This is a genomic window from Pseudomonas sp. PAMC 29040 (assembly GCF_003994535.1).
GTDB classification, from domain to species: Bacteria; Pseudomonadota; Gammaproteobacteria; order Pseudomonadales; family Pseudomonadaceae; genus Aquipseudomonas; species Aquipseudomonas paraversuta.
This window is the reverse complement of the sequence record NZ_RZAA01000004.1, coordinates 342,477-397,029: the sequence shown is the minus strand read 5'-3', so window position 1 is coordinate 397,029 and position 54,553 is coordinate 342,477. Positions and strand designations below refer to the sequence as shown.

61 protein-coding genes and 1 pseudogene (1 of these 62 running past the window's edge) are annotated in these 54,553 nt (G+C 58.6%); 34 read left to right on the top strand and 28 right to left on the bottom strand.

Going from position 1 to position 54,553, the window contains the following annotated elements; translation table 11 throughout:
• A protein-coding gene (gene gatA, locus WG29040_RS09635; protein WP_003439853.1) for an Asp-tRNA(Asn)/Glu-tRNA(Gln) amidotransferase subunit GatA crosses the window boundary here: on the bottom strand, positions 1-244 show its 5' portion. The gene continues 1,208 nt to the left of window position 1, outside the view; 244 of the gene's 1,452 nt are visible here — the first part of the coding sequence; it begins with the start codon at positions 242-244; the stop codon falls past the left edge of the window.
• A 15-nt stretch (positions 245-259) separates the two neighbouring features.
• Positions 260-547 carry an Asp-tRNA(Asn)/Glu-tRNA(Gln) amidotransferase subunit GatC gene (gene gatC, locus WG29040_RS09630; RefSeq protein ID WP_003439854.1) on the bottom strand — a complete coding sequence of 96 codons (288 nt, stop codon included), beginning with the start codon at positions 545-547 and terminating at the stop codon, positions 260-262.
• A 210-nt stretch (positions 548-757) separates the two neighbouring features.
• Here gatC and mreB point away from each other — a divergent pair, with 210 nt between their 5' ends.
• From mreB to tldD, 8 genes are all read left to right on the top strand, one after another.
• Complete coding sequence (gene mreB, locus WG29040_RS09625) at positions 758-1,795, top strand: rod shape-determining protein MreB (RefSeq protein ID WP_003439856.1); 1,038 nt, start codon at positions 758-760, stop codon at positions 1,793-1,795.
• Positions 1,796-1,939: 144 nt separating this feature from the next.
• Entirely contained in the window at positions 1,940-3,019 is a 1,080-nt protein-coding gene (mreC, locus tag WG29040_RS09620) for a rod shape-determining protein MreC (RefSeq protein WP_081481299.1), read from the top strand.
• Positions 3,019-3,507, top strand: coding sequence for a rod shape-determining protein MreD (gene mreD / locus WG29040_RS09615; protein WP_003439859.1), 489 nt, complete (start codon positions 3,019-3,021; stop codon positions 3,505-3,507). Before mreC ends, mreD begins: the two co-directional genes overlap by 1 nt.
• Positions 3,508-3,559: 52 nt before the next feature.
• Positions 3,560-4,165 carry a nucleoside triphosphate pyrophosphatase gene (locus WG29040_RS09610; RefSeq protein ID WP_003439861.1) on the top strand — a complete coding sequence of 202 codons (606 nt, stop codon included), beginning with the start codon at positions 3,560-3,562 and terminating at the stop codon, positions 4,163-4,165.
• Positions 4,166-4,221: 56 nt separating this feature from the next.
• Positions 4,222-5,679: a ribonuclease G gene (gene rng / locus WG29040_RS09605; RefSeq protein WP_060781831.1), complete on the top strand. Its 1,458-nt coding sequence runs from the start codon at positions 4,222-4,224 to the stop codon at positions 5,677-5,679.
• Between the two features lie 72 nt (positions 5,680-5,751).
• A complete protein-coding gene (locus tag WG29040_RS09600; protein ID WP_127196064.1) occupies positions 5,752-9,564 on the top strand; it encodes a YhdP family protein in 3,813 nt (1,270 codons plus the stop codon).
• A gap of 36 nt (positions 9,565-9,600) precedes the next feature.
• Positions 9,601-10,440 (top strand): carbon-nitrogen hydrolase family protein, encoded by an 840-nt coding sequence (locus WG29040_RS09595; protein WP_127196063.1) that lies wholly within the window; start codon positions 9,601-9,603, stop codon positions 10,438-10,440.
• Between the two features lie 172 nt (positions 10,441-10,612).
• Entirely contained in the window at positions 10,613-12,055 is a 1,443-nt protein-coding gene (gene tldD, locus WG29040_RS09590) for a metalloprotease TldD (protein ID WP_003439875.1), read from the top strand.
• Positions 12,056-12,100: 45 nt separating this feature from the next.
• On the opposite strand, the gene yjgA is transcribed toward tldD, so the two are convergent.
• Positions 12,101-12,622, bottom strand: a complete 522-nt coding sequence (gene yjgA, locus WG29040_RS09585; RefSeq protein WP_003439877.1) for a ribosome biogenesis factor YjgA — start codon at positions 12,620-12,622, stop codon at positions 12,101-12,103.
• 107 nt (positions 12,623-12,729) lie between these two features.
• On the opposite strand from yjgA, the gene pmbA reads away from it, so the two are divergent.
• The 6 genes from pmbA (at position 12,730) to WG29040_RS09555 (ending at position 17,996) form a co-directional block, all read left to right on the top strand.
• Positions 12,730-14,076, top strand: coding sequence for a metalloprotease PmbA (gene pmbA / locus WG29040_RS09580; protein WP_127196062.1), 1,347 nt, complete (start codon positions 12,730-12,732; stop codon positions 14,074-14,076).
• 151 nt (positions 14,077-14,227) lie between these two features.
• Entirely contained in the window at positions 14,228-14,623 is a 396-nt protein-coding gene (locus tag WG29040_RS09575; RefSeq protein WP_003439881.1) for a hypothetical protein, read from the top strand.
• Complete coding sequence (locus WG29040_RS09570; protein ID WP_127196061.1) at positions 14,616-15,992, top strand: lyase family protein; 1,377 nt, start codon at positions 14,616-14,618, stop codon at positions 15,990-15,992. Before WG29040_RS09575 ends, WG29040_RS09570 begins: the two co-directional genes overlap by 8 nt.
• Before the next feature lie 20 nt (positions 15,993-16,012).
• On the top strand, positions 16,013-16,462 hold the full coding sequence (locus WG29040_RS09565; RefSeq protein WP_003439884.1) for a hypothetical protein: 450 nt from the start codon (positions 16,013-16,015) through the stop codon (positions 16,460-16,462).
• A gap of 1 nt (position 16,463) precedes the next feature.
• The gene (locus WG29040_RS09560; RefSeq protein ID WP_003439885.1) at positions 16,464-17,075 is read left to right on the top strand and encodes a superoxide dismutase; all 612 of its coding nucleotides are present in this window, start codon (positions 16,464-16,466) and stop codon (positions 17,073-17,075) included.
• Positions 17,076-17,102: 27 nt separating this feature from the next.
• Entirely contained in the window at positions 17,103-17,996 is an 894-nt protein-coding gene (locus WG29040_RS09555; RefSeq protein WP_003439886.1) for a ZIP family metal transporter, read from the top strand.
• Positions 17,997-18,043: 47 nt separating this feature from the next.
• Here WG29040_RS09555 and WG29040_RS09550 read toward each other — a convergent pair whose 3' ends face one another.
• The 10 genes from WG29040_RS09550 to WG29040_RS09505 form a co-directional block, all read right to left on the bottom strand.
• Positions 18,044-18,316, bottom strand: coding sequence for an HPr family phosphocarrier protein (locus WG29040_RS09550; RefSeq protein WP_003439887.1), 273 nt, complete (start codon positions 18,314-18,316; stop codon positions 18,044-18,046).
• A gap of 16 nt (positions 18,317-18,332) precedes the next feature.
• The gene (rapZ, locus tag WG29040_RS09545) at positions 18,333-19,190 is read right to left on the bottom strand and encodes an RNase adapter RapZ (protein ID WP_003439888.1); all 858 of its coding nucleotides are present in this window, start codon (positions 19,188-19,190) and stop codon (positions 18,333-18,335) included.
• A gap of 5 nt (positions 19,191-19,195) precedes the next feature.
• Positions 19,196-19,657 (bottom strand): PTS IIA-like nitrogen regulatory protein PtsN, encoded by a 462-nt coding sequence (gene ptsN, locus WG29040_RS09540; RefSeq protein ID WP_003439889.1) that lies wholly within the window; start codon positions 19,655-19,657, stop codon positions 19,196-19,198.
• A 12-nt stretch (positions 19,658-19,669) separates the two neighbouring features.
• Positions 19,670-19,978 (bottom strand): ribosome hibernation-promoting factor, HPF/YfiA family, encoded by a 309-nt coding sequence (hpf, locus tag WG29040_RS09535; RefSeq protein WP_003439891.1) that lies wholly within the window; start codon positions 19,976-19,978, stop codon positions 19,670-19,672.
• Between the two features lie 76 nt (positions 19,979-20,054).
• Positions 20,055-21,548: an RNA polymerase factor sigma-54 gene (locus tag WG29040_RS09530; protein ID WP_003439892.1), complete on the bottom strand. Its 1,494-nt coding sequence runs from the start codon at positions 21,546-21,548 to the stop codon at positions 20,055-20,057.
• A gap of 184 nt (positions 21,549-21,732) precedes the next feature.
• The gene (lptB, locus tag WG29040_RS09525) at positions 21,733-22,458 is read right to left on the bottom strand and encodes an LPS export ABC transporter ATP-binding protein (RefSeq protein WP_003439894.1); all 726 of its coding nucleotides are present in this window, start codon (positions 22,456-22,458) and stop codon (positions 21,733-21,735) included.
• Positions 22,458-23,003, bottom strand: a complete 546-nt coding sequence (gene lptA, locus WG29040_RS09520) for a lipopolysaccharide transport periplasmic protein LptA (RefSeq protein ID WP_003439896.1) — start codon at positions 23,001-23,003, stop codon at positions 22,458-22,460. Before lptA ends, lptB begins: the two co-directional genes overlap by 1 nt.
• The gene (lptC, locus tag WG29040_RS09515; protein WP_127196060.1) at positions 22,990-23,562 is read right to left on the bottom strand and encodes an LPS export ABC transporter periplasmic protein LptC; all 573 of its coding nucleotides are present in this window, start codon (positions 23,560-23,562) and stop codon (positions 22,990-22,992) included. Before lptC ends, lptA begins: the two co-directional genes overlap by 14 nt.
• Before the next feature lie 8 nt (positions 23,563-23,570).
• On the bottom strand, positions 23,571-24,095 hold the full coding sequence (locus WG29040_RS09510; protein ID WP_127196059.1) for an HAD family hydrolase: 525 nt from the start codon (positions 24,093-24,095) through the stop codon (positions 23,571-23,573).
• Positions 24,095-25,069 carry a KpsF/GutQ family sugar-phosphate isomerase gene (locus WG29040_RS09505; protein ID WP_127196058.1) on the bottom strand — a complete coding sequence of 325 codons (975 nt, stop codon included), beginning with the start codon at positions 25,067-25,069 and terminating at the stop codon, positions 24,095-24,097. Before WG29040_RS09505 ends, WG29040_RS09510 begins: the two co-directional genes overlap by 1 nt.
• Before the next feature lie 291 nt (positions 25,070-25,360).
• Between WG29040_RS09505 and WG29040_RS09500 the strand changes: the two genes are divergently transcribed.
• The 10 genes from WG29040_RS09500 to hisC all read left to right on the top strand — a co-directional run bounded on the left by WG29040_RS09500 (position 25,361) and on the right by hisC (position 33,423).
• A complete protein-coding gene (locus WG29040_RS09500) occupies positions 25,361-26,170 on the top strand; it encodes an ATP-binding cassette domain-containing protein (RefSeq protein WP_003439910.1) in 810 nt (269 codons plus the stop codon).
• Positions 26,170-26,967, top strand: coding sequence for a lipid asymmetry maintenance ABC transporter permease subunit MlaE (gene mlaE, locus WG29040_RS09495; RefSeq protein ID WP_003439912.1), 798 nt, complete (start codon positions 26,170-26,172; stop codon positions 26,965-26,967). Before WG29040_RS09500 ends, mlaE begins: the two co-directional genes overlap by 1 nt.
• Positions 26,967-27,434, top strand: a complete 468-nt coding sequence (gene mlaD / locus WG29040_RS09490) for an outer membrane lipid asymmetry maintenance protein MlaD (protein WP_003439913.1) — start codon at positions 26,967-26,969, stop codon at positions 27,432-27,434. Before mlaE ends, mlaD begins: the two co-directional genes overlap by 1 nt.
• Positions 27,435-27,445: 11 nt before the next feature.
• Positions 27,446-28,105, top strand: a complete 660-nt coding sequence (locus WG29040_RS09485; protein ID WP_003439915.1) for a phospholipid-binding protein MlaC — start codon at positions 27,446-27,448, stop codon at positions 28,103-28,105.
• A complete protein-coding gene (locus tag WG29040_RS09480) occupies positions 28,102-28,407 on the top strand; it encodes a lipid asymmetry maintenance protein MlaB (protein WP_003439917.1) in 306 nt (101 codons plus the stop codon). Before WG29040_RS09485 ends, WG29040_RS09480 begins: the two co-directional genes overlap by 4 nt.
• A gap of 114 nt (positions 28,408-28,521) precedes the next feature.
• A complete protein-coding gene (locus tag WG29040_RS09475; protein WP_003439919.1) occupies positions 28,522-28,761 on the top strand; it encodes a BolA family protein in 240 nt (79 codons plus the stop codon).
• Positions 28,762-28,792: 31 nt separating this feature from the next.
• Complete coding sequence (murA, locus tag WG29040_RS09470; RefSeq protein ID WP_003439921.1) at positions 28,793-30,058, top strand: UDP-N-acetylglucosamine 1-carboxyvinyltransferase; 1,266 nt, start codon at positions 28,793-28,795, stop codon at positions 30,056-30,058.
• A gap of 182 nt (positions 30,059-30,240) precedes the next feature.
• The gene (gene hisG / locus WG29040_RS09465) at positions 30,241-30,876 is read left to right on the top strand and encodes an ATP phosphoribosyltransferase (RefSeq protein WP_003439923.1); all 636 of its coding nucleotides are present in this window, start codon (positions 30,241-30,243) and stop codon (positions 30,874-30,876) included.
• Between the two features lie 163 nt (positions 30,877-31,039).
• Positions 31,040-32,368, top strand: coding sequence for a histidinol dehydrogenase (hisD, locus tag WG29040_RS09460; protein WP_003439925.1), 1,329 nt, complete (start codon positions 31,040-31,042; stop codon positions 32,366-32,368).
• A gap of 2 nt (positions 32,369-32,370) precedes the next feature.
• Positions 32,371-33,423 (top strand): histidinol-phosphate transaminase, encoded by a 1,053-nt coding sequence (gene hisC / locus WG29040_RS09455; RefSeq protein WP_127196057.1) that lies wholly within the window; start codon positions 32,371-32,373, stop codon positions 33,421-33,423.
• Between the two features lie 57 nt (positions 33,424-33,480).
• On the opposite strand, the gene algW is transcribed toward hisC, so the two are convergent.
• Entirely contained in the window at positions 33,481-34,638 is a 1,158-nt protein-coding gene (algW, locus tag WG29040_RS09450; RefSeq protein WP_003439928.1) for a Do family serine endopeptidase AlgW, read from the bottom strand.
• A 101-nt stretch (positions 34,639-34,739) separates the two neighbouring features.
• Between algW and WG29040_RS09445 the strand changes: the two genes are divergently transcribed.
• From WG29040_RS09445 to cysN, 3 genes are all read left to right on the top strand, one after another.
• Positions 34,740-35,498, top strand: coding sequence for a Nif3-like dinuclear metal center hexameric protein (locus tag WG29040_RS09445; protein ID WP_127196056.1), 759 nt, complete (start codon positions 34,740-34,742; stop codon positions 35,496-35,498).
• 233 nt (positions 35,499-35,731) lie between these two features.
• Positions 35,732-36,649, top strand: coding sequence for a sulfate adenylyltransferase subunit CysD (gene cysD, locus WG29040_RS09440; RefSeq protein WP_003439932.1), 918 nt, complete (start codon positions 35,732-35,734; stop codon positions 36,647-36,649).
• 9 nt (positions 36,650-36,658) lie between these two features.
• Positions 36,659-38,557 carry a sulfate adenylyltransferase subunit CysN gene (gene cysN / locus WG29040_RS09435; RefSeq protein ID WP_003439933.1) on the top strand — a complete coding sequence of 633 codons (1,899 nt, stop codon included), beginning with the start codon at positions 36,659-36,661 and terminating at the stop codon, positions 38,555-38,557.
• Between the two features lie 121 nt (positions 38,558-38,678).
• Here cysN and WG29040_RS09430 read toward each other — a convergent pair whose 3' ends face one another.
• From WG29040_RS09430 to WG29040_RS09420, 3 genes and pseudogenes are all read right to left on the bottom strand, one after another.
• On the bottom strand, positions 38,679-39,584 hold the full coding sequence (locus WG29040_RS09430) for an acyltransferase (protein WP_127196055.1): 906 nt from the start codon (positions 39,582-39,584) through the stop codon (positions 38,679-38,681).
• Positions 39,585-41,684: a phosphate acetyltransferase gene (gene pta, locus WG29040_RS09425; RefSeq protein ID WP_003439937.1), complete on the bottom strand. Its 2,100-nt coding sequence runs from the start codon at positions 41,682-41,684 to the stop codon at positions 39,585-39,587.
• A gap of 59 nt (positions 41,685-41,743) precedes the next feature.
• A pseudogene (locus tag WG29040_RS09420) lies at positions 41,744-42,053 on the bottom strand (DUF3565 domain-containing protein).
• Between WG29040_RS09420 and WG29040_RS09415 the strand changes: the two are divergent.
• Positions 42,052-42,537 carry a peptidylprolyl isomerase gene (locus tag WG29040_RS09415; protein WP_003439940.1) on the top strand — a complete coding sequence of 162 codons (486 nt, stop codon included), beginning with the start codon at positions 42,052-42,054 and terminating at the stop codon, positions 42,535-42,537. The pseudogene WG29040_RS09420 and the gene WG29040_RS09415 overlap by 2 nt on opposite strands.
• A gap of 133 nt (positions 42,538-42,670) precedes the next feature.
• Positions 42,671-43,153 carry a glutathione peroxidase gene (locus WG29040_RS09410; protein WP_003439942.1) on the top strand — a complete coding sequence of 161 codons (483 nt, stop codon included), beginning with the start codon at positions 42,671-42,673 and terminating at the stop codon, positions 43,151-43,153.
• Here the strand turns inward: WG29040_RS09410 and WG29040_RS09405 are convergent.
• The gene (locus WG29040_RS09405) at positions 43,150-44,343 is read right to left on the bottom strand and encodes a glycosyltransferase family 1 protein (protein WP_037001364.1); all 1,194 of its coding nucleotides are present in this window, start codon (positions 44,341-44,343) and stop codon (positions 43,150-43,152) included. The genes WG29040_RS09410 and WG29040_RS09405 overlap by 4 nt on opposite strands.
• 97 nt (positions 44,344-44,440) lie before the next feature.
• A complete protein-coding gene (gene cysZ, locus WG29040_RS09400; RefSeq protein WP_003439947.1) occupies positions 44,441-45,196 on the bottom strand; it encodes a sulfate transporter CysZ in 756 nt (251 codons plus the stop codon).
• Between the two features lie 311 nt (positions 45,197-45,507).
• Between cysZ and trxB the strand changes: the two genes are divergently transcribed.
• Positions 45,508-46,470: a thioredoxin-disulfide reductase gene (trxB, locus tag WG29040_RS09390; RefSeq protein ID WP_003439949.1), complete on the top strand. Its 963-nt coding sequence runs from the start codon at positions 45,508-45,510 to the stop codon at positions 46,468-46,470.
• A gap of 120 nt (positions 46,471-46,590) precedes the next feature.
• Here the strand turns inward: trxB and WG29040_RS09385 are convergent, their stop codons facing one another.
• The 6 genes from WG29040_RS09385 to WG29040_RS09360 all read right to left on the bottom strand — a co-directional run bounded on the left by WG29040_RS09385 (position 46,591) and on the right by WG29040_RS09360 (position 49,573).
• Positions 46,591-46,926, bottom strand: coding sequence for a HopJ type III effector protein (locus tag WG29040_RS09385; protein WP_010656030.1), 336 nt, complete (start codon positions 46,924-46,926; stop codon positions 46,591-46,593).
• Positions 46,919-47,215, bottom strand: coding sequence for a DUF1244 domain-containing protein (locus WG29040_RS09380; protein ID WP_003439952.1), 297 nt, complete (start codon positions 47,213-47,215; stop codon positions 46,919-46,921). The genes WG29040_RS09385 and WG29040_RS09380 overlap by 8 nt, the downstream gene beginning before the upstream one ends.
• A 15-nt stretch (positions 47,216-47,230) precedes the next feature.
• A complete protein-coding gene (gene folX / locus WG29040_RS09375; RefSeq protein ID WP_003439954.1) occupies positions 47,231-47,617 on the bottom strand; it encodes a dihydroneopterin triphosphate 2'-epimerase in 387 nt (128 codons plus the stop codon).
• Complete coding sequence (folE, locus tag WG29040_RS09370) at positions 47,617-48,177, bottom strand: GTP cyclohydrolase I FolE (protein WP_003439956.1); 561 nt, start codon at positions 48,175-48,177, stop codon at positions 47,617-47,619. Before folE ends, folX begins: the two co-directional genes overlap by 1 nt.
• Before the next feature lie 21 nt (positions 48,178-48,198).
• Positions 48,199-48,909 (bottom strand): dihydromonapterin reductase, encoded by a 711-nt coding sequence (folM, locus tag WG29040_RS09365; protein WP_003439958.1) that lies wholly within the window; start codon positions 48,907-48,909, stop codon positions 48,199-48,201.
• A gap of 94 nt (positions 48,910-49,003) precedes the next feature.
• Positions 49,004-49,573, bottom strand: coding sequence for an antibiotic biosynthesis monooxygenase (locus WG29040_RS09360; protein ID WP_127196054.1), 570 nt, complete (start codon positions 49,571-49,573; stop codon positions 49,004-49,006).
• A gap of 242 nt (positions 49,574-49,815) precedes the next feature.
• On the opposite strand from WG29040_RS09360, the gene WG29040_RS09355 reads away from it, so the two are divergent.
• Positions 49,816-50,748, top strand: a complete 933-nt coding sequence (locus WG29040_RS09355) for a MerR family transcriptional regulator (protein WP_010656028.1) — start codon at positions 49,816-49,818, stop codon at positions 50,746-50,748.
• A gap of 3 nt (positions 50,749-50,751) precedes the next feature.
• On the opposite strand, the gene WG29040_RS09350 is transcribed toward WG29040_RS09355, so the two are convergent.
• Positions 50,752-51,360: a hypothetical protein gene (locus WG29040_RS09350; protein ID WP_003439965.1), complete on the bottom strand. Its 609-nt coding sequence runs from the start codon at positions 51,358-51,360 to the stop codon at positions 50,752-50,754.
• Positions 51,361-51,412: 52 nt separating this feature from the next.
• Complete coding sequence (locus WG29040_RS09345; RefSeq protein ID WP_127196053.1) at positions 51,413-51,886, bottom strand: PAS domain-containing protein; 474 nt, start codon at positions 51,884-51,886, stop codon at positions 51,413-51,415.
• Between the two features lie 134 nt (positions 51,887-52,020).
• Between WG29040_RS09345 and WG29040_RS09340 the strand changes: the two genes are divergently transcribed.
• Positions 52,021-52,476 carry a flavodoxin gene (locus WG29040_RS09340; RefSeq protein WP_003439968.1) on the top strand — a complete coding sequence of 152 codons (456 nt, stop codon included), beginning with the start codon at positions 52,021-52,023 and terminating at the stop codon, positions 52,474-52,476.
• On the opposite strand, the gene WG29040_RS09335 is transcribed toward WG29040_RS09340, so the two are convergent.
• Complete coding sequence (locus WG29040_RS09335) at positions 52,457-53,353, bottom strand: LysR family transcriptional regulator (protein ID WP_003439970.1); 897 nt, start codon at positions 53,351-53,353, stop codon at positions 52,457-52,459. The two genes, WG29040_RS09340 and WG29040_RS09335, sit on opposite strands and share 20 nt — an antisense overlap.
• Positions 53,354-53,452: 99 nt before the next feature.
• Between WG29040_RS09335 and WG29040_RS09330 the strand changes: the two genes are divergently transcribed.
• Both WG29040_RS09330 and WG29040_RS09325 read left to right on the top strand, forming a co-directional pair.
• Positions 53,453-53,839, top strand: a complete 387-nt coding sequence (locus WG29040_RS09330) for a CidA/LrgA family protein (protein WP_060781830.1) — start codon at positions 53,453-53,455, stop codon at positions 53,837-53,839.
• A complete protein-coding gene (locus tag WG29040_RS09325) occupies positions 53,829-54,515 on the top strand; it encodes an LrgB family protein (protein ID WP_003439976.1) in 687 nt (228 codons plus the stop codon). The genes WG29040_RS09330 and WG29040_RS09325 overlap by 11 nt, the downstream gene beginning before the upstream one ends.
• Positions 54,516-54,553 lie beyond the last annotated feature (38 nt).

Here is a 54,553-nt window from a genome sequence, read left to right as displayed (position 1 = left end):
GGGTGCAGAACAGGTCCTTGTGACCGATCGGTGCGCCCAGCAGTGCGCCGGTTTCACCGTTGGCGCGACGTGCGTCAGCGGCCTTGGCCTGCTCGAGGGCGAGGTCTTCGGTGAGGGTGATGAAGCTGTTGAGCTGAGGATCGAGCTGGGCGATACGCGCCAGCAAGGTTTTGGTCAGCTCTTCGGAAGAAAACTTTTTATCGGCGAGTCCGCGGGCGATCTCGGCCAGAGTCAATTGATGCATGCAGGCTCTTTCCCTTTACTCGATGACTTTCGGAACCAGATAAAGGCCATTTTCGACCGCTGGTGCGATGGACTGGTAAGCCTCGCGATGATTGCTTTCAGTCACGACGTCTGCGCGCAGGCGCTGGCTGGCTTCCAGGGGGTGTGCCAGAGGCTCGATACCGGTGGTGTCGACAGCCTGCATCTGATCAATCAGCCCCAGAATGCTATTCAGGGCTTCGGTGGTGCGTGGGATATCAGCATCATTGAGACCCAGACGGGCCAAATGAGCGATTTTTTCCACGTCGGAGCGTTCAAGCGCCATGGGATTCTCCAGTGGAAAACAGGACGGATGCTATCCGTGTGTTAGATTGTCGGAACACTACCGCATTTCTACGGTCATATGGCCGCGATTGTGGGGGTTGGTGCTCTGAAAAGCTGCCAATTTAACATATTGGCGCCTTGCCCAAAATCCCTGTCGTTGTTAGAGTTTGCCGCACTTTTTTACCCACGCGTTGCCTAGGGTCCCTTTCCCATGTTCAAGAAACTGCGTGGCATGTTTTCCAGCGATCTTTCCATCGACCTGGGCACTGCCAACACCCTGATTTACGTGCGTGAGCGCGGTATTGTCCTGAATGAGCCATCGGTTGTGGCTATTCGGACGCACGGTAACCAGAAAAGTGTCGTTGCTGTCGGCACCGAGGCCAAGCGCATGCTGGGCCGTACACCGGGTAATATTGCAGCCATTCGTCCGATGAAAGATGGCGTTATTGCCGACTTCAGCGTTTGCGAAAAAATGCTGCAGTACTTTATCAACAAGGTGCACGAAAACAGCTTTCTGCAGCCAAGCCCCCGGGTTCTGATTTGCGTACCTTGCAAATCGACTCAGGTAGAGCGTCGCGCCATCCGCGAATCGGCACTCGGTGCCGGTGCCCGTGAAGTGTTCCTGATCGAAGAGCCGATGGCAGCTGCTATCGGTGCCGGCTTGCCGGTTGAGGAAGCACGCGGCTCGATGGTTGTCGATATCGGTGGTGGTACCACTGAAATCGCGCTGATCTCCCTGAACGGTGTGGTTTACGCCGAATCCGTACGGGTTGGCGGTGACCGCTTCGACGAAGCGATCATCACTTATGTGCGCCGTAACTACGGCAGCCTGATCGGTGAATCGACGGCCGAGCGCATCAAGACCGAAATCGGTACGGCTTTCCCGGGCGGTGAAGTGCGTGAAGTAGACGTGCGTGGCCGTAACCTGGCGGAAGGTGTACCGCGTGCCTTCACCCTGAACTCCAACGAAGTGCTTGAGGCTCTGCAAGAGTCGCTGGCAACCATCGTTCAGGCCGTGAAAAGTGCACTGGAACAGTCCCCGCCAGAGCTGGCTTCGGACATCGCCGAGCGCGGTCTGGTACTGACCGGTGGTGGCGCCTTGCTGCGTGACCTCGACAAGTTGCTGGCCCAGGAAACCGGTCTGCCGGTAATCGTTGCCGAAGATCCGCTGACCTGCGTTGCACGTGGTGGTGGCCGTGCGTTGGAAATGATGGATAAACACACGATGGACTTGCTTTCCAGCGAATAAGATCGCGTGGTGCAGTCCCATGGTTATCACCAGAAGGTAGCACTTTGCAGTGCTGCCTTTTGGCGTTTATCTTCTGTCAATCTTCATCCAGGCCGTTTTGAAGCCGTATGAATAAATTGAACACTTGCCTGGGAGGAGCGGCTTATTAAACCGCTCTTCGCCAAAGGCCCCTCATTGGGCGTGCGCTTGTTGGTGCTGGTCGTGCTATCGGTCGCGCTAATGGTAGTGGATGCCCGCTTCACATTGCTCAAACCCGTGCGCAGTCAGATGTCGCTGGTGCTGATGCAGTCCTACTGGATCACCGATTTGCCGCAGCGCTTGTGGCAGGGTGTGGCCAGTCAGTTCGGCAGTCGTACCGAACTGGTCGCGGATAACGAGAAACTCAAGACCGAAAACCTTCTGCTTCAGGGGCGCATGCAAAAGCTGGCCGCCCTGACCGAGCAGAACGTCCGCCTGCGCGAGTTGTTGAACTCTTCTGCGCTGGTTAACGAGAAGGTTGAGGTGGCCGAGTTGATCGGCATGGACCCGAACCCCTTTACCCATCGCATCATCATCAACAAGGGTGAGCGCGACGGCGTCGTGCTGGGCCAGCCGGTACTCGATGCTCGCGGCCTGATGGGGCAAGTGGTCGAGTTGATGCCCTACACCTCGCGGGTTTTGCTGCTGACCGATACCACCCACAGTATTCCGGTGCAGGTGAACCGTAACGGTTTGCGTGCCATCGCCAGCGGTACGGGCAATCCCGAGCGTCTGGAATTGCGCCATGTGGCCGATACTGCGGATATCAAAGTGGGCGATTTGCTGGTCAGCTCGGGCTTGGGGCAGCGTTTCCCGGCCGGCTATCCCGTGGCAACCGTCAAAGAAGTGATTCACGACTCGGGTCAGCCGTTCGCCATTGTGCGTGCCGTTCCGACCGCCGCCCTGAACCGCAGCCGCTATTTACTGCTGGTATTCAGCGACAGTCGCACCCCCGAAGAGCGGGCCAACGATGCCGCCAAGGCCCAGGAGGCCGAGCAAAACGGTGAGGCGCCGCCGATCATTCCGGCAACCGTGCCCAAACCGGCAGCGCCTGTGGTTGTACCTGCGCCTGCGCCAGCGCCTGCTCCGGTTGCTACCCCGGTTGCGCCTGCGGTCAAAGCCGTGAAAAAACCTGTTCCAGCGCCAACCCCCGCCGCGGCCACCCCGCCAGCAGCTGCGCCGGCCACGACTCGGGAGAGGCAATAATGGCGAGTACTCGTTCGAATAATGGCTGGATCATCTGGTTAACGTTCGCCATCGGCCTGTTACTCAGCATTTCACCGATGCCGCAGTTCATGGAAATCCTGCGCCCGCTCTGGCTGGCGTTGCTGCTGGCTTTCTGGACCCTCTACATGCCGCATAAAGTGGGCATGGTCACGGCCTGGTGCCTGGGGTTGGCCGAAGATGTGCTGTACGGCACGTTGCTGGGGCAGAACGCGCTGATTTTGACCCTCATCACCTTCCTCGTACTGTCGCTGCAGCAGCGTCTGCGGATGTTCCCCATGTGGCAGCAGAGTCTGGTGATCCTGGTTATTTTCGGTCTGGCCCAACTGGCCCAGTTATGGCTAAGTGCTTTGACCGGCAACCGTCAGCCGACCCTGGCCCTGATTCTGCCTGCGCTGGTCAGCGCACTGCTCTGGCCATGGGTCAGTTACGGGCTTCGCGGGTTGCGCCGACGCTTCAAAATCAATTAACAGGAGCGCGAGCCATTTCCTGGTTTGTGCACTTTGACAGGGAGATGTCACGATGCTTTCGCTTTATCTGGCTTCCGGTTCGCCACGTCGACGTGAGTTACTGACTCAAATCGGCGTGCCGTTCAACACCATCAGTGCTGCCATTGATGAAACCCCTCTTGCGAATGAGTCCCCTGCGGCCTATGTCGAGCGCCTGGCGCACGAAAAGGCCAGGGCGGGATGCGATCGGCTGCTCAAATCCATACTCAGTAGCACTTTTTGTGTGTTGGGCGCCGACACTGCTGTGGTACTTGATGGCCAGATACTCGGCAAGCCGGTCGATGAGGTCGATGCCATGGCTATGCTCATGGCGCTATCCGGCCGCGAGCATGAAGTGCTGACGGCCATTGCGATTATGGATGCCGAGCGCTGCGAAACCCGCGTGATACGCAGCCGGGTCAGCTTTCGAAACATCAGCAAACAAGAAGCCAGACTGTATTGGGCCAGCGGTGAACCTCAGGATAAAGCAGGCGGTTACGCCATCCAGGGGTTGGCCGCAGTCTTTGTTTCAGGCCTCAATGGCAGTTATTCGGGCGTAGTGGGGTTGCCTGTGTGCGAAACCGCAGAACTGCTGGGGCATTTCGGCATACCCTGTTGGCAAAACCTTAACGTGCACTGAATTGTGCACCTACGAGACGTGGCACTAATGTGATGACGCCTGAACGAGACCCAGCCATGAGTGAAGAGATCCTGATCAACATCACGCCGATGGAATCGCGCGTGGCGGTGGTAGAGAACGGTGTTCTGCAAGAGGTGCATGTCGAGCGTACCCAGCGCCGGGGCATTGTTGGCAATATTTATAAAGGCAAGGTGGTCAGGGTTTTGCCCGGCATGCAGGCTGCCTTTGTCGATATCGGTCTGGATCGTGCTGCTTTTATTCACGCTTCTGAAATTTCCCTGCGCGAAGGCCAGGCCGTTGAAAGCATCAGCGCCCTGGTGCATGAAGGCCAGAGCCTGGTGGTGCAAGTCACCAAAGACCCGATTGCCTCCAAGGGCGCGCGTCTGACCACCCAGTTATCCATCCCTTCACGCTATCTGGTGTACATGCCGCGCACGGCCCATGTCGGTATTTCGTTGAAAATCGAAGACGAAGCCGAGCGTGAGCGCCTTAAACAGGTGGTCAGCGATTGCGTGGCCAAAGAGGGGATCAAGGAAGCCGGTGGTTTTATCCTGCGCACGGCGGCCGAGGGTGCCGGGGCAGATGAAATTCTGATGGATATTCGTTATTTGCGGCGGCTGTGGGACCAGATCGGAGCACAGATCAAAACCGTCGGTGCCCCGACCGTGATCTATGAAGACCTGGGCCTGGCGTTGCGCACACTGCGTGACCTGGTCAGCCCCAAGATTGAAAAAATCCGCATTGATTCCCGCGAGACCTTTCAACGGACCACGCAGTTTGTTGCCGAACTGATGCCGGAAATTGCCGACCGCCTGGAGCACTACCCGGGCGAGCGCCCGATTTTTGATTTGTATGGCGTCGAAGACGAGATCCAGAAAGCACTGGATCGCAAGGTACCGCTCAAGTCCGGCGGTTATCTGGTGGTTGACCCGGCAGAAGCGATGACCACCATCGACGTCAACACGGGTGCGTTTGTGGGGCACCGCAATCTCGAAGAAACCATCTTCAAGACCAATCTGGAAGCTGCCACCGCCATTGCCCGGCAACTGCGCCTGCGCAACCTGGGCGGCATCATCATTATCGACTTCATCGACATGGAAGATGAAGAGCACCAGCGTCAGGTATTGCGCACCCTCGAAAAGCAACTCGAGCGTGATCACGCCAAGACCAACATCATTGGCATTACCGAGCTGGGTCTGGTGCAGATGACCCGCAAGCGCACCCGCGAAAGCCTTGAGCAGGTACTGTGCGAGCCCTGCGTGTGCTGTCAGGGGCGCGGCAAGCTGAAAACCGCAGAAACTATCTGCTACGAAATTTTCCGTGAAATTCTGCGCGAAGCTCGTGCTTATCAGGCTGTTGGCTATCGTGTATTGGCTAACCAGAAAGTTGTCGACCGCTTGCTGGATGAAGAATCGGGCAACGTCGCGGAGCTGGAAGGATTTATCGGGCGTACGATCCGTTTTCAGGTCGAAACCATGTATTCCCAGGAACAATACGACGTGGTGCTGCTCTGAAGTATCCTGCATGCCGCATTAAAAAGGGGCTAACTCCTGCCCCTTTGATCATCATTGAAGGGGCCGCCTGACATGGAGCGTCTGACACGCTTTTTTGCCGCGTTGACCCGCTGGGGATTAGGGGCCTGTGCCCTGATTTTGGTACTCACGGCGTTGTACGTCAGCCTGGGCCGCGAGCTCACGCCGCTGATCGCCGAATATCGCCTGGAAGTCCAGAACAAAGCCCGTGAAGCCTTGGGCGTGCCCTTGACCATTGGCAGCCTTGAAGGGCGCTGGGATGGCATGGGGCCGGTGCTGCTGGCCCACGATGTCATGGTCGGCGAGGGCAACAGTGCCCTGCGTCTGGATCAGGTACAGGTGGTTCCCGATGTCTGGGCCAGCCTGCTGAACCGCGACATTCGCCTCGCCCATGTGCAACTCGATGGCCTGCAACTGAGCTTGCGTCAGGACCAGGCCGGTCATTGGGCGCTTGAAGGTTTTGCGCTTCAGGACGATCAGCCGCTGGACCCGGAGCAATTGCTCAATCAACTGCAGCAGGTTGCCCGGGTGTCCCTGCTCGATAGCCAGGTAACTCTGGAACCCTGGAAGCACGCCCCGCTGACCCTGACTTATGTGGGGCTTACCCTTGATGCGGGCGCCTCTGATCAGCGTCTCGATACCCGCTTCACCCTGCCTGACGGCCAGCCTGTGGCGATGAGTCTCAAGACTCAAATCCAGGCCGGTCACTGGCGTGACGGTGCAGCCCAGGCTTATCTGAGCCTGCCACAAAGTGATTGGGCCAAATGGCTGCCAGCCAGCCTGATCAATCCCTGGAAAGTGTCTGAGCTAAAAGCCGGTGGCGAATTCTGGTTTAACTGGAGCAAGGGCTCGGTGCAAAGTGCCGTTGCGCGCTTGAACGCGCCATCCATGCGCGGTGCTTATGCAGAGCGCAAGCCTGAGGCGATTGAGGACCTGGCAATGCGTGCCTGGATTCAGCGCGCAGATCAGGGCTACAAGGTAGTGCTGGACTCGCTGGCGATGAATGTGGGCAAGAGCCGCTGGGAAACCCGCATGCAACTGCAACAGTTCGCAGCCACTGATAAAGAACTGGAGCGCTGGCATCTACAGGCCGATCATCTGGACCTGACCCCGATCACCCCGTTGATGGATTCCCTCGCGCCGGTGCCAGAGGCCGCCGCTGAAGTCATCGACCAGCTGAAAGTGACGGGCACATTACGTAATGTGCTGGTCGACTACCGGCCTGCTGCGACCGACGAGCAAAAGCTCAGTTTCGCAGCCAACTTGCAGCAAGTGGGCTTCAACGCCACCCACGGTGCGCCGGCGGCACGTAATGTCAGCGGATTGATCAGCGGCGACCTGGGCAAGGGCGAGCTGCGACTGGACAGCAAAGATTTCTCGCTGCACCTGGAGCCGATTTTTGCCAAGCCCTGGCAATACCTGCAGGCCAACGCCTTGCTCACGTGGAAGCTGGATGAAAACAGCTTCACCCTGATAGCACCTGCCATCAAAGTGCTGGGGGAAGAAGGCAAGATTGCCGCTGACTTCCTGATCCGTATTCATATGGATCACTCTGAAGAAGACTATATGGACCTGCGGGTCGGCCTGACCGATGGTGATGGGCGCTTCACTCCAAAATACCTGCCTGAGGTATTGAGCCCGGCGCTCACCGAATGGCTGAGTACGGCCATCATCAAGGGCTCGGTTGACGAAGGTTTCTTCCAGTATCAGGGCTCGCTCAGTCACGATGCGGTGGCCGCCGCGCGCAACATCAGCCTGTTCTTCAAGGTTCATGGCGCCGAGCTGGATTTCCAGCCCGGCTGGCCCCATGTGCGCAATGTGTCGGGTGATGTATTCATCGAAGACAGCGGCGTACGCATCATGGCCAGCAAGGGCCAGTTGCTCGACACCCAGGTGCGTAATGTCGCGGTCAGTATTCCCCACGTGCCGACTGGCAAGGTCAGCCATCTGTACCTGGACGGTGACTTCGACGGTGGCCTGGGCGACGGTTTGAAAATCCTCCAGGAGGCGCCGATAGGCACGGCTGAAACCTTTGCCGGCTGGCAAGGCGAAGGCTCGCTCAAAGGCCGGGTCAACCTTGATATCCCGCTGGAGAAAGGTGTCGAACCGAAAATTCTGGTGGACTTCAAAACCGACAAGGCGCGTTTGAAACTGAGCAATCCCGAACTTGAATTGACCCAGCTCAAGGGCGACTTCCGTTTTGACAGCGCCAAAGGTTTGAGCGGTAAAGGTATCAGTGCCAGGGCTTTTGATCGTCCGGTCACCGCGCAGATATTCGCCGATGGCAAACCTGGCAGGCTGAGTACCCGGGTTGTTGCCAGTGGTCAGGTCGGGGTCAAGAAACTCACCGACTGGCTCAAGTTCTATCAGCCGATTCCGGTCTCCGGGGATTTGCCTTATCAACTGCAACTCACCCTGGATGGTGCGGACAGCCAGTTGCGGGTCAGCTCCAGCCTCAAGGGGGCGGTGGTTGACCTGCCTGCACCCTTCGGTCTGGCCGCCAACCAGACCCGCAACAGCGTATTTCGCATGACCTTGCAGGGCGCCGAGCGCCGTTACTGGTTTGACTACGGTGATCTGGCAAACCTGACCTTCGCTGCGCCTGACGGCAAATTCGAAGACGGTCGTGGCGAGTTGTTTCTGGGGGCTGGCGATCCCGTGTTGCCACCCGGTAAAGGGTTGCGTATTCGCGGCGTGCTGTCGGAACTGGATGTTGCTCCCTGGCAGGCACTGGTCGAGCGTTATGCGGGCAAGGACCCCGGAGGCAGCGCCAAGCAGATGCTCAGCAGTGCGGATTTCAAAGTCGGCAAGCTGAACGCGTTTGGTACGCAACTGGATCAGGTCAGTCTGCAAATGAAGCGCAGCGCGGCGTCCTGGGGCTTACAGATCAATAGCAAACAGGCCACCGGCGCAGTGACCTTGCCCGATGCCAAAAATGCCCCGATCGTGATCACTATGCAGACCATTCGCCTGCCGGCGCCTGATCCCAAGGCGGTGACTGACGACAATGCTCCGGACCCGCTGGCTTCGGTTGATCCACGCAAAATACCGGCGCTGGACATCATCATTCGCCAGCTTTATCAGGGGTCTGACTTGTTGGGTGCCTGGTCGCTGAATGTGCGGCCGAACAACCGCGGCATCAGCCTCAACAATCTGAACCTGGGGCTCAAGGGCTTGCTGCTCGAAGGCTCGGGCGGTTGGGAAGGGGGAGCCGGTGCCAGCAACAGTTGGTACAAAGGCCGTATCGGCGGACGCAACCTGGCCGATGTCCTGAAGAACTGGGGCTTTGCGCCGAGTGTGACCAGTAACAATTTCCATGTGGACGTCGATGGGCGCTGGCCCGGTTCTCCGGCCTGGATCGGCCTCAAGCGCTTCTCGGGCACTCTGGATGCCTCGCTGAACAAAGGTCAGTTTGTCGAGGTCGATGGCAGCGCTCAGGTGCTGCGTATCTTTGGCCTGCTGAACTTCAATGCCATCGGCCGCCGCTTGCGTCTGGACTTCTCGGATCTGTTTGGCAAGGGTCTGAGCTATGACCGGGTCAAAGGCGTGCTGAATGCCACAAATGGCGTTTACAGCACCTCCAGACCGGTCCTGATGACCGGGCCGTCGACTAACCTTGAACTCAGCGGCACGTTGAATATGATCACCGACCAGGTCAACGCCAAGTTGCTGGTCACGCTGCCTGTGACCAACAATCTGCCCCTTGCGGCGCTGTTGGTGGGCGGGCCGGCGGCAGGCGGAGCAATGTTCTTGCTCAACAAGTTGATCGGTGATCAGGTGTCGCGCTTCGCCAGCGTGCAATACAGCATCCAGGGCCCGTGGGCCGATCCGAAGATCACCTTCGACAAGCCTTTTGAGAAAAACTAGGAGTAGCATGGCGTCAGACATTTCAAGGAGTGCGCCATGTCGTTTGCAGTAATTCAGATGGTCAGCCAGAGCGATGTGCTGGCCAATCTGGCCCAGGCCCGCCGCCTGTTGGAGCAGGCCGCCGGGCGTGGCGCGCGGCTGGCGGTATTGCCCGAAAATTTCGCGGCAATGGGTCGCCGGGATATCGCCGATATCGGCCGCGCCGAGGCCGTGGGGCAGGGGCCGATCCTGCCATGGTTGAAACAGGCCGCCCGAGACCTCAACTTATGGATAGTGGCGGGTACTTTGCCGCTGCCGCCCGAAGGGCAACCAGATGCCAAGGTCAATGCCTGTTCATTGTTGATCAACGCCGATGGCGAGCAGGCCGCGCGATACGACAAACTGCACCTGTTTGATGTGGACGTGTCTGACAGCCGTGGCCGTTACCGTGAATCCGATGACTATGCGCCCGGGGCACAGGTAGTGGTGGCAGATACCCCGGTTGGCAAACTGGGCCTGAGCGTATGTTACGACCTGCGTTTTCCGGAGCTGTATAGCGAACTGCGGGCTGCCGGGGCTGAATTGATTACCGCGCCTTCGGCCTTTACCGCCGTTACCGGGCAAGCACACTGGGACATACTGATCCGTGCCCGGGCGATAGAAACCCAATGCTACCTGTTGGCTGCAGCCCAGGGTGGCGTGCATCCCGGGCCGCGTGAAACCTGGGGGCATGCTGCAATTATCGACCCTTGGGGGCGCGTGCTGGCAGAGCAGGCCCAGGGCGAAGGGGTGCTGCTGGCCGAGCGCGACAATGCCGAGCAGGCGGCCATCAGGGCGCGCATGCCGGTGGTGAATCATCGACGATTTTTTTCCCGGGGCGCTCAGGAGCAGGTTTAGAGGCGTTTCGGTCAGATGCATTTTTTGTGGGAGCTGGCTTGCCAGTGATAGCAGCACGGACAGAGACAGATCAACTCGTCTGCATCGCCGGTAAGCCAGCTCCCGCAGTAATTTTCAGGCCCGTGGGTTCAGCACTCAAAGATGCTGAAGCAGGGGCCAAGACGGAGTGAATATGAGCGACTTGTTGACCTCAGTCAGCGAACATCTGCTGGCACCGGGCGGTGTCACCATTGAAAGCCTGCAAAGTGTTTTGGGTGATCTGGCCGGGCCGGGCATCGACGCAGCAGATCTGTATTTCCAGGGCCAGATATCCGAGTCCTGGGCGCTGGAAGACGGCATCGTCAAGGAAGGCAGCTTCAGCCTTGATCAAGGTGTCGGCGTGCGCGCCCAGTCTGGCGAGAAAACCGGATTTTCCTACAGTAACGCCATCACCCTGGAAGCACTGGGCCTGGCTGCACGTGCTGCGCGCTCGATCTCGCGTGCCGGGCAAAACGGTACCGTTCAGGCTTTCACCACCCAGGACGTGGCGCAGTTGTATGCGCCCGACAACCCGCTGGAAGTGATCAGCCGCGCAGAAAAGGTCGAGTTGCTCAAGCGTATCGATGCTGCTACCCGGGCCCTTGATCCGCGTATTCAGCAGGTCACCGTGAGCATGGCCGGGGTCTGGGAGCGGATCCTGGTGGCATCCACCGACGGCGGTCTGGCTGCGGATGTGCGGCCTTTGGTGCGCTTCAATGTGAGTGTCATCGTTGAGCAAAATGGCCGGCGCGAGCGCGGCGGTCATGGCGGTGGCGGACGTACCGATTACCGCTACTTCCTCACTGAAGACCGTGCCATGGGCTATGCCCGTGAGGCGCTGCGCCAGGCACTGGTCAATCTTGAGGCCGTACCGGCTCCAGCGGGCACCATGCCGGTGGTACTGGGTTCCGGCTGGTCCGGCGTGTTGCTGCACGAAGCAGTCGGTCATGGCCTGGAAGGCGATTTCAACCGCAAGGGCAGTTCGGCCTACAGCGGGCGCATGGGCGAGATGGTTGCCTCCAAGCTGTGCACCATCGTTGATGACGGCACCCTGGCCGGTCGTCGTGGCTCGCTGAGCGTGGATGACGAAGGCACCCCGACCGAGTGCACCACGCTGATCGAAAATGGCGTACTCAAGGGTTACATGCAGGACAAGCTCAATGCCCGACTGATGGGTGTGGCCCGCACCGGCAATGGCCGTCGCGAGTCCTACGCGCATCTGCCGATGCCGCGCATGACCAACACCTACATGCTGGGTGGCGAAAGTGATCCGGCCGAAATCATTGCTTCGGTGAAGAAAGGCATCTACTGCGCCAATCTGGGCGGCGGACAGGTGGATATCACCAGCGGCAAGTTCGTGTTCTCCACCAGTGAGGCGTACATGATCGAAGACGGCAAAATCACTTACCCGATCAAAGGCGCGACCCTGATTGGCAACGGGCCGGAAGCGATGAGCAAGGTGTCGATGGTCGGTAACGATCTGACGCTGGACAGCGGCGTGGGCACGTGTGGCAAGGATGGGCAGTCGGTGCCGGTGGGTGTGGGTCAGCCAACCTTGAAGATTGACGCGATCACCGTAGGCGGTACAGGCGGGTGATAAAGACTGGGTGGACTGCAATGCAGCCCACCCATTGGTCGGGGATCAACGCAGACCGCGTTGAACCTCGTCCAGGTCACGAATGTACTTGAACAATTTGCGGCTTGCGGCCGGCGCCTTGTTATGGGCAAGTTCGTGTTGAGCCTGACGCACGAGCGAACGCAATTGCTGGCGGTCGGTCTCGGGGAAATCGGCAACGAACTTTTCAAGTACGTCGTCGGAGCCCGCAATCAAGCGGTCACGCCAGCGTTCGAGTCCGTGGAAACGTTCGTTGTATTGGCGCGAAGAGGCATCTACTTGATCAATCAATGCAAGGATTTCGTCGATCGGTTGATCACGCATCAGCTTGCCGATGAACATCATATGGCGCTTGCGCGCAATATTGGCCGTGTGTTTTGGAGCATCTGCCAGAGCCTTGCGCAAGGCGTCGGTCAAAGGCAGTTTTTTCAGCAAATCAGGCTTGAGTGTCGTGAGACGCTCGCCCAGATCAACCAGAGCATGCAGCTCTTTCTTGACCTGTGTTTTGCTTTTTTCGCCGTCGAAGGCGTCGTCGTAAGAATCAACCATGGTGGCAGTCCGCAAAGAAACGCCGCCATGATAACCAGTCGGGGGCCGCTTGTCCGGCCCGGTCGCTCGGCGGCCCTGCCGAAAACAGAATTTGAGTGGAGAAAACCATGAGTGCAGTACAAAGCGTCGGCCCGCAGGCCTTGCCGGCACTGCAGGAGCAAGTAGAGCAAATCATTGCTGAAGCCAGGCGTCAGGGGGCCAGCGCCTGTGAAGTGGCAGTGTCACTGGAGCAGGGGCTGTCGACTTCTGTACGTCAGCGCGAAGTTGAAACCGTTGAGTTCAACCGCGACCAGGGATTTGGCATCACGCTCTATGTGGGTCAGCGCAAGGGGTCGGCCAGCACTTCGGCCACCGGTTCCGATGCCATCCGCGAAACCGTTGCGGCGGCTCTGGCAATCGCCAAACACACTTCTGAAGATGAAAGCTCGGGCTTGGCCGACGCCAGCCTGATGGCGCGCGACCTGAAAGACTTTGATGTCTTCCACACCTGGGATATCACCCCGGAACAAGCCATCGAAAAAGCGCTGGCTTGTGAAGCCGCGGCATTCGAGGCCGACAGCCGCATCAAAAACGCCGACGGCACCACCCTGAGCACCCACCAGGGCTGCCGGGTGTATGGCAACAGCAACGGTTTTATCGGTGGCTCGGCTTCGACCCGCCACAGCCTAAGCTGCGTGATGATTGCCGAAGGCGACGGCCAGATGCAGCGTGACTACTGGTATGACGTTAATTGCCAGGGCGAGTTGTTGATGGATGCAGCAACCATCGGCAAGCGCGCAGCAGAGCGGGCGGCCCGGCGACTGGGTTCGCGTCCGGTGCCCACCTGCGAAGTGCCGGTGCTGTTCTCGGCCGAGCTGGCCGGCGGCTTGTTTGGCAGCTTCCTGGGGGCGATCTCGGGGGGCAACCTGTACCGCAAGTCATCCTTCCTGCTGGACGCGATGGGCCAGCAGATCTTCCCTGAATGGCTGACCCTGGATGAGCGCCCGCATTTGATGCGTGCCATGGGCAGTTCGTCGTTCGATAACGATGGCCTGGCCACCTACGCCAAACCGTTCATCAAAGACGGCGAGCTGGTGTCCTACATCCTCAGCACCTATTCCGGACGCAAGCTGGGCCTGCCAAGTACCGCCAACGCGGGCGGCGTGCACAACCTGTTCGTGACCCATGGCGATGAAGACCAGGCCGCGTTGATCCGGCGCATGGGGCGCGGTTTGTTCGTCACCGAGCTGATGGGCAGCGGGCTTAACATGGTGACGGGGGATTACTCCCGTGGCGCCGCAGGTTTCTGGGTCGAGAATGGCGAGATCCAGTTCCCGGTTCAGGAAGTGACCATCGCCGGCAACATGCGTGACATGTTCAAGCAGATCGTTGCCGTAGGTAATGACCTGGAGTTGCGCAGCAACATCCGCACCGGCTCCGTGTTGATTGAACGGATGACGGTGGCTGGCAGCTAATTCCTCCCGGCGTACACCAGGGCGTATCACCTGTCGGGGGGATACGCCTTTTTTGTGTCTGCACAAGATTGCGCGGCACAGCCTTTAGCAGGCTTGTGTTGATAATCAATATCGCTTAATAATGAATCTCATTATCGAGTGAGCCTGGGTCATGAGTTCTGCCTTGCATGAAGGGCCTTATCTGGAAAGCTGGCGCTGGATGAGCCGCCAGATCCGTTGCGGGCTGGCGCCTGATGAACCGCGCCTGATTGAGCACTACCTGGCCGAGGGCCGCTATCTGGCCTGCTGCACGTCAACGTCGCCCTGGACGATTGCCGTGACCAGCTTCCGGCTGCTGCTGGACACCGCAAGCGACACTGCGCTGCCCTGGCAGTGGCGCACCCTGTGTCTGGACCACGCCTGGCGTCCGCTGCGCGATATCGAAACTCAAGCCCTGTGTGCCTGCCGCCTCAAGCACTGGCAAAGCTTTGCCTGGCGATTGGCAACCTGCGAGCTCGAGCCCTCCATTTCTCTAACAGAACTGCTGCAAGGATTTCCCGATGAGTAATACCCGTATCGAACGTGACAGCATGGGTGAATTGCACGTGCCTGAGGCTGCGCTGTATGGCGCCCAAACCCAGCGTGCGGTGAATAACTTCCCGATCAGTCATCAGCGCATGCCCGCGCAATTCATTCGCGCACTGATCCTGGCCAAGGCTGCCGCGGCCAAGGCCAACGTAGAACTCAAGCAGATCAGCGAAGCGCAGGGCAGCGCCATAGTCGAGGCCACGCAGATTCTTTTGGCCGGCGATTTCATGGAGCACTTCCCGGTGGATATTTTCCAGACCGGCTCGGGCACCAGCTCCAACATGAATGCCAACGAAGTGATTGCCACGCTGGCCTCCCGGGTACTGGGAGAGGCGGTCAATGCCAATGATCACGTCAACTGCGGGCAAAGCAGCAACGACATCATCCCCACCACCATTCACGTCAGCGCCGCGCTGGGCCTGCATGAGGAGCTGCTGCCGGCGCTGTCCCATCTGGTGCAGGTGATTGAGCATAAGGCTGAACAGGTTCACGTTTACGTCAAAACCGGCCGCACGCACCTGATGGACGCCATGCCGGTGCGCATGAGCCAGGTTCTCAATGGCTGGGCGCAGCAGCTGCGGGCCAATATCGGGCACTTGCACGACCTGCAGCCGGCCCTGCAATCGCTGGCACAGGGTGGCACTGCTGTGGGCACCGGGGTCAACGCGCATGCGCAATTCGCCGGGCTGTTCAGTCAGCAGCTCAGCGCACTGACCCATGTGCAATTCACGCCGGGTAAAGACCTGTTCGCCCTGATCGGTTCGCAGGATACCGCCGTATCCGTCTCGGGCCAGCTCAAGGCTACGGCCGTATCGCTGATGAAAATCGCCAACGACCTGCGCTGGATGAACTCCGGCCCGCTGGCCGGCCTGGGCGAGATCGAGCTTGAAGCCTTGCAGCCGGGCTCTTCGATCATGCCGGGCAAGGTCAACCCGGTGATTCCTGAAGCCACGGCCATGGTTGCGGCCCAGGTGATCGGCAATGACACGGTGATCACCATCGCCGGTCAGTCCGGCAATTTCGAACTGAATGTGATGTTGCCGGTGATTGCCCGCAACCTGCTGGGCAGCATCGAACTGCTGGCCAATTCCAGCCGTTTGCTGGCGGACAAGGCGATCGCCAGCTTCAAGGTTAACGACGCCAAGCTAAAGGAAGCGCTGTCGCGCAACCCGATTCTGGTGACGGCGCTGAATCCGATCATTGGCTATCAAAAGGCCGCTGAAATAGCCAAGACCGCCTATCAACAGGGGCGCCCGGTGCTAGACGTTGCCCTTGAATACACAGATCTGCCACGCAGCCAGCTTGAAGTCTTGCTCGATCCCGAGAAGCTGACAGCCGGCGGCGTTTAACCCCTCGCCTGGAGGTTCACATGGAGCACTGGAAACGCACGATCGAAAGAGCCAATCGCTGTTTCGCTGAGGGCGAGCTGGTCGATGCCCGCGAGCATTATCTGCAAGCGCTTGCGCTGGCCCAGGTACTGCTCGAGCGCTGGAGTGATGCCGATGAGGCGGTGGCGGCCTGCGTTATTTCGCACCACAACCTGGCAGATCTGCATCTGCGCCTCAATCAGCCAGAGGAGAGCGTCGAGTACCTCTGCGCCATTCACCAGCGCTTGTTGCAAACCATGCAGAACCCGCGTCTGGGGCCGGCATTGCGAGAAGCAGCGCTGCGTCAGAGCAGCAAAACCTATGTCGAGCTTTTGAACTTCATCAGCGATCACGGCGAATACCCGCGTTCCAATCTGTTGCTCAAAAGACCCGTGGCGCAGTCCGGTCACGGGTTTTCAACAGTCAGCGGCCATCATCCAGGAGCACATTGATATGACTTTTACCTTGCCTGCCTTGCCTTATGCCTACGACGCACTTGAGCCGCATATCGATGCGCAAACCATGGAGATTCACTACACCAAGCATCACCAGACCTATATCAACAACCTGAATGCCGCAGTGGAAGGGACTGAATGGGCGCAGTGGCCGGTTGAAAAATTGCTCGCCGGAGTTCAGCAACTGCCGGAAAAGCTGCGGGCCGCAGTCATCAACCAGGGTGGCGGACATGCCAATCACTCGCTGTTCTGGCAAGTCATGAGCCCGCAGGGCGGCGGTAATCCGGACGGTGCGCTGGCCAAGGCGATTGATCAGCAACTGGGTGGCCTGGAACTGTTCAAGGAGAACTTCACCAAGGCCGCCCTGACCCGTTTTGGCAGCGGTTGGGCATGGTTGAGCGTGACCCCGCAAAAGACCCTGGTGGTGGAAAGCAGCGGCAACCAGGACAGCCCGCTGATGAATGGCAACACCCCGATTCTGGGGCTCGACGTATGGGAGCACGCTTACTACCTGCGCTATCAGAATCGCCGTCCGGAATACATCAATGCGTTTTACAACGTGATCAATTGGCCAGAAGTGGCGCGCCGGTATCAAGCAGCGATTGCCTGAGCCTACTTAAAAGGATTCGGGCCGATTATGGGCACGCAAATATTGGCAGTCGGCGGGGTGCGGATGTTCCGTTATGCCCTCGGCATGCTCTTGCTGTTGGCGGGCACGGCCTTGTTGGTGGCCAAGGGACTGCTCTGGCTGGACCTTGAGCCAAGAATGTTGCGGGCGTTGCAGGGCGGATCGCTCTGCGCACTGGGCACCGCTTTAGGCGCAGTACCGGTACTGGTCATCCGCAAAATGCCGGTGGCGGTGAGCGATACCTTGTTGGGCTTCGGGGCCGGGGTGATGCTGGCAGCCACGGCTTTCTCGCTGGTTGTGCCCGGCATTGCGTCGGCCCAAAGCCTGGGGTTGTCATCATGGGCGTCGAGCGGGCTGGTCAGTGCGGGCATCCTGCTGGGAGCGTTCTGTCTGTTTTTGCTCGATCGCAAGGTCAGCGGAGCGGGGCCGGAGATGTTCCTCAACCGGCCTGGCGAGCCGCTGATTGCGCCACGTATCTGGTTGTTTGTCATTGCGATTGTGGCGCACAACATTCCTGAAGGAATGGCGGTCGGGGTGTCGGCAGGGGGAGGCATGCCGGATGCCGATAGCCTGGCGATGGGCATCGCCCTGCAGGATGTGCCGGAAGGTCTGGTGATCGCATTAGTGTTGGCGGGTGCCGGGATGTCGCGGGTCAAGGCATTCCTGATTGGCGCCGCTTCCGGTCTGGTCGAACCGGTATTTGCGCTGCTCTGTGCCTGGCTGGTGAATTTGGCCGAGGTGTTGTTGCCACTGGGCCTGGCGCTGGCAGCCGGAGCCATGTTGCTGGTGGTGACGCAAGAAGTGATCCCCGAGTCGCGGCGCAATGGTCACGAGAAGCTTGCAAGCCTGGGGTTATGCGTCGGGTTCTGCTTGATGATGGTGATGGATACGGCGTTGGGGTAAACGCTGCAAACTGCCGGGGGAGCGTCTAGCGGCGCTCCTGCAATTGGCTATTCGCCCTCGTCAAAGTAGTTGTTGATGAGTTTGACCAGTGCATCCAGTGCTTCCTGCTCTTGTTCGCCCTCGGTCTTGAGGTGGATCTTTGTGCCCTTGCCAGCGGCCAGCATCATCATGGCCATGATGCTTTTACCATCGACCATGGATTCTGCGGTACGTCCTGCTCTTACCTGGCATGGAAACTGTCCGGCTATGCCTACGAACTTGGCGGATGCCCGAGCGTGCAAGCCCAGCTTGTTGATGATTTCAATTTCCAGTGCAGGCATCGCGGGGTTGATCCTTTCAAGTAAGGTCGCGGTGGCGAACCTGGACATTCTTCAGGGTTTGTTGCAGGCATTTGCCGAGTCGCTCGGTCAGATACACCGAGCGGTGATGACCGCCAGTGCAGCCGATCCCTATGGTGACATAGGCGCGGTTGCTGGCGGCGAAGCGGGGTAGCCATTTGAGCAGGTAGCTGGAGATGTCCTGGAACATCTCTTCGACATCAGGCTGCGCTGCCAGGTAATCCGCAACGGGCTGATCCAGCCCTGACAGCTCGCGCAGTTCGGGCTTCCAGTAGGGGTTGGGCAAGCAACGCACGTCAAATACCAGGTCGGCATCGACCGGCATGCCGCGCTTGAAGCCAAACGACTCAACCAGAAAGGCGGTGCCGGGTTCAGGCTTGTTCAGCAGGCGCAGCTTGATGGTGTCGCGTAGCTGATACAGGTTCAGATTGGTGGTGTTGATCGTCAGGTCGGCAAGGTCGGCAATGGGCCCGAGCAACTGGCTCTCATCACGAATGGCCTCGGCCAGTGAACGGCTCGCGCTGCTCAGTGGATGCCGCCGACGGGTTTCCGAGAAGCGCTTGAGCAAGGTTTCTTCATCGGCGTCGAGGTACAGAACATCGCACTGGATATGCCGGTTGCGCACTTCTTCAAGCAATTGCGGAAAGCGTGACAAATGGCTTGGCAGGTTTCGCGCATCGATCGATACCGCCACCAGCGGCTGTGCCAGTTCAGTATGAATCAGTGCACGTTCCGCCAGCTCTGGCAGCAAGCCGGCGGGCAGGTTGTCGATGCAATAGAAACCGTTATCTTCGAGGACGGCGAGGGCGGTGCTTTTACCGGAGCCGGAGCGTCCGCTGACAATGACTAGGCGCATGATAATTAACCGTTCTGTACGTCCAGAACAACCTGATACAGCGCTTCGTTACTGGGTGCGCTGCGTAATCGCTCACGCACATCTTTGCGGTCGAGCATGCTGGCGATCTGCCGCAGCAGTTCCAGGTGTGCGTCGGTAGCAGCTTCTGGCACCAGCAAAACGAACAACAGGTCGACCGGCGCGCCATCGATGGCGTCGAAATCTATGGGAGCGTCAAGATGTAGCAAGGCACTGACAGGCGACTCGCAGCCCTTGAGGCGGCAATGGGGGATGGCGATGCCGTTACCAAAACCGGTGGATCCCAGTTTTTCACGGGCAATAAGGCTCTCGAAGACATCTTGCATTTCCAGACCCGGCACTTCGCGGCTGATCAGGGTGGCAATTTGTTCGAGTGCGCGCTTTTTACTGCCGCCCGGCGCGTTCACCAAGGAACGGCCGGGGGTCAGGATATTTTCAAGTCGAATCATGGTTATGGAGTATTAACGACCCGTGGCGCCCTGGAGCAGGCTTTGGGTCTTTTCCTTATGCTTTTTCAGTTGGCGATCAAGCTTGTCGTAGAGGCTGTCAATGGCCGCATACATGTCTGGATCGACGGCATTGGCGACAACTTCGCCACCGTGAATGTTGAGGGTGGCCTCGATTTTCTGTTTTAGTTTTTCAACAGAGAGAATCACCTGCACATTGGTGATCTTGTCGAAGTGACGTTCCAGCCGTGCGAATTTTTCGTTGATCGAGTCGCGGAGCGCTTGGGTGACTTCCAGATGTTGTCCACTGATGTTGACTTGCATGCAGTTTCTCCTTCTGTTGCCATTGCATAAAGTGGCAGGCCGACCAGCCTGCCACTGAAACGCTGTGGCCCGTGGCTTACATCAAACGCTTGCGTTCGCTCGAAGGCGCTATCCCTAAGGATTCGCGGTACTTGGCGACGGTGCGACGGGCCACCTGAATACCTTGTGCCTCCAGTAAACCAGCGATCTTGCTGTCACTCAACGGCTTTTTCTGATTTTCAGCCGCCACCAGTTTTTTGATGATGGCGCGTATCGCAGTGGACGAGCATTCACCCCCTTCGGAGGTGCTGACGTGACTGGAAAAAAAGTACTTCAATTCATAAATGCCCCGCGGGGTATGCATGAATTTCTGGGTGGTGACCCGGGAAATGGTTGATTCGTGCATGCCGACGGCTTCTGCAATGTCATGCAGTACCAAAGGTTTCATTGCCTCGTCGCCATACTCCAGAAAACCGCGCTGATGCTCCACGATCTGGGTCGCCACTTTCATCAGGGTTTCGTTGCGGCTCTGCAGGCTTTTGATGAACCAGCGCGCTTCTTGCAGCTGATTGCGCATGAAGGTGTTGTCGGCGCTGGTGTCGGCACGACGAACGAATCCTGCGTATTGCGGGTTGACCCGCAGGCGCGGTACCGACTCCTGGTTAAGCTCGACCAGCCAGCGTTCGTTGTCTTTACGAACGATCACGTCAGGCACGACGTATTCGGCTTCGCCGGATTCGATCTGCGACCCCGGACGTGGATTAAGGCTCTGTACCCGTTCGATGACCTGGCGCAGTTCGTCTTCTTTGAGCTTCATGCGACGCATGAGCTGGCTGTAGTCGCGGGCGCCCAGCAGGTCGATGTAATCGGTTACCAGGCGCTTGGCTTCGTTCAACCAGGGCGTGTTGGCCGGCAGCTGGCGCAATTGCAGCAGCAGGCACTCGCTCAGGTTGCGCGCACCAATGCCGGCCGGTTCGAATTGCTGGATACGGTGCAGAACGGCTTCGATTTCATCGAGTTCAATGTCCAGCTCGGGATCAAACGCCTCAAGGATCTCTTCGAGAGTTTCGTCGAGATAGCCCTGGTTGTTGATGCAGTCGATGAGGGTGACGCCGATCAGTCGGTCGGTGTCGGACATCGGTGCCAGGTTCAGTTGCCACAACAGGTGACTTTGCAGGCTCTCACCGGCCGAGGTGCGGGTGGTGAAGTCCCATTCGTCATCATCGTTGCTGGGCAGGCTGCTGGCGCTGGTTTGATAAACGTCTTCCCAGGCTGTGTCGACGGGTAGCTCATTGGGAATGCGTTCGCTCCAGTCGCCTTCTTCCAGGTTGTCCACAGTAGGCGCGGACTCTTGATAGGAAGGTTCCTGGATGTCGCTGTTGGGTTTTTGCTCAATGTTGTCGGCTAAAGGATCTGAATTGTCGAAGTCGTCGCCGTCTTCCTGGCGCTCGAGCATCGGATTGGATTCCAGAGCCTCCTGGATCTCCTGTTGCAGGTCCAGGGTCGACAATTGGAGCAGGCGGATGGCCTGTTGCAGCTGCGGTGTCATCGTCAGCTGCTGGCCCATTCTCAGGACTAGCGATGGTTTCATGGCTGGGGCTTAAGACCTTATTCGCCGGCGCGCATGGCGCCATCCACTACCAAGGCGCGTGAGCGCCAAACATAAGCAAATTATATGCCTGAAACCGGTGCGTTTGCCTAGAGCGCCAAGGTAATAAAAGTCGTGACGACTTTTTGCTGTCCTTGGCGCCCGGGAATTCGCGATGCATCTGGCCTTACAGGCGGAACTCGTGGCCCAGATACACTTCTCTGACCAATTCATTGGCCAGAATGGTTTCAGCATCACCTTCGGCTATCAACTGCCCATCGTTGACGATGTACGCGGTTTCGCAGATGTCGAGGGTTTCACGGACGTTGTGATCGGTGATCAGTACGCCAATGCCCTTGGCCTTGAGGTGATGAATGATTTGCTTGATGTCGCCCACAGATATCGGGTCAACGCCGGCAAAGGGTTCGTCGAGCAGGATGAATTTAGGGGCGGTTGCCAGTGCCCGGGCGATTTCGACCCTGCGTCGCTCACCACCGGACAGGCTCATGCCGAGGCTGTCGCGGATGTGGCTGATGTGGAACTCCTGCAGCAGGCTTTCGAGTTCCTTGCGACGACCGGCCTTGTCGAGTTCTTTGCGCGTTTCGAGGATCGCCATGATGTTATCGGCGACCGAAAGCTTGCGAAAGATCGAGGCTTCCTGGGGCAGGTAACCGATGCCGGCGCGTGCGCGGCCGTGCATCGGCTGGTGGCTGACATCCAGGTCGTCGATCAGTACGCGTCCCTGGTCAGCCTGGACCAGGCCGACAATCATGTAGAAGCATGTGGTCTTGCCTGCACCGTTAGGGCCGAGCAAACCCACGATTTGCCCGCTGTCGATTGACAGGCTGACATCACGTACCACCTGGCGACTCTTGTAGCTTTTAGCCAAATGCTGGGCTTTGAGGGTTGCCATTACTGGGCCTTCTGCTGGTCGGTTTTCTTCTTCGGCTGGATCACCATGTCGATGCGCGGGCGTGGTGCGGTGACTGTGGAGCCATTGGCGCGTCCGGCGTTTGCGACCTGTTTTACCGTGTCATAGACGATCTTCTCGCCTTCGGTGGTGTTGCCGTCGTTGATGACCTTGGCCTTGTCGATCAGCACAATGCGGTTTTGCGGCGCATGGTACTGAATGGTTACGGCATAGGCCTGAACCGGCTTGGAGTCGGTTGCTTTTTGCAGCTGCTCGAAATAGGCCAGGTTGCCGACTGAGGTCACGATATCAATTTCACCCGCAGCATTGCGGGTAATAGTGACGGTGTTGCCGGTGATTTTCATCGAGCCCTGGGTGATGATTACATCGCCCTTGTAGGTCGCGACGCCTTGTTTGTCATCCAGCTGGGCTTCATTGGCCTGGATGCGGATTGGCTGTTCGTTATCGTTCGGCAGAGCCCAGGCGCTCACGCTTCCCAGTGCTGCGCTCAGGCTGAGCAATAAAGGGAGGGATTTAACGAGACTCATACTGTCCTCTTACGTTGGACAGCAGGTCCATCCTGCCGTCTTTCAAATATGCTTTCATGCCCTTGCCAGTTGTTACGCCGCCAGCGCCGTCGATTCTAACGTCTCGCTCGGTCTGCGCATATTGCTTCTGGGGGAATACAGTCATGCGGGAACTGGTAATAACCGTAGTGCGATTTTTTTCATCTGTGCGGGCCACACGTACCGAGTCGATCAGCTCGACCTCGGTGCCGTCCGGATTAACTTCTCCGCGCTCGCTCTGTACGTGCCACGGGAAGGCCGTGCCGCGGTACATTTGCAGGTCGGGCTTGGTCATCAGGGTGACTTCCGATGACAGCAAATGCTCGATTTTGTCGGATGTCATTTCATACTGCAGTTTGCCGTCCGGCAAGAACTGCAGGCTGCGCGCATTAAGCGCGTAATAGTCGATAGCGCTTTCATCGACGGCCGCTTTAGGGGTGTCGAGAAAACGTTCGGGGCTGATATTCCAGTAGCCAACTGATGCGAACAACGCAGCAATGACCGTGAATAACAGGATGTTACGGATCTTTTTGCTCAGCATGGAAAACTCTATAGGTAGGCTGCGTGGGCCGCGTCTAGACGGCCTTGAGCGCGCAAAATCAACTCGCAGAATTCGCGTGCGGCACCTTCTCCGCCTCGTGCCTGAGTGACGCCATGGGCGTGCTCGCGAACAAAGCTGGCAGCATTGGCAACTGCCATGCCCAGACCAACTCGGCGGATAACCGGTAAATCAGGCAGATCATCGCCCAAATAGGCGACCTGTTCATAGCTTAGGTTGAGTTGGCCAAGAAGCTCGTCCAATACCACCAACTTGTCTTCGCGCCCCTGATACAGGTGCGCGATACCCAGGTTTTGTGCGCGACGTTCAACCACCGGGGTTTTACGGCCGCTGATAATCGCGGTCTGAACCCCGGCGGCCATCAGCATCTTGATCCCCAGACCGTCCAGCGTGTTGAAGGTCTTGAACTCGCTGCCGTCTTCAAGGAAGTACAGGCGGCCGTCGGTCAAAACCCCGTCAACGTCGAAAATGGCAAGTTTTATGTCTTTGCCGCGCTTGAGTAGATCAAGGGTCATTACATCACTCCTGCGCGTAGCAAGTCGTGCATGTTCAAGGCACCAACCGGCCGGTCTTCCTTGTCGACTACAACCAGTGCGTTGATTTTGTGGTCTTCCATGATTTTCAAGGCTTCGGCGGCGAGCATGTCAGCCCGTGCGGTTTTGCCGTGGGGGGTCATGACTGCATCAATGCTTGCGTTGCGGATATCGATTTCGCGATCCAGGGTTCTGCGCAAGTCACCGTCAGTGAAGATTCCGGCCAGGCGACCATCTTCTTCTATAACCACGGTCATGCCGAGACCTTTGTGCGTCATTTCCATCAGTGCATCCTTGAGCAGCGTGCCGCGGACAACCTGCGGCAAGTCTGCGCCCGAGTGCATGACGTTTTCGACTTTCAGCAGCAGGCGGCGGCCCAGGGCTCCACCGGGATGCGAAAAGGCAAAGTCCTCAGCGGTAAAGCCACGGGCTTCGAGCAAGGCTATGGCCAGAGCATCACCCAGCACCAGCGCGGCAGTAGTCGAGGAGGTCGGTGCCAGGTTCAACGGGCAGGCCTCCTGAGCCACGCGGGCGTCCAGGCTGACATCGGCGGCTTTGGCCAGTGGCGACTCGGGGTTGCCGGTGATGCAGATCAACTGGATACCCAAACGCTTGATCAGTGGCAGCAGGGTGACGATCTCTGCAGTCGACCCCGAGTTGGACAGCGCGAGAATAATGTCATCTCGGGTAATCATGCCCATGTCGCCATGGCTGGCTTCGGCCGGATGGACGAAAAAAGCGGTGGTACCGGTGCTGGCCAGAGTCGAAGCAATTTTGTTGCCGATATGCCCGGACTTGCCCATGCCGACCACGACTACCCGGCCCTTGCTGGCCAAAATCATCTCGCAAGCGCGTACGAAGTCTGCGTCGATATGAGCCAGCAAACCTTCTACGGCTTGCAGTTCGAGGCGGATGGTACGCTGAGCAGATTGGATCAGGTCGCTGGATTGGCTCATGTTTGAAGTCAGATAGCCTGAGAAAAGGCAAAGATTATAGCGGTAATGCGCAATTCCCTCACGCTAGATCGTCGTGCTTTGTTGTCTGCGCTACAAACTACTGCCGGGATTACAGCTGAATCGAATTTATTTCGCTGTCTGGAACCTGATACGGCACTCCTTCGGCCTTGGGCGGTCACTATCAGCAGTGCTATAGTTCGCCGCCAGTTCGGCCCGCTCAGGGAACGCGCCTCCCGATAAAGGGGCAAAGTGTCCGGGTGAGAGGCAGAGGCTGCATCGCAAGGAGTTTAGATGAGCGCCGATAACGCCTACGCGGTCGAGCTGAAGGGAGTGTCCTTCAAGCGCGGTACGCGCAGCATCTTCAATAATGTCGATATTCTGATTCCGCGTGGCAAAGTCACGGGAATCATGGGGCCTTCCGGCTGCGGCAAGACCACCCTTTTACGTTTGATGGGAATGCAACTGCGTCCCAGCAGCGGTGAGGTGTGGGTCAACGGTCAGAACCTGCCGACGTTGTCGCGCAGTGATCTGTTCGATGCCCGTAAGCACATGGGGGTGTTGTTTCAAAGCGGGGCGTTGTTCACCGACCTGGACGTATTCGAGAATGTGGCCTTCCCGCTACGGGTTCACACCCAGTTGCCGGAAGAAATGATTCGCGACATCGTGCTGCTTAAATTGCAGGCGGTGGGACTGCGCGGAGCCATTGATCTGATGCCCGACGAGTTGTCTGGCGGCATGAAGCGCCGGGTTGCCCTGGCGCGTGCGATTGCCCTGGACCCGCAGATCCTGATGTATGACGAACCTTTTGTCGGGCAGGACCCCATCGCAATGGGGGTTCTGGTTCGCCTGATTCGTCTGCTCAATGATGCCTTGGGCATCACCAGCATCGTGGTTTCTCACGACCTGGCTGAAACAGCGAGTATCGCTGACTATCTGTATGTAGTCGGCGATGGTCAGGTGCTGGGGCAGGGTACGCCCGAAGAGTTGATGAACGCCGATAACCCGCGTATTCGTCAGTTCATGAACGGCGACCCGGATGGTCCTGTTCCGTTTCACTTTCCGGCGTCGGACTACCGAACCGATCTTCTGGGGAAGCGCTGATGCGCAAGCATTCAATTATGGATCGTGTCGGACTATTCGGCCGGGCCGGTATCGATATCGTCTCGGTACTGGGCCGTTCGGGGATATTCCTCTTTCATTCTTTGCTGGGGCGTGGCGGCATTGGTGGCGGGTTCGGACTGTTGCTCAAGCAGCTGCACTCCGTGGGCGTCATGTCGCTGGTGATTATCGTGGTGTCCGGTGTGTTCATCGGCATGGTCCTGGCGCTGCAAGGCTTCAGTATCCTGTCCAGCTACGGCTCCGAGCAGGCGGTCGGGCAGATGGTTGCCCTGACGCTTCTGCGTGAACTCGGGCCGGTGGTCACTGCGCTGTTGTTTGCCGGGCGTGCGGGCTCTGCCCTGACCGCCGAGATTGGCAACATGAAATCCAGCGAACAACTGTCCAGCCTGGAAATGATCGGGGTCGACCCGCTTAAATACATCATTGCCCCGCGCTTGTGGGCCGGGTTCATTTCCCTGCCGATACTGGCGATGATCTTCAGCGTGGTCGGGATCTGGGGTGGTTCGTGGGTCGCGGTTGACTGGCTGGGCGTCTACGACGGCTCATACTGGGCCAACATGCAAAACAGCGTAACCTTCAGTGGTGACGTACTTAACGGGATCATCAAAAGCATCGTTTTTGCCTTTGTGGTGACCTGGATTGCCGTGTTCCAAGGTTATGACTGTGAGCCCACTTCAGAGGGGATCAGCCGTGCCACTACCAAGACCGTGGTGTATGCCTCGTTGGCAGTCCTCGGGCTGGACTTTATTTTGACTGCCTTGATGTTTGGAGATTTCTGATGCAAAACCGCACCATGGAAATCGGTGTCGGCCTGTTTTTGCTGGCTGGCATCCTGGCTTTGTTGTTGCTTGCCTTGAGAGTCAGTGGACTGTCCCCGACCGCCAGCACCGACACCTACAAGCTCTACGCCTACTTCGACAATATTGCCGGTCTTACCGTGCGCGCCAAAGTCACCATGGCGGGCGTGACCATCGGCAAGGTCACGGCAATTGATCTGGACCGGGACAACTTCACTGCCCGGGTCACCCTGCAGCTCGAAAAGAGCGTGGATAACCTGCCGACCGATTCGACAGCGTCTATTCTCACGGCTGGCTTGCTGGGGGAGAAATACATCGGTATCAGCGTCGGCGGCGAAGACGCTGTGCTCAAAGATGGTGGCACCATCCATGACACGCAATCATCGTTGGTCCTTGAAGATCTGATCGGGAAATTCCTGCTCAACACCGTTAGCAAAGAAGCCAAATAAGGAGCTTTTAGATGATTTCTCTCTTGCGCCGTGGCCTGCTGGTAATTCTGGCAGCAGCCCTTCCTTTGGTGGCAAATGCTGCTCCGGGGCAGTCTGCCCACGACATCGTTTCAGATACCACCAACCGCTTGCTGGCAGACCTGTCCGCCAATAAAGAGCTGTACAAGACCAACCCGAGCAAGTTCTACGATGCCCTTAACGGCATTGTCGGTCCTGTGGTGGACGTCGACGGTATTTCCAAAAGCATCATGACCGTGAAGTACTCGCGTAACGCCACCCCGGCGCAAATGCAGCGCTTCCAGGAAAACTTCAAGCGCAGCCTGATGCAGTTCTATGGCAATGCCTTGCTCGAGTTCAAGAACGAAGGCATTACCGTATCGCCGGCCAAGGATGAAAGTGGCGATCGCACCAGCGTCGACATGACGGTGAAGGGCGACAAGGGCGCGATTTACCCGCTGTCCTACACCCTTAACAAGGTCAACGGCGAGTGGAAAGTCCGTAACGTGATCATCAACGGTATCAATATTGGCAAGCTGTTCCGTGACCAGTTCGCCGACGCCATGCAGCGCAATGGCAACAATCTGGACAAGACCATCGATAACTGGGCGGGCGAAGTTGCCAAGGCCAAGCAAGTTACCGATCAAGCGGCTCCCAAGGCTGCCGGCCAATGAGTGAGGCGGCAGTGACCCTGGCCGGCGAAAGCGAGTTGCGCCTCAGCGGCGTACTCGACTATCAGACCGGCCCTCGCTTGCGCAAGGAAGGTCAGGCCCTGATCAAAAAGGCTCTGGCCAAGACCCTGGTGGTGGATTGCTCGGCGGTCACCAAATCCAGCAGCGTCGGTTTGTCGCTGCTGCTCTGTTACATCCGTGATGCACAAGCCCTGAACAAGCCATTGAGCATCAAGGCAATGCCCGAAGACATGCGCGAAATCGCCCAGGTCTCGGGCTTGACCGAGTTGCTGGCACATCATTAATAGCCATTTATAGAAAAGCCCCCCGTCAGAGTCCTGTTAAGTGGGGTTCGCAGGCGCGGGGCTTTTTTGTATGATGGCCGACCCGCGCGCATCAGGCGCCGATTGAGGTTGAGCATGCAGGCCGTAGAAGTGAAGAGCTTTCTTGAAGGAAAGCTGCCTGGAACCCAGGTAGAAGTTGAGGGCGAAGGCTGCAACTTTCAGCTGAACGTGATTAGTGACGAACTGGTGGCCTTGAGCCCGGTTAAGCGTCAACAAAGCATCTATGCCCATTTGAACCCTTGGATTGCTGATGGCAGTATCCACGCGGTCACTATGAAATTCTTCAGCAGCGCGGCCTGGGCCGAGCGCACCTGAGCCCCCTGAGCCCATTGGCGTCGAGATTGTTATGGATAAATTGATTATTACCGGTGGTGCTCGTCTTGATGGCGAAATCCGCATTTCCGGGGCGAAAAACTCCGCTCTGCCAATTCTTGCTGCAACCCTGCTGTGCGATGGCCCGGTTACCGTTGCCAACTTGCCGCACTTGCACGACATCACCACCATGATCGAGTTGTTCGGTCGCATGGGCATCGAGCCTGTGATCGATGAAAAACTCAGCGTCGAAATCAACCCGAATACCATCAAAACCCTGGTGGCTCCGTACGAACTGGTTAAAACCATGCGTGCGTCGATCCTGGTACTGGGCCCGATGGTTGCCCGTTTTGGCTACGCTGAAGTTGCGTTGCCAGGCGGTTGCGCAATCGGTTCGCGTCCGGTCGACCTGCACATCCGTGGCCTTGAAGCCATGGGCGCAGAAATCGATGTCGAAGGCGGTTACATCAAAGCCAAGGCGCCAGAAGGCGGCTTGCGCGGTGCCAACTTCTTCTTCGATACCGTCAGCGTAACCGGTACCGAGAACATCATGATGGCCGCCGCACTGGCCAAGGGCCGCAGCGTTCTGCAGAACTCTGCCCGCGAGCCTGAAGTCGTCGACCTGGCCAACTTCCTGAACGCCATGGGCGCCAAGGTCAGCGGTGCAGGTACCGACACCATCACCATTGATGGCGTTGAGAAGCTGCACCCGACCACTTACAAAGTAATGCCGGACCGTATCGAAACCGGTACTTACCTGGTGGCTGCTGCAGTGACCGGTGGCCGGGTCAAGGTCAAGGACACTGATCCGACCATCCTCGAAGCAGTACTTGAAAAACTCAAGGAAGCTGGCGCCGAGATCACCACCGGTGAAGACTGGATCGAGCTGAACATGCACGGCAAGCGCCCGAAAGCGGTGAACGTGCGTACTGCACCGTACCCGGCGTTCCCGACCGACATGCAGGCGCAGTTCATTTCGCTTAACGCCATTGCCGAAGGCACGGGTGCGGTGATCGAGACCATCTTCGAAAACCGCTTCATGCACGTATACGAACTGCATCGCATGGGCGCCAAGATCCAGGTCGAAGGCAACACGGCCATCGTCACCGGTACCGAAACCCTCAAAGGCGCGCCAGTCATGGCGACCGACCTGCGGGCTTCGGCCAGCCTGGTGATCTCGGCGCTGGTCGCCGAAGGTGACACTCTGATCGATCGCATCTACCACATAGATCGCGGCTACGAGTGCATCGAAGAAAAACTGCAAATGCTGGGTGCCAAAATCCGCCGCGTTCCGGGCTAGTTTCTGGTATTTGGCATCATGGGCACAGGGATGGTGTCCAGCCGCCAGGTGACGTAACGGCTTGCAAGCGTTACCTTACCCGGCCTCGAATCGTTCAAGTCGAGCCTGATTATCAGGCTCGATGCATGTCCGGCACCGCTTGTGTCCGGACATAAGTACCCTGATAAGGACTTACGTTTCCCATGTTGACCATTGCACTGTCCAAGGGCCGTATCCTTGACGACACCCTGCCGCTTCTGGCTGAAGCAGGTATTGTGCCGACCGAGAATCCGGACAAAAGCCGCAAGCTGATCATCCCGACCTCCCAGCCCGACGTCCGCCTGCTGATCGTCCGCGCCACTGACGTGCCGACCTATGTAGAGCATGGCGCGGCCGACCTCGGTGTGGCCGGTAAAGACGTGTTGATGGAGTACGGTGGCCAGGGCCTCTACGAGCCGCTGGACCTGCAGATTGCCCAGTGCAAACTGATGACTGCCGGTGCCATCGGGGCTGCCGAGCCCAAAGGCCGGCTGCGCGTAGCAACCAAGTTCGTCAATGTCGCCAAGCGTTACTACGCCGAACAAGGCCGTCAGGTCGACATCATCAAGCTCTATGGCTCGATGGAGCTGGCCCCGCTGATTGGCCTGGCCGACAAGATCATCGACGTGGTCGATACCGGTAACACCTTGCGTGCCAATGGCCTGGAACCCCAGGAATTCATTGCCGCCATCAGCTCCCGTCTGGTGGTCAACAAGGCTTCGATGAAGATGCAGCACGCCCGTATTCAAGCCCTGATCGACACCCTGCGCAAAGCAGTGGAGTCGCGACACCGCGGCTGACTCACCTGCGCGGCCCGGGGTCTGTACCCTGAAGTCGCGCCCATCCATCCGTGTAAAAGCCAGAAATCTCAGGTACCCGCGCGGATGGCTTGGTAGTCTTGCGGTGCCTGTGCTGTGCAAAACCATAAACTCTAAGCATTCGCCAATTTCCGAGGCCCTCGCTATGACCGCTCCCACTGCAATTCGCCGACTCAACGCTGCTGACCCGGACTTCGCGCAGCATCTGGATCATCTGCTGAGCTGGGAAAGTGTGTCTGACGACTCGGTCAACCAGCGTGTGCTCGACATCATCAAAGCCGTACGCGAACGCGGCGACGCCGCACTGGTTGAGTTTACCCAGCGTTTTGACGGGCTGAGCGTCAAGTCGATGGCGGACTTGATTCTGCCGCGCGAACGCCTTGAGCTGGCATTGACCCGCATCACGGCCCCTCAGCGTGAAGCGCTGGAAAAAGCCGCGCAACGGGTTCGCAGCTACCACGAAAAACAGAAGCAGGAATCCTGGAGCTACACCGAAGCCGACGGCACGGTGCTGGGCCAGAAAGTCACGCCACTGGATCGTGCCGGCCTGTACGTACCGGGCGGCAAGGCGTCGTACCCGTCGTCGGTATTGATGAACGCGATTCCGGCCAAGGTGGCAGGCGTCACCGAAGTGGTGATGGTCGTGCCGACGCCCCGTGGCGAACTCAATGAACTGGTACTGGCAGCTGCCTGTATCGCCGGTGTCGACCGGGTGTTCACCATCGGCGGCGCCCAGGCGGTTGCGGCATTGGCCTACGGCACCGAAAGCGTGCCAAAAGTCGACAAGGTGGTCGGCCCCGGCAACATCTACGTTGCCACTGCCAAGCGCCACGTGTTCGGTCAGGTCGGCATCGACATGATCGCCGGCCCTTCGGAGATCCTGGTGGTGTGCGATGGCCAGACGGATCCGGACTGGATCGCCATGGACCTGTTCTCCCAGGCCGAGCATGACGAAGACGCGCAAGCGATTCTGGTCAGCCCCGACGCCGAGTTCCTCGACAAGGTGGCGGCCAGCATCGCCAAACTGCTGCCAACCATGGAGCGGGCCGAGATCATCAACACTTCGATCAATGGTCGTGGTGCGCTGATTCTGGTCAATGACATGCAGCAAGCCATAGACGTAGCCAACCGCATCGCCCCGGAGCACCTTGAGTTGTCGGTTGCCGACCCGCAAGCCTGGCTGCCGCAGATCCGCCACGCCGGTGCGATCTTTATGGGCCGTCACACCTCCGAGGCGCTGGGCGACTATTGCGCCGGTCCCAACCACGTATTGCCTACGTCCGGTACCGCGCGTTTCTCTTCGCCCCTGGGTGTGTATGACTTCCAGAAGCGCTCCTCGATCATCTTCTGCTCCGAGCAGGGCGCTTCCGATCTGGGCAAGACGGCCTCGATTCTCGCCCGTGGAGAATCACTGACCGGCCACGCCCGTAGTGCCGAATACCGGATCATTGCTGACAGCGAACAGGGGCAATAAGCATGAGTAAATTCTGGAGTCCGTTCGTTAAAGAACTGGTGCCTTACGTGCCGGGCGAACAACCCAAGCTGGCCAGACTGGTCAAGCTCAACACCAATGAAAACCCCTATGGCCCTTCGCCAAAAGCGCTGACAGCGATGCAGGCGCAGATAAACGACAATCTGCGCCTGTACCCGGACCCGAACAGTGACCTGCTCAAACAGGCGGTTGCCGAGTATTACGGCGTGCAGACCGGCCAGGTGTTTGTGGGTAACGGCTCTGACGAAGTGCTGGCCCATGTTTTCAACGGTTTGTTTCAGCACGACAAGCCGCTGCTGTTCCCGGACATCAGCTACAGCTTCTATCCGGTTTACTGCGGCCTGTATGGCATAGAGTTCGACGCGGTACCGCTGGATCAACAGTTCCAGATCCAGCCTGCGGATTACGCCAGGCCCAATGGCGGCATCATCTTCCCCAACCCCAATGCTCCGACCGGCTGCCTGCTGGCACTGGATGCTATTGAGCAAATACTCAAGGCCAGCCCGGATTCCGTGGTGGTCGTGGATGAGGCCTATATCGACTTTGGCGGCGAGACGGCCATCAGCCTGGTCGACCGCTACCCGAACCTGCTGGTGACGCAAACCCTGTCCAAGTCCCGCTCGCTGGCCGGTTTGCGTGTAGGGCTGGCGGTGGGGCATCCCGACCTGATCGAGGCGCTGGAGCGGATCAAAAACAGCTTCAACTCCTACCCGCTGGATCGCATGGCGATTGCCGGTGCGGCGGCGGCGTTCGAAGACCGTGAGTATTTCGAGCACACCTGCAAAGTCGTGATCGACAGTCGCGAGCAAGTGGTCGGGCAGCTACAGGCGCTGGGGTTCGAAGTGCTGCCATCGGCGGCGAACTTCATCTTCGCCCGTCACCCGGAACATGATGCGGCCGCGCTGGCGGCAAAATTGCGGGGGCAGGGGGTGATAGTGCGTCACTTCAAGCAACTGCGCATCGCCCAGTTCTTGCGCATCACTATCGGCACGCCGGAGCAGAATGCGGCGTTGATTGAAGGCTTGTCCGACCTGTAAACCTGCTCTCCTGCTCGCGAGTTTTTAAAAGATCGCGAGCAGGGTCGCTCCTGCAGGTTATTCCTCTTGCTGCGGCGGCTGCTCTTGCGGTGGACGCAGGCCAACCTCGGCGGTGAGCTTGATCTCTTTGCCATTGCGCATGACGACTATCGACACCTTGTCCGAAGGCTTGATGCGCGCCACTTGATTCATTGAGCGGCGGCCGTCGCTGGCCGGTGCACCGTCAATGCTCAAGATCACATCGCCCAGTTGCAGGCCGGCTTTCTGCGCCGGGCCGTCACGGAAAATCCCCGCCACCACAATCCCCGTGCGTCCGGCCAGGCCAAAGGACTCGGCCAGCTCAGCAGTCAACGGCTGCACCTCAATCCCCAGCCAGCCCCGAATCACTTGCCCGTGTTCGATGATCGACTTCATGACTTCCATCGCCAGGTTGATCGGGATCGCAAAGCCTATGCCTTGTGAACCGCCGGACTTGGAGAAGATTGCAGTGTTGATGCCGGTCAGGTTGCCATTGGCATCCACCAGTGCACCACCGGAGTTGCCGGGGTTGATCGCGGCGTCCGTCTGAATGAAGTCTTCATAGTTATTCAGCCCCAACTGATTGCGGCCGGTGGCACTGATGATGCCCATGGTAGTGGTCTGGCCGACCCCGAACGGGTTACCGATCGCCAGGGCGATGTCACCAATGCGCAGGGTGTCCGAGCGGCCGATGGTGATCGCCGGCAAGTTTTTCAAATCGATCTTGAGAACCGCCAGGTCTGTTTCCGGATCGCTGCCAATCACCCGGGCCAATGTTTCGCGGCCGTCCTTGAGTGCCACCACAATCTGGTCGGCGCCCGTTACCACGTGGTTGTTGGTCAGCAAATAGCCCTCGGGGCTCATGATGACCGCCGAACCCAGGCTGGACTCCATGCGTTTTTGCTTGGGCGCGTTATTGCCGAAGAAGTGCCGGAACTGCGGATCTTCGAACAGGGGCTTGGCGTTTTTGTTCACCACCTTGGTGGTGTACAGGTTGGCCACAGCGGGCGCCGCGCGGGTCACGGCGTCGGCATAGGTGACCGGGCCCTGCTGCACGTAAGTGGTTTGCGGGGCCTGCTGCAGATTGACGTCCTGGCTCGGCAACCCGACCCACTGCGGGTAGCGCTGAATAATCAGCATGGCGACAAGCACGCCCGCCAGTAGTGGCCAGCCGGAATAACGCAAAGCCTTAAACATTGAACTCAGTCCTGAAGGTTGCAGAGCCATCTTGACGGCCCATAATGGCGGCCATTATACGAGGGCCGAACGCCTCTGAACGCTATATTTAGGAGTCTTTTATGGCTGTTGCCCTGAGCACACTGGTAGAAGAAGCAAATCGTTACCTGAACTGCGCTGCAATCAGCGATTACTGCCCCAACGGGCTGCAGGTCGAGGGCCGGCCACAGGTGCTGCGAATCGTCAGCGGCGTGACCGCCAGCCAGGCGTTGCTGGATGCGGCAGTCGAGGCCCAGGCCGATCTGGTGCTGGTGCACCACGGTTACTTCTGGAAGGGCGAAGACCCCTGCATCACCGGGATGAAGCAGCGCCGCCTCAAAACCTTGCTCAAACACGATATCAGCCTGCTGGCGTATCACCTGCCCCTCGACCTGCACCCCGAAGTTGGCAATAACGTGCAACTGGCGCGGCAGCTGGACATCACTGTTGAAGGGCCGCTGGACCCGAACAACGCCAAAGTGGTGGGGCTGGTGGGTTCTTTGGCCGAGCCGGTGACGGCCCGTGATTTTGCCCGCCGCGTGCAAGAAGCCCTGGGCCGTGAGCCGTTGCTGATTGAAGGCAGTGCAATGATTCGCCGCGTAGGCTGGTGTACCGGTGGCGGTCAGGGTTACATCGATCAGGCGGTACTGGCCGGGGTTGATCTGTACCTGAGCGGCGAAGCGTCGGAGCAAACTTTCCACAGTGCCCGGGAAAACGACATCAGTTTCATTGCTGCCGGCCATCACGCCACCGAGCGTTATGGTGTGCAAGCCCTGGGGGACTACCTGGCCCGCCGCTTTGCGCTTGAACATTTGTTCATCGACTGTCCGAACCCGATTTAACCCTTATGCCCTCTGGGGGAGCAGCCGGTCGGCACTCGATTGCCCGCGAGCCTTCAAGATCAAAACATCGCGAGGCAAGCTCGCTCCAACAGAGGTAAAGAGGCAAACTCGTCGATCTATTCTTAGACCGTTTCGATCTAGTTGGCGCCCTCAATAGAAGAGAGCGCTGTGCTAGGATTCTCCCCTCGAACACGGCCCGCAGGCCGTTCATAAGATAGCTTTCGTGAGTAGCCATGGTCGACAAACTGACGCACCTGAAACAGCTGGAGGCGGAAAGCATCCACATCATCCGCGAGGTGGCAGCCGAGTTCGATAACCCGGTGATGCTGTACTCGATCGGTAAAGATTCTGCCGTGATGTTGCACCTTGCACGCAAGGCGTTTTTCCCTGGCAAGCTGCCGTTTCCGGTGATGCATGTCGACACCCAGTGGAAATTCCAGGAGATGTACCGCTTTCGCGACAAGATGGTTGCCGAGCTGGGCCTGGACCTGATCACTCACGTCAACCCGGACGGCGTGGCGCAAGGGATCAACCCCTTCACCCACGGCAGCGCCAAGCACACCGATATCATGAAGACCGAGGGTCTCAAGCAGGCGCTGGACAAATACGGTTTTGATGCCGCCTTTGGTGGCGCGCGCCGCGACGAAGAAAAGTCCCGTGCCAAAGAGCGCGTGTACTCTTTCCGCGACAGCAAGCACCGCTGGGATCCGAAAAACCAGCGCCCCGAGTTGTGGAACGTTTACAACGGCAACGTCAACAAGGGCGAATCGATTCGCGTGTTCCCGTTGTCGAACTGGACCGAACTCGATATCTGGCAGTACATCTATCTCGAAGGCATTCCTATTGTGCCCCTGTACTTCGCGGCCGAACGCGATGTGATCGAGAAGAACGGCACCCTGATCATGATCGACGACGAGCGCATCCTTGAGCACCTGTCTGACGAAGACAAGGCTCGCATCGTCAAGAAAAAGGTCCGTTTCCGTACGCTTGGCTGCTACCCGCTGACCGGCGCGGTGGAGTCCGAGGCTGAAACCCTGACCGACATCATCCAGGAAATGCTCCTGACCCGAACTTCCGAGCGCCAGGGCCGAGTCATCGATCACGATGGTGCCGGCTCGATGGAAGATAAAAAACGTCAGGGTTATTTCTAAGGGGTTGTCATGTCGCATGTATCTGATTTGATCAGCGAGGACATCCTCGCCTACCTGGGCCAGCACGAGCGCAAAGAGATGTTGCGCTTTCTGACCTGCGGCAACGTCGACGACGGCAAGAGCACCCTCATCGGGCGCCTGCTGCACGACTCCAAGATGATCTACGAAGATCACCTGGAAGCCATCACCCGTGACTCGAAAAAGAGCGGCACCACCGGTGACGACATCGACCTGGCGCTGCTGGTGGACGGTCTGCAAGCCGAGCGCGAGCAGGGCATCACCATTGACGTGGCGTACCGTTATTTCTCGACCGCCAAGCGTAAATTCATCATTGCCGACACCCCGGGCCATGAGCAGTACACCCGCAACATGGCCACCGGTGCTTCGACCTGTGACCTGGCGATCATTCTGGTGGATGCCCGTTACGGCGTGCAGACCCAGACCCGTCGCCACAGCTTCATCGCTTCGTTGCTGGGCATCAAACACATCGTGGTGGCCATCAACAAGATGGACCTCAAGGACTTCGATCAGGGTGTTTTCGAGTCGATCAAGGCCGATTACCTGAAGTTCGCCGAAGGCTTGCAGATGAAGCCCACCAGCATGCACTTTGTGCCGATGTCTGCCCTCAAGGGCGACAACGTGGTGAACAAAAGCGAGCGCTCGCCGTGGTACACCGGCCAGTCGCTGATGGAAATTCTTGAGACCGTTGAAGTGGCGGCCGATCGCAACCTCACCGACCTGCGCTTCCCGGTGCAGTACGTGAACCGTCCCAACCTGAACTTCCGTGGCTTTGCCGGTACGCTGGCCAGCGGCATCGTGCGCAAGGGCGACGAAATTGTGGTGCTGCCGTCGGGCAAGAGCAGCCGGGTCAAATCCATCGTCACCTTTGAAGGTGAACTGGAACACGCCGGTCCGGGTCAGGCGGTGACGCTGACCATGGAAGACGAGATCGACATCTCCCGTGGCGACCTGTTGGTGCATGCCGACAACCAGCCGCTGGTGACCGACAACTTTGAGGCCATGCTGGTGTGGATGGCTGAAGAGCCGATGTTGCCGGGCAAGAAATACGACATCAAGCGTGCCACCAGCTATGTGCCGGGTTCGATCGCCAGCATCGTCAACAAGGTCGATGTAAACACCCTGGAAGAAGGCCCGGCCAGTGCCTTGCAGCTGAACGAGATCGGTAAGGTCAGGATCAGCCTCGATGCACCGATTGCGCTGGATGGCTATGCCAGCAACCGCACCACGGGCTCATTCATTATTATCGATCGCCTGACCAACGGCACCGTCGGCGCGGGCATGATTGTCGCCCAGCCGCAGAGCCATGGCAGCGCGACCCATCATGGTGAACTGGCCCATGTGACCACCGAGGAGCGGGCCCAGCGTTTTGGCCAGCAACCGGCCACCGTGCTGTTCAGCGGTCTCTCCGGGGCGGGCAAAAGCACCCTGGCCTACGCCGTTGAGCGCAAGCTGTTCGATATGGGGCGTGCAGTGTTCGTACTGGATGGCCAGAACCTGCGCCACGACCTGAACAAGGGCTTGCCCCAGGATCGTGCCGGGCGTACCGAGAACTGGCGTCGTGCTGCCCATGTGGCGCGTCAGTTCAACGAAGCCGGTTTGTTGACCCTGGCCGCGTTCGTGGCTCCGGATGCCCTGGGCCGTGAAGAGTCCAAGGCACTGATCGGTGATGATCGCCTGCTGACCGTCTATGTGCAGGCATCTCCGGCCGTATGTGCCGAGCGTGACCCGCAAGGGCTGTATGCAGCCGGTGGCGATAACATCCCGGGAGAATCTTTCCCGTATGACGTGCCGTTGAATGCCGATCTGGTGGTCAATACGCAATCGCTGTCGCTGGATGAAAGTGTGAAGCTGGTACTGGAGCTGTTGCGCAAACACGGCGCTATCTAAGCCGTACGAAAAAGCCCGCCACCGAGTACTCGGTGGCGGGCTTTTTTATGCGCGTGTATTTCCCCTCTGCAGGAGCGAGCTTGCTCGCGATCTATTTCGGGCACGCGAGCATGGGGATAGCTCAGGCGCCGGGGTATTTGCGATGCAACTCGTCCAGCAGCCGGTCCTTGTTTTCCCACAAGGTATTGATCCAGCTCTGAAACGCCCGCTTGTACTCAGGGTCCTGGTCGTAGTTTTTACCGATAAACCCGGCCGGGATTCTCAGCTCTTCGAAATCCACCACCACCTCCCGCACGTTGCCGCACAGCAGATCCCAATAACCCGGTCTGCCGCCTGGGTAGTGGATCGTCACGTTGATGATCGATTGCAGCTGTTCGCCCATCGCATCCAGGACAAAGGCAATGCCGCCGGCCTTGGGCTTGAGCAGGTAGCGAAACGGGGAGTTCTGCTGCGCGTGTTTGGCCTCGGTAAAGCGTGTGCCTTCAACGAAATTGAAAATCGCTACCGACTGGTTTTTAAACTTGGCGCAGGTTTTACGGGTGGTGGCCAGGTCCGCGCCTTTTTTCTCCGGGTGTTTGTCCAGGTAAGCCTTGGTGTAGCGCTTCATGAACGGGAAGCCCAGAGCCCACCACGCCAGACCGATCACCGGGACCCAGATCAGCTCCTGCTTGAGGAAGAACTTGAGCGGACGAATACGTTTGTTGAGCACGTACTGCAGCACCATGATGTCAACCCAGCTCTGGTGGTTGCTGGTGATCAGGTAGGAGTGCTGGTAGTCCAGCCCCTCAAGGCCTTCGATGTGCCAGCGGGTCTTGCGCAGTAAATCCATCCAGCGCGAATTGTTGCTGATCCAGGCTTCGTGGATCCGGCGCATCAACTCGTCGGTCACACGCTGCGCCGCCGGGAATGGCAGGCACAGCTTGAAAATGGCAACTACGAACAGCGGCGTGCAACACAGGATAGTGTTGATCGCCAGTAGCAATGAAGCGATGACGCCGCGTAACGGCGCAGGCAGGAAATCCAGCATTTACACATCCATAGGTCGGTTGGCGGCTTGAATCGCCGTGAGGGCGATGGTGTAGACAATGTCGTCGACTTGCGCGCCGCGAGGCAGATCATTTACCGGTTTGCGCAGACCTTGCAGCATAGGCCCAAGGCTGACGCAATCGGCGCTGCGCTGTACCGCCTTGTGCGTGGTGTTGCCGGTGTTCAGGTCCGGGAACACAAAGACCGTCGCCCGGCCCGCCACTTTGCTGTCGGGGGCCAGTTGTCTGGCGACCGCTTCATTGGCAGCGGCGTCATATTGCAGAGGCCCGTCGATCAGCAACGAATGCTGGGCCTCATGGGCCAGCAGGGTGGCTTCGCGTACTTTTTCGACCTCTTCGCCACTGGCCGATTCGCCGCTGGAGTAGCTGATCATTGCCACCCGCGGGGTGATGCCGAAGGCGGCGGCCGAGTCGGCGCTTTGCAAGGCAATTTCGGCCAGTTCACTGGCGGACGGATGCGGGTTCATCACGCAGTCGCCATATACCAGCACTTGTTCGGGAAACAGCATGAAGAACACCGATGACACCAGGGTGCAGCCAGGTGCCGTCTTGATCAGTTGCAGGGCCGGGCGGATGGTGTTGGCGGTCGAGTGAATAACCCCGGAAACCAGCCCGTCCACTTCGTCCAGGGCCAGCATCATGGTGCCGATCACCACGGTGTCCTCCAGCTGTTGCTCGGCCATCGGCGCATTGATGCTTTTGGTTTTACGCAGCGCCACCATCGGTTCGACGTAACGCCCGCGAATCAGGTCCGGGTCCAGAATCTCCAGCCCTTCAGGCAGCTCGAAACCGTGGGCCTTGGCCACTGCCAGAACCTCTTCAGGTTTGGCCAGCAATACGCAGCGGGCAATTCCGCGGGCATGGCAAATGGCAGCCGCCTGCACGGTCAATGGCTCGCTGCCCTCGGGCAGGACGATGCGCTTGTTGGCTTGCTGGGCCCGCTGGATCAGTTGATAGCGGAACACCGCCGGGGTCAGGCGCATTTCCCGCGGGGTGCCGCAGCGTTGATGCAGCCAGTTGGCGTCCAGATGGCCGGCAACAAAATCGGTGATGATTTGCGCGCGCTCGCGGTCATCAATCGGGATTTCCTTGTTCAGCTGGTTGAGCTGGTTCGCCGTGTCATAGGATCCTGTACTCACTGACAGCACCGGCAGCCCGGCCTGCAGCGCGCCACGGCACAGTTCCATAAGGCGCGGGTCGGGCTTGGTGTCGCTGGTCAGCAGCAGACCGGCCAGCGGCACGCCATTCATGGCCGCCAGGCTGACAGCCAGAATAATGTCATCGCGATCGCCGGGGGTAACCACCAGCACCCCGGGTTTGAGCAGTTGCAAGGTGTTGAGTACGGTGCGGGCGCACAGAATGATTTTCGACATGCGCCGGGTTTCGTAGTCCCCGGCATTCAGCACCTGGGCACCCAGCAGGTCGGCCACGTCGCGGGTGCGTGGCGCGTTGAGTTCGGGTTGGTAAGGAATGCAGCCCAGCAGTCTGAAATCGCCACTGCGCAGCAACGGCGAGTGCTCTTTGAGGCGCGCCGAAAAAACTTCCATGCTTTCGTCGGTGCGCACCTTGTTGAGGATCACGCCGAGCACTTTCGGATCTTTGGGGCCACCAAACAACTGTGCCTGCAATTCAACCCGGCCGGAGAGCTCGGTCAGCACTTCGTTTTCCGGGGCCGACACCAGGATCACCTCGGCATCCAGGCTCTTGGCCAGGTGCAGGTTGACCCGTGCGGCGTAACTGGCGGTGCGGGTGGGCACCATGCCCTCAACGATCAGTACATCTTTACCAATGGCTGCTTCTTGATAAAGGCTGATGATTTCTTCGAGCAGTTCATCCAGTTGGCCGTCACCCAGCATGCGTTCCACATGGGCCAGCCCCAAAGGGGTTGGCGGCTTGAGACCGTGGGTGCGGGCGATCAGTTCGGTCGAGCGCTCAGGGCCGATATCACCCGGATGCGGCTGGGCAATCGGCTTGAAAAAGCCGACTTTCAACCCCGCGCGCTCCAGCGTGCGAACCAGTCCGAGGCTAATAGATGTCAGGCCCACACCGAAATCAGTGGGGGCAATAAAGAAAGTTTGCATGCGAGCTTCCTGACGTGGCAGTGCAGGGCAGCGTCCGATGTGCGGGACGGGTGCCTGAATCAATTGCCAAGATTAGCGCTATCTGCGTCTTGAGCACACCAGCCACAGGTAAAGGGCTGACCTATTTTTTTCTGGCGTTGCTGCGGGTCAAGGACCCAGGGCCTGGATTGCCAGGGTGGCTGGTGACGAAGGTGCTGGGTATGGCCACATGACAACACTGCGACCCAGTGCTGCTCTTCATCTTGACGCCAGCCAATGATCGTTGAAGTTTTCAAAGTTATCCGTTGGTCTTTGTTGTATTCGCTTTCGGGCGATTGCTTGGTTAGACTTGCGAACTCACTTATTTTTTTGCAAAAGGTCTCGCCCCATGACGATCGCCGCCAACAAGGCTGTCTCCATCGAATATACCCTGACCAACGACGATGGTGATGTCATCGATAGCTCTGCCGGCGGTGCACCGCTGGTTTACCTGCAAGGCGCAGGTAACATCATTCCGGGTCTGGAAAAGGCGCTTGACGGCAAGGCCGTTGGTGAAGAACTGACAGTGACCGTTGAACCTGAAGACGCTTACGGCGAGTACTCTGCCGAACTGGTCAGCACCTTGAGCGCCAGCATGTTCGAAGGCGTAGACACACTGGAAGTGGGCATGCAGTTCCACGCTTCCGCGCCGGACGGCCAGATGCAGATCGTGACTATCCGTGATCTGGACGGTGACGACGTAACTGTAGACGGCAACCACCCGTTGGCAGGCCAGCGCCTGACCTTCAAGGTCAAGGTTGTTGCTGTACGTGACGCGAGCGAAGAAGAAGTTGCTCACGGTCACGTGCACGGTGAAGGCGGTCATCAGCACTGATCACTGCTGCTACGCTCAATTGCGAGCTAGCCAGAAAAAGGCGCCTACGGGCGCCTTTTTGCTTTTTGAAGAATATGGCAATCGGCACTTCAGGCGATTGTTTATACATGGCCCGGGAATTCAGGAGTTTGTCATGAGCGCTTTTCACGAACTTAATCTCCACGCACTGGACGGCAAGCCGCTGCTCCTGGAAACCTTCAAAGACCAGGTTGTGCTGGTGGTGAACGTTGCCTCGAAATGTGGATTGACCCCGCAATATGCCGCGCTGGAAAACCTTTATCAGCAGTACAAGGCCAGGGGCTTCAGGGTGCTGGGGGTGCCCTGCAACCAGTTCGCCGGGCAAGAACCGGGCACTGAAGAGCAAATCCGCGAATTTTGCAGCCTGAACTATGGCGTGACTTTCGAACTGAGCGCCAAGCTGGACGTAAACGGTCCGGAGCGTCATCAGCTGTATCGCTTGCTGGCCGGCGAAGGGGCAGAGTTCCCGGGTGACATCAGCTGGAACTTCGAGAAATTTCTGGTGGGGCCGGACGGCCGCGTGCTCGAACGCTTTTCACCGCGTACCGCACCGGACGATGCGACGGTTATTCAGGCGATTGAAAAAGCCCTGTCTTAAACCGGCACTTCGACGGCGCCGGTGCAGCCCCGGGCAGCCCGCAGCAAATGGCCTTCGAACTGCTCGATGATGCCCTGCCAGCTTTGACGGCTGGCATGCCGGCGGGCATTGAGACGAATGGTGCGCAGGGTTTCCGGGTCTTCGAGCAGCCAGCAGGCGGCTTCAAGCCAGGCATACTCATCACCCGGCATGGCCAGCACGCCGTTATAGCCATGGCGAATATGCTGGCCGGCAGCGGCCTCGTCATAGGCCACGACCCCCAGCCCCGAGGCCTGGGCTTCAAGCACCACGTTGCCAAAGGTCTCGGAAAGGCTTGGAAATAAAAACACATCTGCGCTGGCGTAATGGTTGGCCAGGGCTTCTGCGCACTGCACCCCGCAAAAAACCGCCTCGGGCAACGATGCCTCGAGAGCAGCCCGCTTTTGTCCGTCACCGACCACAATCAACTTGAAGCGCCGTGCCGGATAGCGTGCTTGCAATGCGTCAAGGCAACGTTTGAGGGCTCCGAGGTTTTTTTCCGGTGCCAGGCGCCCGACATGTAGCAGCGCAATATCGTTTTCCCTCAGGCCCCAACTTTGGCGCAAAGACATTTGTCGTCTGGACGGACTGAACAGCTGACTGTCGACGCCGCGGGCGAGTAACTCCAGCCGCTCGAAATGTCTGCGCGTCAGTTCCAGGCGCTGGCTGGCACTGGGCACCAGGGTCAGGCTGGAGCGGTTATGGAACCAGCGCAGATAGCGGGTCAGGGCGCGGCTGAAGAAGGTCAAACCATATTGGTTGAAGTACTGTTGAAAGTTGGTGTGAAAACCGCTGACCACCGCGATGCCCAGGCGTCGGGCAACACGCAATGCACACAATCCCAATGGCCCTTCAGTCGCGATGTACACCACATCCGGGCGCTGCTGCTGCCAGCGTCTGGTCAGCCTGTGGGTCGACGTCATGCCCCATTGCAGACCCGGATACCCCGGCAAAGGCCAGCCCCGACATAGCATCAGCGTCGGGGTACTGCGCTGGTTGGCATCCTCAGTCTGGCGCGGGCGCACCACTTCCACGAGATGATTGCGCGCACGCAAGCCGTCACTCAAATGGCTGAGGGTATTGGCCACTCCATTGATTTCGGGCGAGAAGGTTTCAGTGATCAGGGCTATGTGCAGGGCTGTTGTCATGACCTCAGTGTCAGGTACAGCCATGTCGACAATATGTCAGCGCCATGTTGGATTTATGACGCGGGCAAAAATAATAGCTGCAGGTGCCTCGCGTCAGAGCATTGCGAGGCCCCTGCAGTGATCAGGCTCTGGTTCTGGCCAGTGCTTCGTCGCCCCGCTCACGCACCCAGAACAGTGTCGCGCCTGCGACAGCGGCCGGCATCATCAGAATGTTGACCACCGGAATCAGCAGCACCAGATACACGATCCCGCCAAAGCTCAGGCTCTGCCAGCGCTTTTCACGCAGCCAGGCGAGCATCTCATTCCACCCAAGCTTGTGGTTGTCCGCCGGGTAGTCGATGTACTGGATGGCCATCATCCAGACCCCGAAAATCAGCCACAGGGGCGCGGCTACCAAATTGAGCACCGGAATAAACGACAGGATCAGCAGCGCAATCGCCCGCGGCAGAAAATAGCCCAGCTTGCGCATTTCACGGGCCAGGGTGCGTGGCACCATGGCGATCAGTTCGCCCCAGCTAAAAGGCGGCGAGTTATCCACCCCGCGCACCACAGCTTCGACTTTTTCCGAGAGAAAACCGTTGAAAGGGGCAGCAATGATATTGGCGAGCATGGTGAAGGTGAAAAACACCATCAACGCCACCAGCACCACGAACAGCGGCCACAATAAATAGTTGAGGAAGCTGAGCCAGTGGGGCAGCGACGGCATCAGGGCATCGACCCACAGGCTGAACTGGTGCCCGGCGAAATAAATCAGCCCGACGAACAGCACCAGATTGATCAGCAGTGGCAACAGCACGAACAGGCGCAGGCCAGGGCTGAGGACCAACTTGAGGCCTTCACGCAAGTACTGTGGGCCAGAGAGAACGGGTGCGGGCATAGTGTGCTCCGAGCAGTGGAAAACCGGGCGACCTTAACGGCTTTATCTGTAGGGCGAAAGTCTTGCGTAAGAATCGACAATTGCTGTAACAAAGACGTCCAGGCATCTATTTGACTACATAGAGACCAGCTATGAGCTGGATTGTTATTGCGTATTTCCTTACTCTCTGCGGCCTCTATACGCTGCACCTATATTTTTCAGGATCTGCGTGTTTCAGGCGTTGCCTGAGCAGGTTTGCGATTTCTTTTTATTCCAGCCGGTCAATCGGCGTTCCGACCCGGTTTCGACACGGGCGGTCATAGGAGTGAGTCATGTCTGAAGTACGTCATTCGCGTGTGATTATTCTGGGTTCCGGCCCTGCCGGTTACAGCGCCGCGGTCTACGCGGCCCGCGCCAACCTCAAACCACTGCTGATCACGGGCATGCAGGCTGGCGGTCAACTGACCACCACCACCGAAGTCGATAACTGGCCGGGGGATGTTCATGGCCTGACCGGTCCGGTCTTGATGGAACGCATGCGCGAACACGCCGAGCGTTTTGAAACCGAGATCGTGTTTGATCATATCAACGCCGTTGATCTGAAAAACAAACCGTTCAGCCTTACCGGCGACAGCGGTGTTTACACCTGCGATGCGTTGATCATTGCAACAGGCGCCAGCGCCCGTTACCTGGGTCTGCCGTCTGAAGAAGCGTTCATGGGCAAAGGCGTTTCCGCCTGTGCCACCTGTGACGGTTTCTTCTACCGCAACAAGCCTGTGGCTGTGGTTGGCGGTGGCAACACCGCTGTTGAAGAGGCGCTGTACCTGGCCAACATCGCCAGCAAGGTGACTCTGGTTCACCGTCGCGAAACATTCCGCGCCGAGAAGATCCTGATCGACAAGCTGCACGCACGTGTGGCTGAAGGCAAGATCGAGCTCAAGCTCAACGCCACCCTGGACGAAGTGCTGGGTGACAACATGGGTGTGACCGGTGCGCGCCTGAAAAACAACGATGGCAGCTTTGACGAGCTGAAAGTCGACGGCGTCTTCATTGCCATCGGCCACACGCCGAACACCTCGTTGTTTGAAGGCCAGCTGGAACTCAAGGATGGCTACATGGTTGTGCAGGGCGGCCGTGAAGGCAACGCTACTGCCACCAGCATCGAAGGTGTGTTTGCGGCCGGCGACGTGGCTGACCACGTCTACCGTCAGGCCATCACTTCGGCAGGTGCAGGCTGCATGGCTGCACTGGACGCCGAGCGCTACCTGGATGGCCTGCAGAACGCGCAGTTCTGACAGTTTGCGACATAAAAAAACCGGCTTCGGCCGGTTTTTTTGTGTGCGGCAAATTGTAGGAGCGAGCTTGCTCGCGAGATTTTCAGAGCAGCAAAGAAGAGCTCGCGAGCAAGCTCGCTCCTACAGGGTCAACGGCGGGGCGGTGAATTCAACCCCGGCCAGACCATGGGCGATCAACCCGCGGATGTTGCTGTGGTCCGTGCCGTCCGGAGTCGCCACCACCGAGCGATAGTGCTCGCCGAAAGCCAGCAGTGCTTCTTTATCGCTCAGGCCTTCCAGCAGGGCCAGACCCAGTGTTTTGCACGAGCCCTCATTCTGCCCGGCCGCGTTCTCTACACCACCATTGGTGAAGGCTTGTGGCTGGTAATCGTAGTGCGCTGCGATAAACGCCAGGGTATCGGCGAACAGGTGCTCGCCGCTGTTGAGGCTGGCGCGCAGGGTATTCAAATCAGTCATGCTTTTTTCCTGTAGCGAAGGCCGCAGCCTGTTCGGCGCTGGCTTCTTTCTGGTATTGGGATTTCCACTCGGCATAAGGCATGCCGTACACCACTTCACGGGCGTCATCGAGGCTGAGGTCGATCTGACGCTCGTCCGCCGCTGCCTTGTACCACTTGGACAGGCAATTACGGCAAAAACCCGAGAGGTTCATCAGGTCAATGTTCTGCACGTCCTTGCGGCTGTCCAGGTGCGCAACCAGGCGACGAAAGGCGGCGGCTTCGAGTTCAAGGCGTTCTTGGGGCGTCATGGGATTCACCGACATTTAAAGGGTGGGTGCCTGGCGGCTTGCCGCCAGCGTAATTGAAACCGATTCGGCGAAGCGCAACGCGTGCGGCTTGTCGACTTCGACTTCGGCGTACAGAACGGCGCCATTGGCCATGACCAGATCCAGCAGTTCCTGGGTCAGACGCTCAAGCAGGGCGAAGCGGTTGTCTTCGACATGCTGGATCACCGCTTTGGTGATGGTCCGGTAATTGAGGGCGTGATCGATATCGTTGTCACGCACGGCTTGCTGGGCGGCATAGAGGATGGTGAGGTTGATCAATACATCCTGCTTGTTGAGGATTTCTTCCTCGTTGATCCCGATGTACGTGCGCAGACACAGGTCTTTGACGCGGATGCGGGCCATTCCTGGCTGAAGTTGTGGCATTAAGACTTGCTCCGTCCTATCAATTGCAGGAACTCCATGCGGGTGCTGGATTCGCGAAATGCGCCGAGCATGACCGAGGTGTTCATGGTTGAGTTCTGTTTTTCTACGCCGCGCATCATCATGCACATGTGCCGGGCTTCAATCACCACTGCAACACCGGCGGCCTGGGTAATGTCCTGAATGGCATCGGCGATTTCCCGGGTCAGGTTTTCCTGGATTTGCAGGCGGCGGGCGAACATGTCGACGATGCGGGCAATTTTCGACAGGCCCAGCACTTTGCCGGTCGGGATATAGGCCACATGCGCCTTGCCAATGAACGGCAGCAAATGATGCTCGCACAGCGAATACAGCTCGATGTCGGAGACGATCACCATTTCATCGCTGTCCGAGGCAAACAGGGCGCCATTGACGATGGTTTCAACGCTTTGTTCGTAACCATGACACAGGTACTGCATGGCTTTTGCTGCGCGTTCGGGGGTGTCGAGCAAGCCTTCGCGGTCAGGGTTTTCACCGAGACCGATGAGGATCTCGCGATATTGCTCAGGCAGTGTTGCGCTCATGAAGTACTTCCTCGGGGACGGCTATTTGAGATGCCGGCCGCCATTGACGGTCAAGGTGGTGCCGGTCACATACGGGTTATCCAGCAGGTAGCGCAGGCTCTGATAAATCACCTCGGCGCCGGGTTCAATCCCCAGCGCCGACTTGGCCAGGGTGCTGGCGCGGTACGCCGCGTCATCGTCCGGGTTGAACATCAGCAAGGCCGGGGCAATGCCGTTGACTTTGATGCGTGGCGCCAGTTTAGCGGCGAATGACAGGGTCAGGCTGTCGAGCCCGGCCTTGGTCGCGCAATAGGCAATATGCTTGCTGCTGCCCTTGCGGGTGACATCGTCGCTGATATGCACAATGTCCGCCGGAGTCGAGCGCTCCAGCAGTTCAGTGCAGTGCAGGTTGATCAGGTAGGGGGCGAGCATGTGCACGCTGAACATTTGCGTGAAGGCCGCGGTCTGGTCGTCGACGGTATCCACAAGCCAGGCCGAGGCATTATGGACGATGGCCCGCAGCGAGTCAGTGTGGCTTTTCAGGCGCTGGATAAAATCGAGAATACCTTCTTCGTTTGAAAAGTCGGCAAACAGCGTCGTGGCGCCCAGTTCGCGCAAGGCTTGTACGCCGGGTTTTTCACTGCGGTAGGTGATGATCACCCCATGACCGTCCGCCAGCAGTTGCCTGGCGCAATGCAAACCAATGCGCTGGCCAGCGCCAGTGATCAGAATCGGTGCAGAAGGAGAGGGCATGACGGACTCGGTGAGGTAAGGCCGGAAACTGTCGCGGCGTAGTAGCAAAACTATACCAGCGTCCGCGACGTAACGGCCAAGCCCGAATCCGGGTTTAGCTGCGATGGGATGCGATTGCGCCGGCCGGCGGCTTGTTTGGAAGGCTGTGAAGCCAGTTGGCCAGCAAGTGGGTTGAGAGTGGAATAAACCAGAACACCATCAGCGGGGTCAGGGCCAGGGTGCTGACAAATATGCGTGGCAGCAAACTCAGCTCGCCCAGCAGCGGGCCCAGTACAAAGTTGAACAGCAGTGACACCGGAAAGAAAGCCAGCCAGATGGCCACCGCTTGCTTCCAGCGGGGCGGGCGCTGACCGGTGGCACCGAACCAGCCATCGATACCCTTCACGCGGCGCTCTGAAGGATGGGCAAACAGGTCACTGCCACGCAGCAACCAGGCCTTGCGCGAGACCGAGTGTTCCCAGGCGTGGAGGGTGGCTTCGTCGGCAAAGCGGAAAATGATCTGAAACTCGTCATCGCCCGCAGGCGGGGCCAGAACGCCGGAGCCCAGGTAGCCGGGAAAGTCTGTGGCCAATTGTTCACCCTCATGCAGCCAGGCGATCAATTCCTGATAGCGGCCTTCAGCGACACGGCGTGCAACCAGCAAGGTGACAGGAGTGGTAGACATTGTGTATCTCCAGAAGGCTGATGCTGCCCGGGTAGGGCAGCCACAAAACACAGCACCGGGGTGGTGGGCCGTGTTCTGGAAAACAAGCAAGGATTGTTCCTCCTGAGCTCTTTTGCGCCGGTTTGTATCGCTGACAAGTCTGATCCCGCAAAGCATCGTGAAAATCCCGGCCCCTGTTTGAGCACCAGATGACGCGATGAGGCGTAGAATCCCCTGCATATCCTCTTGGTCCTTGCCCTCCAATGCCCGTGATTACTGAACTTGAGCCCGTAGCGTTATCTGCCGATTGCCCTGAACAGCAAGGCTTGTATCCGATCAGGGAAGTCGCGCGGCTCACAGGCATCAACCCGGTGACCCTGCGCGCCTGGGAGCGGCGCTACGGTCTGATCCAGCCAACGCGCACCATAAGCGGGCATCGTCTGTACTCCGTGACCGATATTGAGACAGTGCGCCGGGTCATGGGCTGGCTGGAGCGCGGGGTGGCCGTCAGCAAAGTCGCGCAGTTACTGGCCAACGACTCTGCACATGAGCGCCCGCAGCCTGTCGCCAATGAGCACCGTGAATGGCAATGCCGTGCAGGGGCTGCGCTGAGTGCATTCAACGAGCCCGAGCTGGAACGCCTGTACGGGCAGATTTATTCCGGTTACCCGGCAGAAACCGTTTTCCAGGATATTTTTCTGCCGCTGTGGCAGCAACTGCTCAGGGGGCGGGATGAGTTCGGCCGTACCAGTGAATGGCTGATGCTGGACGGGTTCCTGCGCGCACGGGTACAGCACCGGCTGCAGATGCAGGCGGCACAAGCCGCACAGTGTGTGGTGATGGTTGCAGTGCCGGAGCTGTGTCATGAGCTGGAGCTGCTGGTCGCCGGCTTGCTCCTGAGCCGCCACGATCGGGTGGTCAGGGTGTTGGCGACAGGGCAGCCACTGGACGAGCTTGCGCTGATTTGCGAGAAGATCAGGCCCCAGGCCGTTGTGCTGTTTGCTCAGCGTACCCTGGGCGCCGCGCACCATCGGCGGCTGACGCGGTTGGCGCCCAGCCTGAACTGTCCGCTGTTTTTGGCAGGTGAGGCTGTGCACACGGCGCAAGAGGCGCTGCAGGGAACATCGGTTGTCTGTTTGGGGCGCCAGGCTGCTGGGGTGAGTCAGCAGCTGGATGCTGAACTCAAGGGGCGCTGAGGGCTATGAGCTGTGAAATGCCGGATGCGCCAGACGATGCTGTTGCAGGATGAACTGGCGCAGACGCTCGGTCTGGCCTTTATCGTGCTGGCCAAGCCGGTAGGCATACAGGCCTGATTCGGTCTTGCGCTCCAGCGTGCCGCGTACGGCGATCCGTTCATAGCCCACGGGGCTGAACCATTGGGCAAACTGACGCGGTGGCTGACTGTTGTTGCGCACCTCTACCAGCAGTCCCTTGAACGATACCTGGGTGACCCACAGGTTTCCGGGTCTGGCCCGAATATTCTCCAGTGCCACCGGTTCTTCCAGGGTCAGGCGCCACGGGCGGCCAAGGGGCCCGTCTTCAAAAATGCTCGGCGCTCCCAGCTGCAAATGCTGTGCATGGAACTCGTCTTCCACCAGGCTTAACGGAAAGCTCATTTGCTGGTCGGCAAATTGCGCCTGGATCGTGACTTGTTCATGGGCGGCCAGGCGGGTGAGCAGATCACGTATTTGCGAGACCCCTTTAACCGTGAGGCTCGACGAAGCGTCCCGCTGATTGAGCTGCGGGTTCTGATGCATCGTCTGGATAAAATCCAACTCGTCCTGAGTCAGAAGGGTCTCGTGGGACATTATCTGGCTCGTAAATTAGCGTTACAAATCAGCGCAGGTGAGACTAAGACCCTCAATTCTGTGTTTTGTTAACTCCGTTCGTCGCCTTGAGCGCCTGGAGTTCGGCTTTTACCCCGGCCAGTTCGGCTTCCAGTTGCGCAACCCGCTGTTGGGCTTTGACCTGGGCCGTGACATCTTTTTGCACGCCAATAAAATAGGTGAGCTGATCGTTCTCGTTAAACACGGGGGTGATCGACAGCTCGTTCCAGAAATGCGCACCATCCTTGCGATAGTTGCGCAGTATCTGGCGAGTCGGCTGGCCGCTGGCGATGGCATCGCGGATCAATTGCAGGCCGGTTTGATCGCGGTCACCGGCCTGCAAAAAGCGACAGTCCTGATACAAAATATCGTCGCTGCTGTAACCGGTGAGCGTTTCAAACGCCTTGTTCACGTAAATCAGAATGTTGTCTTCGCCTTCCTGTTCGGCAATCACAATGCCGTCCTGGGACGCGTCCACCATGCGTTGCAACAAGCGGGAAGTAATCATCGTGGGGTTCTCCGGAGGGGCGGCAAAGTGCTGGCATTTTAAGCCGGTCGCAGGTGCAGTCTACGTGCCATCACCGAAAGCTGCGCCTCACCTGCTAATATCCCGGACTTTTAGTCAGTTACAGGATCAGATTGATGAAAGTCGCCATCCTTTCCGGCTCGGTGTACGGCACCGCAGAAGAAGTCGCCCGCAACGCCAGACAACTGCTGACCGATGCCGGCTTTGAGGTTTTGCTCAATCCTCGCGCCCGCCTGGCAGATATTCAGGCCTTCGCTCCTGAAGCCTTTTTGGCCGTCACCTCGACCACGGGCATGGGCGAGCTGCCCGACAACCTGATGCCGTTGTACTGCGAGATCCGTGATCTGCTGCCGGCCGCCTGGCGTGGCTTGCCCGGTGCCGTGATCGCCCTCGGTGATGAAAGTTATGGCGACACTTTCTGCGGCGGCGGCGAGCAAATCCGTGAGCTGTTCGCAGAGCTGGGGCTGCGCGAGGTGCAGCCCATGCTGCGCCTGGACTCCAGCGTCACCGTTACCCCGGAAGAGGACGCCGAGCCCTGGCTGCAGGACTTGATCAAGGCACTGACGCAATAACCGGCCGCTCGCGCAGCAGCTCCAGCCAGGCTTGGGCTGCCCGCGACAAATAAGCCCCGTCGCGCCAGATAAAGGCGATATCCCAGCGCAGGTAATCCGGCGCGATCAGCTTCAAACGCACGACCCCCGGCCGTACCAGAGCCCGGGCCACCACGCTGGGCAGCAGCACCACGCCTTGTCCGGCGGCCACCAGCGCCACTAAAAAATCCGATTGCCCGCTGCGGCCACCTTCTTTGGGTGTGAAGCCCGATTGATGGCACGCCTGCAGCAAACGCTCGTTGAGCATGAAGCTGCGCTGGTAGAGCAAAAACGGTGTATCGGCCAATTGCTCCAGACGCACGCTGCCGTCCTGTGCAAGCGGATGATCCTCCGGCAGCAGCGCATCCAGCGGTTCATCGCAAAACGGTTGATAGCCGAACAGCGGGTTTTTCGGGGTCAGACTGCCGCCCAGCTCCAGTTCTCCGCTCATCACCGCCTGCTCAATATGCATGCTGCCGCCTTCGAGCAGTTGCACCTGAATATTGGGGTAACGCCGCCGGTACTCGGCAAACAGGCTGGCGAACAAGGTATTACTGCCCAGTAGCGGCAGCCCTACCCGTAACTCGCCCCGGGTTAACTGGCTCAAGTCGTCCAGCTCGCTGAGCAGCTCATTGTGCAGGCGCAGCATGCCTTCTGCGCGCTGCAGCACCACATTTCCCGCCGCCGTCAGGCGCACCTGCGAACCCAGGCGATCGAACAGTGGCGTGCCAAGGTTCTGCTCAAGTTGCGCCACCTGTTTACTCACCGCTGACTGGCTGATATGCAGCAGATGGGCGGCCTGGGTAAACCCGCCCTGACGCGCCACTTCAACGAATGTGCGCAGTTGTTTGAATTCCATGTGCGTGATTCCGTTTTGGAATAGCTTCCAGTCTAACAATTCGTTTTAGGGATGGAAGGCCTGTCTTTAAACTGAAGTCCAGTCTGCACTGGAACCCATATGAAACGCTTCGATGTAAAACGCTTTGCCCGTCTGGTCAGTGAGGTGGCGGTATTGCTGGCCATTTATTTTCTCGGCTGTCAGATCGCGGCGTGGTGGCACCTGCCAATACCCGGCGGGGTGATTGGCATGGCCTTGCTGCTGCTGGCATTTGCCCTGGGGCTGATCAACCCGGCGACCCTGCAATTGGGTGCCGGGGTATTGATGGCCGAAATGTTGCTGTTCTTCATTCCGGCGCTGATGAGCCTGCTCGACTACGGCGCACTGGTACGCGATGACGGATGGCGGATATTGCTGGTGATCGGGGTCAGCACCTTGTTGGTCATGGTGGTGACCGCCTTTACCGTCGAAGCCGTATGCCGCTGGAGATTGCGCCATGAAGTTTGAATGGATGCCTGTGTTCTGGCTGATCCTCACCCTCGGGGCCTACGGTCTGAGCCGCTGGCTGTACCGGCGCACCGGGCGCTATCTGCTGTCGCCGCTGATTCTGGTGCCTGCCCTGTTGCTCGCAGTGGCCGTACCGCTACACACCGCCTATGCCGAGTACTCAAGCGATACCCATTGGTTGATGCTGGTATTGGGCCCGGTGACAGTGGCCTTCGCCGTGCCGATCTGGCAGCAGCGCAAGTTGCTGGCGCGGCATTGGGTCGCCTTGTTGCTGGGGATGCTGGCGGGGAGTGTGGCCTCCATTGGCAGCTCATTCTGGCTGGCCAGGGCACTGGCGCTCGACACATCGCTGACCATGTCTTTGGTGCCCCGTTCCATCACCACGCCGTTCGCCATGCCCCTGGCCCAACACCTGGGCGGAGTCCCCGAACTGACTGCGGTGTTCGTAATGTTTACCGGTGTATTTGGCGCACTGCTGGGGGGGATTCTGCTCAAGTGGCTACCGCTGCGCAGCAGTCTGGCGCGGGGTGCCCTGTTCGGCATCGGGGCCCACGGAGCGGGGGTCAGCCGCGCCCGCGAGGTCGGCAGTGAAGAGGGGTCAGTGGCGGGGCTGGTCATGGTCCTCACCGGGATCCTCAACCTGTTTGCGGCGCCATTGCTGATGCTGCTGCTTTGAACCGCGGCAAATTCCGGGCATAAAAAAGGCCGCTGAAG

Bases quoted from the DNA above. Each gene is read 5' to 3' on its own strand.
- gatC (WP_003439854.1), bottom strand. From the start codon at position 547: ATGGCGCTTGAACGCTCCGACGTGGAAAAAATCGCTCATTTGGCCCGT.
- mreB (WP_003439856.1), top strand. From the start codon at position 758: ATGTTCAAGAAACTGCGTGGCATGTTTTCCAGCGATCTTTCCATCGAC.
- mreD (WP_003439859.1), top strand. From the start codon at position 3,019: ATGGCGAGTACTCGTTCGAATAATGGCTGGATCATCTGGTTAACGTTC.
- WG29040_RS09610 (WP_003439861.1), top strand. From the start codon at position 3,560: ATGCTTTCGCTTTATCTGGCTTCCGGTTCGCCACGTCGACGTGAGTTA.
- rng (WP_060781831.1), top strand. From the start codon at position 4,222: ATGAGTGAAGAGATCCTGATCAACATCACGCCGATGGAATCGCGCGTG.
- WG29040_RS09600 (WP_127196064.1), top strand. From the start codon at position 5,752: ATGGAGCGTCTGACACGCTTTTTTGCCGCGTTGACCCGCTGGGGATTA.
- WG29040_RS09595 (WP_127196063.1), top strand. From the start codon at position 9,601: ATGTCGTTTGCAGTAATTCAGATGGTCAGCCAGAGCGATGTGCTGGCC.
- tldD (WP_003439875.1), top strand. From the start codon at position 10,613: ATGAGCGACTTGTTGACCTCAGTCAGCGAACATCTGCTGGCACCGGGC.
- yjgA (WP_003439877.1), bottom strand. From the start codon at position 12,622: ATGGTTGATTCTTACGACGACGCCTTCGACGGCGAAAAAAGCAAAACA.
- pmbA (WP_127196062.1), top strand. From the start codon at position 12,730: ATGAGTGCAGTACAAAGCGTCGGCCCGCAGGCCTTGCCGGCACTGCAG.
- WG29040_RS09575 (WP_003439881.1), top strand. From the start codon at position 14,228: ATGAGTTCTGCCTTGCATGAAGGGCCTTATCTGGAAAGCTGGCGCTGG.
- WG29040_RS09570 (WP_127196061.1), top strand. From the start codon at position 14,616: ATGAGTAATACCCGTATCGAACGTGACAGCATGGGTGAATTGCACGTG.
- WG29040_RS09565 (WP_003439884.1), top strand. From the start codon at position 16,013: ATGGAGCACTGGAAACGCACGATCGAAAGAGCCAATCGCTGTTTCGCT.
- WG29040_RS09560 (WP_003439885.1), top strand. From the start codon at position 16,464: ATGACTTTTACCTTGCCTGCCTTGCCTTATGCCTACGACGCACTTGAG.
- WG29040_RS09555 (WP_003439886.1), top strand. From the start codon at position 17,103: ATGGGCACGCAAATATTGGCAGTCGGCGGGGTGCGGATGTTCCGTTAT.
- WG29040_RS09550 (WP_003439887.1), bottom strand. From the start codon at position 18,316: ATGCCTGCACTGGAAATTGAAATCATCAACAAGCTGGGCTTGCACGCT.
- rapZ (WP_003439888.1), bottom strand. From the start codon at position 19,190: ATGCGCCTAGTCATTGTCAGCGGACGCTCCGGCTCCGGTAAAAGCACC.
- ptsN (WP_003439889.1), bottom strand. From the start codon at position 19,657: ATGATTCGACTTGAAAATATCCTGACCCCCGGCCGTTCCTTGGTGAAC.
- hpf (WP_003439891.1), bottom strand. From the start codon at position 19,978: ATGCAAGTCAACATCAGTGGACAACATCTGGAAGTCACCCAAGCGCTC.
- WG29040_RS09530 (WP_003439892.1), bottom strand. From the start codon at position 21,548: ATGAAACCATCGCTAGTCCTGAGAATGGGCCAGCAGCTGACGATGACA.
- lptB (WP_003439894.1), bottom strand. From the start codon at position 22,458: ATGGCAACCCTCAAAGCCCAGCATTTGGCTAAAAGCTACAAGAGTCGC.
- lptA (WP_003439896.1), bottom strand. From the start codon at position 23,003: ATGAGTCTCGTTAAATCCCTCCCTTTATTGCTCAGCCTGAGCGCAGCA.
- lptC (WP_127196060.1), bottom strand. From the start codon at position 23,562: ATGCTGAGCAAAAAGATCCGTAACATCCTGTTATTCACGGTCATTGCT.
- WG29040_RS09510 (WP_127196059.1), bottom strand. From the start codon at position 24,095: ATGACCCTTGATCTACTCAAGCGCGGCAAAGACATAAAACTTGCCATT.
- WG29040_RS09505 (WP_127196058.1), bottom strand. From the start codon at position 25,069: ATGAGCCAATCCAGCGACCTGATCCAATCTGCTCAGCGTACCATCCGC.
- WG29040_RS09500 (WP_003439910.1), top strand. From the start codon at position 25,361: ATGAGCGCCGATAACGCCTACGCGGTCGAGCTGAAGGGAGTGTCCTTC.
- mlaE (WP_003439912.1), top strand. From the start codon at position 26,170: ATGCGCAAGCATTCAATTATGGATCGTGTCGGACTATTCGGCCGGGCC.
- mlaD (WP_003439913.1), top strand. From the start codon at position 26,967: ATGCAAAACCGCACCATGGAAATCGGTGTCGGCCTGTTTTTGCTGGCT.
- WG29040_RS09485 (WP_003439915.1), top strand. From the start codon at position 27,446: ATGATTTCTCTCTTGCGCCGTGGCCTGCTGGTAATTCTGGCAGCAGCC.
- WG29040_RS09480 (WP_003439917.1), top strand. From the start codon at position 28,102: ATGAGTGAGGCGGCAGTGACCCTGGCCGGCGAAAGCGAGTTGCGCCTC.
- WG29040_RS09475 (WP_003439919.1), top strand. From the start codon at position 28,522: ATGCAGGCCGTAGAAGTGAAGAGCTTTCTTGAAGGAAAGCTGCCTGGA.
- murA (WP_003439921.1), top strand. From the start codon at position 28,793: ATGGATAAATTGATTATTACCGGTGGTGCTCGTCTTGATGGCGAAATC.
- hisG (WP_003439923.1), top strand. From the start codon at position 30,241: ATGTTGACCATTGCACTGTCCAAGGGCCGTATCCTTGACGACACCCTG.
- hisD (WP_003439925.1), top strand. From the start codon at position 31,040: ATGACCGCTCCCACTGCAATTCGCCGACTCAACGCTGCTGACCCGGAC.
- hisC (WP_127196057.1), top strand. From the start codon at position 32,371: ATGAGTAAATTCTGGAGTCCGTTCGTTAAAGAACTGGTGCCTTACGTG.
- algW (WP_003439928.1), bottom strand. From the start codon at position 34,638: ATGTTTAAGGCTTTGCGTTATTCCGGCTGGCCACTACTGGCGGGCGTG.
- WG29040_RS09445 (WP_127196056.1), top strand. From the start codon at position 34,740: ATGGCTGTTGCCCTGAGCACACTGGTAGAAGAAGCAAATCGTTACCTG.
- cysD (WP_003439932.1), top strand. From the start codon at position 35,732: ATGGTCGACAAACTGACGCACCTGAAACAGCTGGAGGCGGAAAGCATC.
- cysN (WP_003439933.1), top strand. From the start codon at position 36,659: ATGTCGCATGTATCTGATTTGATCAGCGAGGACATCCTCGCCTACCTG.
- WG29040_RS09430 (WP_127196055.1), bottom strand. From the start codon at position 39,584: ATGCTGGATTTCCTGCCTGCGCCGTTACGCGGCGTCATCGCTTCATTG.
- pta (WP_003439937.1), bottom strand. From the start codon at position 41,684: ATGCAAACTTTCTTTATTGCCCCCACTGATTTCGGTGTGGGCCTGACA.
- WG29040_RS09415 (WP_003439940.1), top strand. From the start codon at position 42,052: ATGACGATCGCCGCCAACAAGGCTGTCTCCATCGAATATACCCTGACC.
- WG29040_RS09410 (WP_003439942.1), top strand. From the start codon at position 42,671: ATGAGCGCTTTTCACGAACTTAATCTCCACGCACTGGACGGCAAGCCG.
- WG29040_RS09405 (WP_037001364.1), bottom strand. From the start codon at position 44,343: ATGGCTGTACCTGACACTGAGGTCATGACAACAGCCCTGCACATAGCC.
- cysZ (WP_003439947.1), bottom strand. From the start codon at position 45,196: ATGCCCGCACCCGTTCTCTCTGGCCCACAGTACTTGCGTGAAGGCCTC.
- trxB (WP_003439949.1), top strand. From the start codon at position 45,508: ATGTCTGAAGTACGTCATTCGCGTGTGATTATTCTGGGTTCCGGCCCT.
- WG29040_RS09385 (WP_010656030.1), bottom strand. From the start codon at position 46,926: ATGACTGATTTGAATACCCTGCGCGCCAGCCTCAACAGCGGCGAGCAC.
- WG29040_RS09380 (WP_003439952.1), bottom strand. From the start codon at position 47,215: ATGACGCCCCAAGAACGCCTTGAACTCGAAGCCGCCGCCTTTCGTCGC.
- folX (WP_003439954.1), bottom strand. From the start codon at position 47,617: ATGCCACAACTTCAGCCAGGAATGGCCCGCATCCGCGTCAAAGACCTG.
- folE (WP_003439956.1), bottom strand. From the start codon at position 48,177: ATGAGCGCAACACTGCCTGAGCAATATCGCGAGATCCTCATCGGTCTC.
- folM (WP_003439958.1), bottom strand. From the start codon at position 48,909: ATGCCCTCTCCTTCTGCACCGATTCTGATCACTGGCGCTGGCCAGCGC.
- WG29040_RS09360 (WP_127196054.1), bottom strand. From the start codon at position 49,573: ATGTCTACCACTCCTGTCACCTTGCTGGTTGCACGCCGTGTCGCTGAA.
- WG29040_RS09355 (WP_010656028.1), top strand. From the start codon at position 49,816: ATGCCCGTGATTACTGAACTTGAGCCCGTAGCGTTATCTGCCGATTGC.
- WG29040_RS09350 (WP_003439965.1), bottom strand. From the start codon at position 51,360: ATGTCCCACGAGACCCTTCTGACTCAGGACGAGTTGGATTTTATCCAG.
- WG29040_RS09345 (WP_127196053.1), bottom strand. From the start codon at position 51,886: ATGATTACTTCCCGCTTGTTGCAACGCATGGTGGACGCGTCCCAGGAC.
- WG29040_RS09340 (WP_003439968.1), top strand. From the start codon at position 52,021: ATGAAAGTCGCCATCCTTTCCGGCTCGGTGTACGGCACCGCAGAAGAA.
- WG29040_RS09335 (WP_003439970.1), bottom strand. From the start codon at position 53,353: ATGGAATTCAAACAACTGCGCACATTCGTTGAAGTGGCGCGTCAGGGC.
- WG29040_RS09330 (WP_060781830.1), top strand. From the start codon at position 53,453: ATGAAACGCTTCGATGTAAAACGCTTTGCCCGTCTGGTCAGTGAGGTG.
- WG29040_RS09325 (WP_003439976.1), top strand. From the start codon at position 53,829: ATGAAGTTTGAATGGATGCCTGTGTTCTGGCTGATCCTCACCCTCGGG.